A 55,920-nucleotide genomic window follows, 5' to 3' on the forward strand; every position below is an offset into this window, starting at 1 on the left:
TGAGCGTCATAAAGATCACGTAAGCGCCGCAGGCGACCCACTTCGGATCCAGCGCCGGAAACTGCACGTTGAGGTAGGCGCCGATGGCCATGGCGATGGCCGGCGGGGCGAAGACGAATTCAATCAGAGTGGCAAAACCGGCGATAAATCCGCCTGTGGGCCCGAAGGCGCGGTAGGCGTAGGCGAAAGGGCCGCCAGCGTGCGGGATGGCGGTGGTCAGCTCGGTAAAGCTGAAAATAAAGGCGCAGTACATGGCGGCGACCGCCAGGGCGACGACCATAAACCCCATCGTGCCCGCCTGCGACCAGCCGTAGCTCCAGCCGAAGTACTCCCCGGATATCACCAGTCCGACGGCGATCCCCCATAAACGAAAACTGCCGAGCGTTCTTTTTAAGGTGGTGGTGTGCTCTGTCATACGTGTTGCCTCGCCAGATAGAAAGGTTCTGAACGACAGGCTGCAAAGAGAGTGCCAGAACGTTGTCCGCCGCGATGAGGCGCCAGCCCGTGGCGCGCTCACCGGCGCTGCGCAAAAATGGGGCAGGCTGCACGCTGTCGGCGCGCGACCTGGTGCAGCGGCTTTGCTTTTTCCGCGGTGGCACGGTATAACACTTCTTCTTTTGGATGTTTAGATGTCTATACGTTTATACGCATCATGGCCCGGGCAAGCGGGCTGGCGTGAGAAAATAAAATGCAAAGCACAACACAACAACAAGGTGGGCAACTGAAGCGCACCATGAAAACGCGCCATCTGATCATGTTGTCGCTCGGCGGCGTGATTGGCACCGGCCTGTTCTTTAATACCGGCTATATCATCTCCACCACCGGCGCGGCCGGAACGCTGCTGGCGTATCTGATTGGCGCCCTGGTGGTCTGGCTGGTGATGCAGTGCCTCGGCGAACTGTCGGTGGCGATGCCGGAGACCGGCGCCTTCCATGTTTACGCGGCGCGCTACCTTGGCCCGGCGACGGGCTATACCGTGGCGTGGCTCTACTGGCTGACGTGGACGGTGGCGCTGGGTTCGAGCTTCACCGCCGCCGGCTTCTGTATGCAGTACTGGTTCCCGCAGGTGCCGGTCTGGATCTGGTGCGTGGTGTTCTGCGCGGTGATTTTCGGCCTTAACATCATTTCGACCCGCTTCTTCGCCGAAGGCGAGTTCTGGTTCTCGCTGGTGAAAGTGATCACCATCATCGCGTTTATTATTCTCGGCGGCGCGGCCATTTTCGGCATCATTCCGATGCAGGATGGCTCCCCGGCGCCGGGCCTGCGCAATCTCACCGCCGAAGGCTGGTTCCCGCACGGCGGCCTGCCGATCCTGATGACCATGGTGGCGGTGAACTTTGCCTTCTCCGGGACGGAGCTTATCGGCATTGCCGCCGGAGAGACGGAAAACCCGCATAAGGTCATTCCGGTCGCCATCCGCACCACCATCGCCCGGCTGATTATTTTCTTTATCGGCACCGTGTTTGTGCTGGCGGCGCTGATCCCGATGCAACAGGCGGGGGTGGAGAAAAGCCCCTTCGTGCTGGTGTTTGAAAAGGTGGGCATCCCTTACGCGGCGGATATTTTCAACTTTGTGATCCTGACGGCGATCCTCTCGGCGGCCAACTCCGGCCTGTACGCTTCCGGGCGGATGCTGTGGTCGCTGTCGAACGAGAAGACGCTGCCGGCCTGCTTTGCCAAAGTCAATAAACGGGGCGTGCCGGTGACCGCGCTGTCGGTGAGTATGCTGGGCGGCGTGCTGGCGCTGTTCTCCAGCGTGGTGGCGCCCGATACGGTGTTTGTGGCGCTGTCGGCGATCTCCGGCTTTGCGGTGGTGGCGGTGTGGTTGAGCATCTGCGCCTCGCACTTTATGTTCCGCCGCCGCCATCTGCAGCAGGGTAAGGCGCTGAGCGATCTGCAGTATCGCGCCCCCTGGTATCCGGTGGTGCCGATTCTGGGCTTTGTGCTGTGCCTGGTGGCCTGCGTGGGCCTCGCTTTTGACCCGAGCCAGAGAATTGCGCTGTGGTGCGGGATCCCCTTTGTGGCCCTGTGCTATGGTGCCTGGTATCTTACTCGTTCACGGAAAATGACTCAGGAGCCTCAACATGTCGCAGACTAATCCGTTTACCGCCCTGCTTGCCGCCCAGCCTTTTGTGCTGCTGGACGGCGCCATGGCCACCGAGCTGGAGGCCCGCGGCTGCGATCTGGCTGACAGCCTGTGGTCGGCGAAAGTGCTGCTGGAGAACCCGCAGCTGATCCGCGATGTGCATCTCGACTACTTTCGCGCCGGGGCGCAGGTGGCGATCACCGCCAGCTATCAGGCCACTCCCGCCGGCTTTGCCGCGCGCGGCCTGGATGATGCGCAGTCCCGGGCGCTGATCGGCAAAAGCGTCGAGCTGGCGCGCAAAGCGCGCGAGGCGTACCTCGCCGAGAATCCACACGCCGGCACGCTGCTGGTTGCCGGTTCGGTGGGGCCGTATGGCGCCTTTCTCGCCGACGGCTCGGAGTATCGCGGCGATTATCAGCGCAGTGCGGCAGAGTTCCAGGCCTTCCACCGCCCGCGCGTCGAAGCGCTGCTGGATGCGGGCGCCGACCTGCTGGCCTGTGAAACCCTGCCGTCATTCGCCGAGATCCAGGCCCTGACAGCCCTGCTGCAGGAGTATCCCCGCGCCCGCGCCTGGTACTCCTTCACGCTGCGCGACGCCGAACATCTCAGCGATGGCACGCCGCTGCGCGAGGTGATGGCCGCCCTGGCGGATAACCCGCAGGTGGTGGCGGTGGGCATCAACTGTATCGCGCTGGAAAATACGCCCGCGGCGCTGGCGCATCTGCACAGCCTGACGGCGCTGCCGCTGGTGGTCTATCCTAACTCCGGCGAACATTATGATGCGGTGAGCAAGACCTGGCACCATCATGGCGAAGCCTGCGCCAGCCTGACGGATTATCTGCCGCAGTGGCTGGCGGCCGGGGCGAGGCTGATCGGCGGCTGCTGCCGCACCACGCCGAAGGATATCGCTGAGCTTAACGCGAAGCGCTGAGTTTTGTGCCGGGTGGCGCTGCGCTTACCCGGCCTACACCTTGCGCGATCTGTAGGCCGGGCAAGGCGTAGCCGCCACCCGGCGCCAACCCTCTCCCGCCAATCCACCACGCAAAATCAACTATCCTTTCCCGCTTTTGTTCTAAAAACGATTCGCTATTAGCCAGAATTTTTAATTACTTCATCTCCATCCTGATGCCGGAAATACTGCACCTATAACAACTCAGGGGAAGCAGACATTATGGCATTCACATCGCGAATTACTCTTCTGGCGGCGCTGGCCGTCGCCGCCTTCCAGGCGCAGGCGGTCAATGTGACCGTGGCGTATCAAACCTCCGCTGAGCCGGCGAAAGTCGCCCAGGCGGACAACACCTTCGCCAAAACCAGCGGGGCGACCGTCGACTGGCGGAAATTTGACAGCGGCGCCAGCGTGGTGCGCGCCCTGGCCTCCGGCGATGTGCAGATCGGCAATATCGGCTCCAGCCCGCTGGCGGTGGCCGCCAGCCAGCAGGTGCCGATTGAAGTGTTCCTGCTCGCTTCAAAGCTCGGCAACTCCGAAGCGCTGGTGGTGAAGAAAAGCATCACCAAACCGGAAGATCTGATCGGCAAGCGCATCGCCGTGCCGTTTATCTCCACCACCCACTACAGCCTGCTGTCGGCGCTCAAACACTGGGGCATCAAGCCGGGCCAGGTGCAGATTATTAACCTGCAGCCGCCGGCGATTATCGCCGCCTGGCAGCGCGGGGATATCGACGGGGCTTACGTCTGGGCGCCAGCGGTTAACGAACTGGAAAAAGAGGGCAAGGTGCTGACCGATTCCGCGCAGGTCGGGGAGTGGGGCGCACCGACCCTCGACGTCTGGGTGGTCCGTAAGGACTTCGCCGAGCAGCATCCGGAGATCGTCAAAGCGTTTGCTAAAAGCGCCATCGACGCCCAGCAGCCCTACATCGCCAACCCGGATGAGTGGCTGAAGCAGCCGAACAACATCAGCAAGCTGGCGCGCCTGAGCGGCGTGCCGGAAGCCGATGTCCCGGGGCTGGTGAAGGGGAACACCTACCTGACCGCCGCTGAGCAGGCGCAGGCGCTGAACGGGCCGGTCAATCAGGCCATCGTCGATACTGCGCGCTTTCTGAAAGAGCAGGGCAAAGTGCCCGCGGCGGGAACCGATTATCGTCAGTACGTTACTGACCGTTTCGTGAAGTAAAGGAGGCGGCGATGCTGCAAATCTCGCATCTTTCCGCCGACTATGGCGGTAAACCGGCGCTGGCGGATATCAACCTGACGCTGGAGAGTGGGGAGCTGCTGGTGGTGCTGGGGCCTTCGGGCTGCGGTAAAACTACCCTGCTGAACCTGATTGCCGGATTCGTGCCCTATCAGCACGGCAGCATCACCCTCGAAGGTCAGCGGGTGACCGGGCCGGGCGCAGAGCGCGGCGTGGTCTTCCAGAACGAAGGCCTGCTGCCCTGGCGCAATGTGCAGGATAACGTGGCGCTGGGGCTGCAGCTGGCGGGCGTGGATAAAGCGCAGCGGCGGCAAGCGGCGGCGCAGATGCTGAAAAAGGTCGGCCTCGAAGGGGCGGAAAAGCGGTTTATCTGGCAGCTGTCCGGCGGTCAACGCCAGCGGGTGGGCATCGCCCGGGCGCTGGCGGCGAATCCGCAGCTGTTGCTGCTGGATGAGCCCTTCGGCGCGCTTGACGCCTTTACCCGCGAGCAGATGCAAACGCTGCTGCTGACGCTCTGGCATGAGACCGGCAAACAGGTGCTGCTCATCACCCATGACATTGAAGAGGCCATCTTTATGGCGACCGAGCTGGTGCTGCTGTCGCCGGGGCCGGGGCGGGTGGTGGAGCGGCTGCCGCTGGATTTCAGCCGCCGCTTTGTCGCGGGCGAACCCTGCCGCAGCATCAAATCCGACCCGCGGTTTATTGAACAGCGGGAATACATTCTGAGCCGGGTGTTTGACCAACGGGAGGCTTTCTCATGAGCGTGGTACTGAACGACAAACCGCGTCAACTGACGCTGAAGTGGCGCTGGCCGCTCTCCCGTCAGCTCACCCTCAGCGTGGCGACCCTGGCGGTGTTGCTGGCCGTCTGGTGGGCGGTCGCGGCGCTGCAGCTGATTAGCCCGCTATTTCTGCCGCCGCCGGGCCAGGTGCTGCAGAAGCTTATCACTATCGCCGGGCCGCAGGGCTTTATGGATGCGACGCTCTGGCAGCACCTGGCGGCGAGCCTGACGCGGATCGTTATCGCTCTGCTGGCGGCGGTGCTGATCGGCGTGCCGGTGGGGATCGCCATGGGGCTCAACTCAACGGTGCGCGGGATCCTCGATCCGCTGATCGAGCTTTATCGTCCGGTGCCGCCGCTGGCCTACTTACCGCTGATGGTGATCTGGTTTGGCATCGGTGAAACGTCGAAGATCCTGCTGATCTACCTGGCGATTTTCGCCCCGGTAGCGATGTCGGCGCTGGCGGGGGTAAAAAGCGCGCAGCAGGTGCGGATTCGCGCCGCCCGTTCGCTGGGCGCCAGCCGGGCGCAGGTGCTGTGGCTGGTGATCCTGCCCGGCGCGCTGCCGGAGATCCTCACCGGGCTGCGCATTGGTCTTGGCGTCGGTTGGTCAACGCTGGTGGCCGCTGAGCTGATCGCCGCCACCCGCGGGTTAGGATTTATGGTGCAGTCCGCCGGCGAGTTTCTCGCCACCGATGTGGTGCTGGCGGGGATCGCGGTGATTGCCATTATCGCCTTTTTACTGGAACTGGGTCTGCGCGCGCTGCAGCGGCGCCTGACGCCCTGGCATGGAGAAGTACAATGAGTGAACGTCTGAGCATTACCCCGCTGGGGCCGTATATTGGCGCGCAGGTGACCGGGGCGGATTTAACCCGTCCGCTGAGCGACAACCAGTTTGAGCAGCTGTATCACGCGGTGCTGCGTCATCAGGTGGTATTCCTGCGCGAGCAAAATATCACCCCGGCGCAACAGCGCGACCTGGCGCTGCGGTTTGGCGACCTGCATATCCATCCGGTCTACCCTCACGCCCCAGGCGTCGAGGAGATTATCGTCCTCGATACCCACAACGATAATCCGCCGGATAATGACAACTGGCATACCGATGTCACCTTTATCGACACGCCGCCCGCCGGCGCCATTCTGGCGGCGAAAGCGCTGCCGACGACCGGCGGGGACACCCTGTGGACCAGCGGTATCGCCGCCTGGGAGGCGCTGTCAGAGCCCTTCCGGCAGCTGCTGAGCGGCCTGCATGCGGAACACGATTTCCGTAAATCGTTCCAGGAGTATAAGTACAACCACACGGAAGCCGAGCATCGGCGCTGGCAGGAGGCGGTGGCGAAGCATCCGCCGCTGCTGCATCCGGTGGTGCGTACCCACCCGGTGACCGGCAAGCAGGCGCTGTTCGTTAATGAAGGCTTTACCACGCGGATTGTCGACGTGACCGAGAAAGAGAGCGCGGCGCTGCTGAGCTTCCTGTTTGCCCATATCACCAAACCGGAGTTTCAGGTGCGCTGGCGCTGGCAGCCGAACGATGTCGCTATCTGGGATAACCGGGTAACCCAGCATTACGCCAATGCCGACTATCTGCCGCAGCGGCGGATCATGCACCGGGCGACGATCCTTGGCGATAAGCCGTATTACCGGGCGGGGTAAGGCTTGTATTAGCCGCGAGCCGCGGAGAAAAGCGGATGCTGCATTGCCCGCTGCTTCCCGGAGGCGGCGCCTGACGCGGCTTTTCCGGGCGACCGAACCGTCGGAAACGGTGAACCGTAGCCCGGCTAAGGCGCAACGCGCCGCAAGCCGGGAAAAAGCGTTTATGCCGATTTTTGCGCACCCAGATGCGCGCCAATATAGCGCTGATAGCGATTGGCCTTCAGGTAGGTGAGATCCACCAGCACCAGACCATCCACGCAGTTATTGAAATCCGGATCGCTGCCGAAATCGATAAACTGCACTCCGCCCGGCTCGCACACTTCCGAGTACTGCTTATACAGCGGCGGGATCGCGCAGCCGATATTGCCTAGCAGGGACTTCAGCCGGGCCAGGTCGTCGTTGTAATCCTCCCCGCCAAACTGCGCCAGCACGTCGGGCAGCGAGGCCGGATAAGGGCGACGCGACTCCGCCAGCGGATGCGTCGCCGGGAACCACAGCCGGTAGAACGCCACCAGCAGATCGCGAGCGGCGGGCGGCAGCCCGCCAGAAATCGATACCGGGCCAAACAGATAGCGATAGTGTGGATAGCGCGCCAGATAAGCGCCGATGCCGGACCACAGATAGTCCAGCCCGCGTCGACCCCAGTAGCGCGGCTGGATAAAGCTGCGCCCCAGCTCAATGCCGTGCTGCAGGATGTCGTCCATCCGCCCGTCGTAGTGGAAGAGACTGGAGCTGTAGATCCCCTCGAGGCCGCGCTTTGCCAGCTGTATAGCCGTCGGCATAAAGCGGTAAGCGCCGACGATTTCCAGATCTTCTTCATCCCACAGGATCAGATGCAGATAGTCGTCGTCATACCGGTCGATATCCCGCCGTTTGCCGCTGCCTTCCCCGACCGCGCGGAAGGCGATTTCCCGCAGGCGCCCCAGCTCGCGCAGCAGCGGCGCCTCCTCCTGGCCGTTGCGCTGCCAGAGGTAAATCACTTTGCCGTCGGCGGTGCGGCCCAGGCATTCGGCCTTGTGCAGTTCGCGTTTAAGCCGCGCCCGGTCTTCCGGACGGGCGATGGCGCTTTCGGTTTTAAACCGCCCCGGCAGCCCTTTGCGCAGCTGGTCAAGGTGCTGATAGCAGCGGCCGGTAAGCTCGCGAGCGCTGGACTGGGCATCGAACCAACTCGACCAGGGGATCTGCTGGCCGATACGCACCGGCAGGCTGCTGTTGCGCCGGCGAAACATCTGTTGCATCAGCAGGAGCAGCGGCAGGTTGTCGGAGACCAGGGTGCTGGCGTAAAACAGGGCGCTGTTGTGGGCGTTAATCCACGCCGGCAGCAGCGGGGCGCGATATTTTGCCGCCAGCTTAATAAAGCCCGAGTGCCATTTTTTATCGCGGATGCCGCGACGGGTGAGGCGGGAGACTTCCCCCGCCGGGAAGAAGATCAGCACCCCGCCGGCCTGCAGCTGCTGGTCCATCTGCTGCAGCGCCGTTTTAGCGGTGCGGCCATGAATATTATCCACCGGGATAAACAGCGAGCTCAGGGGCTCAAGGTGGGTGAGCATGCGGTTGGTGACCACTTTGACATCGCGGCGCACGCGGGATACCGCATACAGGAGCGCCAGGCCGTCGAGGGTGCCGGTGGGGTGGTTAGCGATAATGACCAGCGGGCCATATTCGGGGATTTGTTCGAGATCGTGCGCCGGGATAGCGCAGCGGATATTGAGGTATTCCAGCACCTGTTCGACCGTATCAAGCCCCTTCAGGTGGCGGTGACGGTCGGCAAATTGTTGAAACTCTTCCTCATAAAATAGCTTTTTTAACAGTTTCTTTTGCCAGGGGGCGGGCCTCGCCTGAGGCCACAGGTCATCGAGTACGTTGTCGAGACTAAACATAGTGGCTCCTCCTCCGTCCTGCCCAGACAGTAGAAGGTAGAGATGTCGTTCAGATTACAGTTGGGTGAAGTTTCGCTCGCAGCGGGTGAGGTTTCCCGGATAGCGGCTAACGCCTCATCCGGGCTATGGTTGGCGCCGATTTGTAGCCCCGGTAAGCGTCAGCGCCACCGGGGAGAGGCTATCGGCGTTCACCGCAGCTAAGATCAAAGCTATCGCCAGCCCAGTTTGGGGGATATAGCCCGTGCTGGACATCGCGATGAAAGGTTGAAAATGGCCAATCGATCACCCGGGTGACCCAGCCATGCTTAAGTGGATTGATATGGATGTAATCAACGTGTCGGCGGTAATCATCTTCATCGCGTATGGCATGCTCCCAGAAGCGCGGTTGCCAGAGGGGTTGTCGTTTTAACGTTCTGGTAAAACAGCCTTTGATATCTCTCCAGCGTGAAGAAAAATCGTCATCGTTATGAGGTAGTGTCCAGATGCAATGCAGATGTTCAGGCAACACCACCCAGGCATCAATAATAAAGGGGCGATGTTGTTTAACAACAGCGACAGAGTAGCGCAATAATTCTATGTTTTCAGTTAGGTGCATGCTTCTACGGTCTTTAAGGTTAACAGTGAAGAACCAGGTTCCCCCCTTAATGTAATAACGTCGATAAGCCACCACAGGATCTCCTGGAATTCGGTATTTATGATGTGGTTTAACACGTTAGAAGGCGAAATCCGGTACGCCAAGGAGAAGGCGCAGAAGGTGGAAAGCAGCGCGCAAAGTTTTAGCTACAGATATTGATTAGCGCCTGTCCCCGGATAGCGGCGCAAGCGCCTTATCCGGGCTACGGTGTGGTGGTCGCGATAAATACAGCGCACCGGGGATGAGGTTTGGTAGCCCCGGTAAGCGCAGCGCCACCGGGGAGAGGGAGGCTTAACGGAGGATTTTTTTCTCGGCCAGGTCGAGGGCGAAATAGCTGAAGATCAGGTCGGCGCCCGCGCGTTTGATCGCGCCAAGGCTTTCCAGAACCACTTTCTCTTCATCGATAGCGCCCGCCTGGGCGGCGAATTTGATCATCGCGTACTCCCCGCTGACCTGATACGCGCCGAGCGGCAGATCGCTGCGCTCGCGGATATCGCGCAGAATATCCAGGTAGGCGCCAGCCGGTTTCACCATCAGGCAGTCGGCGCCCTGGGCTTCATCGAGCAGCGACTCGCGAATGGCTTCCCGGCGGTTCATCGGGCTCATCTGATAGGTTTTACGATCGCCCTTCAGCGCGGTACCGGCCGCTTCGCGGAACGGGCCGTAGAAGGAAGACGCGAACTTGGTCGAGTAGGACATGATCGCCGTATTGGTGAAGCCGGCAGCGTCCAGCGAGCGGCGAATCGCCTGCACCTGACCATCCATCGCGGCGGAAGGGGCGATGAAGTCCGCGCCGGCGGCGGCGGCGACAACGGCCTGTTTGCCGAGGTTTTCCAGGGTCGCGTCGTTGTCCACCCCGTGGTCGCACAGCACGCCACAGTGGCCGTGGGAGGTGTATTCGCAGAAGCAGGTATCGGACATGACGATCATCTCCGGCACCGTGGACTTACAGATCCGCGACATACGCGCCACCAGACCATTTTCATTCCAGGTATCGCTGCCGATGGCGTCGGTATGATGAGAAATGCCAAAGGTCATCACCGAGCGAATGCCGGCATTGGCGATGCGTTCGATCTCGCGCGCCAGATATTTTTCCGGAATACGCATCACGCCGGGCATAGCCTCGATCGCTTTGTAATCATCAATTTCTTCTTCAACAAAGATCGGCAACACCAGGTCGTTCAAACTCAGTGTTGTCTCTTCAAACAGGGCGCGCAGCGCAGCGGATTGACGCAGGCGGCGGGGGCGAGTGATTAAATCTGTCATGGTTTGCCTGATTTTGTGAAATGAAAGACGGTAGTGTAACTGAAATGGCAGCGGGATGTTTCGCCAAAACGATCGTTATGTCGCATCGGCGAAACCTCCCCCGGGCTTACTGGCTGGCCGTCTGCATGTTGGGCTGCGCGCCGCTCAGCTCGCTGACCAGGTCGTTGATGCCATCGCTCATATTGTTGAAGCGGGTTAACGGCGAGCGGGTCACCACCACAAAAGCGCCGACGTTAGCCTGCGGATTCATCGCCATATAGGTGATAAACCCGCCGCCGCCGCCGGTTTTCTGAATAATCCCCGGATGGCCATTCTTCGGCTTCATATACACCCAGCCAAGCCCCAGCGCGTCGGCGCGGCCCGGCACGTCCATACCGATCACCCGGGTCAGCTGGTTACGCTGATAAATCAGCGTCTGCATCCGGTCGGCCTGCTGGCCGCGGGTATAGAAATCGGATGACAGGAACTGCTGCATCCAGCGCATCATATCCCCCGGCGTCGAGTAGACTCCGCCGCTGCCGATTGCCGCCAGGGTGTTGTTGCACGGGCTGGCGCCTTTTTCCGGGATCATCAGCCGCTGGCACTGGTCCGGCGACGGGGTAAAGGTGGTGTCCTTCATCCCCAGCGGCCGGGTGATCTGTTCTTCAAACAGCTGCGGATAAGGTTTGCCGGCGGCGGTGGAGAGCGCGTCCGCCAGTAAATCAAAGGCCAGGTTGGAGTAGGCTGCCTGCGAGCCCGGCGCGGTCTTCAGGGTCGCGGTAGAGAGCCAGCTCCAGCGCTGCTGGCGGGTCGGCCAGACAAACACCGGGCGATGGGCGGCGCCGCCAGGCTGTTCGCGCGGCAGGGCGCTGGTATGGGTCGCGAGATTCACCAGGGTGATCGGTTTTCCCTGCCAGTCAGGCACCCGGGCGCCCGGCGGGGCGTATTTGCTCAGCGGATCGTCGAGTTTCACCACCCCCTGGTCGAGCAGCTTCACCAGCATCTCGCTGGTCATCAGTTTGCTGAGGGAGGCGATACGGATCACCGAGTCGAGCTGCGGGTGCTGATTATTCCCGGGGCGGGTTTCGCCAAAGCTGCGAAACACACGCTGATTGCCATCGATCACCACCAGCGCCATGCCGGTGGCGCCGCTGCCGTAGTAGATATGATTGGCGTAACGATCGACCACATCCGAGGCGAAAACCGGGTCAACGGTGGGCTGTACGGCCTGCGCCGAGGTCCACGACGCCGCGCACAGCGCAGCAAAAATGAGCAAACTACGTTTCAACGGAAATCATCCATTAAATAAATAAAAGAGAAGAGGGTATTTATACTACGAAGTGGCGCAGAACAAAGCGGGATTCACGACATTCCTGCAGGAAAAAGGTAACGGTGCGTAAAAAAGACTTTTTTACGCTTTCGGATATCGGCTTTTTTCGCCGGCGCGTATGATGACCGTTTGGCTGAAGGTTCGCGGGAGAAAACAATGGCGGCTCAACGGGTAGTGATGGTCGTGGATATGCAAAACGGCGTGTTCGCCACGCCGCGTCTGGCGCGTGAGCGCTGCGTCGCGCAAATTAATCGTCTGGTGCGCGCGGCGGATAAGGTCATTTTTATTCAACATGATGAGGCCGGCGGCCTCGAAGCCGGCAGCGAAGGCTTCGCCCTGCTCCCTGAGCTGGAGCAGCCGGCCGGCGCGCTCTATGTCACTAAAACCGCCTGCGACGCCTTCTACCACACCTCGCTGGAGCAGGTGCTGCGGGAACACGACATTCAGCAGTTTGTCATCTGCGGTTGCGCCACCGACTACTGCCTCGACACCACCATTAAAAACGGCGCCAGCCGCGGATACGGCATTGTTATCGCGGAAGATGCCCACACCACCGCCAACCGCCCCGCCGCGCAGGCCGCGACGCTCATCGCCCACTACAATGAGGTGTGGCGTACGCTGACCGTTCCTGGCAATCCTTTACAGGTGAAACCCACAGAAACAATTCTGCACGCCTGGCAGCAGAACTAAGCTGTTGATATCCGGTCTTATCATCCGTCTGCCCCGCGAGAACGCTTTCACGCGGCGGCCGACGTATGCGTCGTATACAGCAATAGCAGAACGATAAGAAGTTAGCAGGAGACAATGATGTTTAAATCTTTTTTCCCCAAACCGGGGCCGTTTTTTATTTCTGCCTTTATCTGGTCGCTGCTGGCGGTGATCTTTTGGCAGGCGGGCGGCGGCGACTGGCTGCTGCGGGTCACCGGGGCATCGCAGGATGTGGCGATCAGCGCGGCGCGCTTCTGGTCGCTCAACTATCTGGTGTTCTACGCTTACTATCTGTTTTGCGTCGGCGTGTTTGCGCTGTTCTGGTTTGTCTACTGCCCGCATCGCTGGCAGTACTGGTCGATTCTCGGCACGTCGCTCATCATCTTCGTCACCTGGTTTCTGGTGGAAGTGGGGGTGGCGATCAACGCCTGGTATGCGCCGTTCTATGACCTGATCCAGAGCGCGCTGGCCACCCCGCATAAGGTTAGCATCAACCAGTTTTATCATGAGATCGGCATCTTTCTCGGCATCGCGCTCATCGCGGTGATCATCGGCGTGATGAACAACTTTTTCGTCAGCCACTACGTCTTCCGCTGGCGCACGGCGATGAACGAACACTACATGGCCCACTGGCAGCATCTGCGCCATATCGAAGGCGCCGCGCAGCGTGTGCAGGAAGACACCATGCGCTTCGCCTCCACCCTGGAGGATATGGGCGTGAGCTTTATCAACGCGGTGATGACCCTGATCGCCTTCCTGCCGGTGCTGGTGACGCTCTCGCAACACGTTCCCGACCTGCCTATCGTCGGTCACTTGCCGTATGGCCTGGTGATTGCCGCGATCGTCTGGTCGCTGATGGGGACCGGCCTGCTGGCGGTGGTGGGGATTAAGCTGCCGGGTCTGGAGTTTAAAAACCAGCGCGTGGAAGCGGCCTATCGTAAAGAGCTGGTCTACGGCGAGGACGATGAAACCCGCGCCACGCCGCCGACGGTGCGCGAGCTGTTCAGCGCGGTGCGTCGCAACTATTTCCGTCTCTATTTCCACTATATGTATTTCAATATCGCCCGCATTCTCTATCTGCAGGTGGATAACGTTTTCGGCCTTTTCCTGCTGTTTCCGTCGATCGTTGCCGGTACGATTACCCTCGGGCTGATGACGCAAATTACCAACGTTTTCGGCCAGGTGCGCGGTTCGTTCCAGTACCTGATCAGCTCGTGGACGACGCTGGTGGAACTGATGTCCATCTACAAACGTCTGCGCAGCTTTGAGCGCGAACTGGACGGCAAGCCGCTGCAGGAAGCGATCCCGACATTACGTTAATCAAGACAAGGAAGCAGGATGGCCGCACGTTTATCGCGCATTATACCCGGTTCATTGACGCTGCTGGCGGCCGTGGTGCTAAGCGCCTGTACCAGCCAACAGGCGCCGGTGTTGAAAGAGGGCGAGAAGCCCGTTGACGTGGCGTCGGTGGTGCGGCAGAAAATGCCCGCCAGCGTCAAGGATCGGGAGGCCTGGGCGCAAGCCATCGCCACCGCCTTTGACAGCCAGAAGCTGGCGCCGACGGAAGAGAACGTCTGCTCGGTGCTGGCGGTCGCGCAGCAGGAGTCCAATTATCAGTCCGACCCGGTGGTGCCGGGGCTGAATAAAATCGCCTGGCAGGAGATCGACCGCCGGGCGGAAAAAATGCACATTCCGCTGTTTCTGGTCCATACCGCGCTGAAGATCACCTCGCCAAACGGCAAAAGCTACAGCGACCGTCTGGACAACGTGAAGACGGAAAAGCAGCTGAGCGCTATTTTTGATGACTTTATCGGGATGGTGCCGATGGGGCAGAAGCTGTTCGGCTCCCTGAACCCGGTGCACACCGGCGGCCCAATGCAGGTCGGCATCGCCTTTGCCGAGCAGCACACCTCCGGCTACCCGTGGAAAATGAACGGTACGGTGCGCCAGGAGGTCTTCAGCCTGCGCGGCGGCCTGTGGTTTGGCACCTATCATCTGCTGAACTACCCGGCCAGCTACAGCGTGCCGCTGTACCGTTTTGCCGACTTTAACGCCGGCTGGTATGCCAGCCGTAACGCCGCCTTCCAGAACGCGGTGGTGAAAGCCAGCGGGGTGAAACTGGCGCTCGACGGCGACCTTATCCGCTATGACAGCGATGAGCCGGGCAGCACCGAGCTGGCGGTGCGCCGCCTGGCGGGCCAGCTGGGGATGAGCGACAGCGAGATCCATAGCCAGCTGAAAAAGGGCGACAGCCTGGCGTTTGAGAAGACCGACCTCTATCAACAGGTTTTCCGCCTCGCGGATAAAAAAGCGGGCAAAACCCTGCCGCGGGAGATGTTGCCGGGGATCCAGCTTGAGAGTCCGAAAATCACCCGTAATCTGACGACGGCGTGGTTTGCGAAACGGGTCGATGAGCGGCGGGCAAGCTGTATGGCGCGGCGTTAACGGCGCCGACGCCAGCGCACAATGAGCGCCAGCAGCCCGATGAACGAGCAGCCGATCAGAAAAGGGATCAGGCCAAAGAGGGTGCCAACGGCGAGGCTGATGTCGACCTGTGGACGGCTGGCGTCCTGGGCCTGCATCAGGCGCTCAAAGACTCCCGGGGCGTGGATCAGCATGCTGAGCATCTGCGCGCCGGCCCAGCAGCAGATCAGGACGAACAGTCCGTAAGCGACATGGCTGCCGGTCAGCGCCCCTCTTTTTTTATTTCCCAAAAGCGATTTTGAAAAACTGAATTCAGCCATAGGCCCTCCCACCTCTGTACTGCTGGTTTTTTCTCCAGCTCTATGGCAGGTATTCTGGCAGTGCGACGCCGTCGCCAGTATCAGATTGCTGGTAATTGCCCTCCAGGAATAATCCTGTTTTCGCCGTTGTGTTAACCGCGCCACAGGAAGGGAAAAGGGAGACCGGCGTCGCAATCCAGCAACATTCTCCATATCGCTACAGACCGCCGCGGGCGGCTATGCGAAGATGCGTTTTTTGCTGTTGGAGGCCGCATGAAGCTCACTGATAAAATTCGCCGCGACTGGCACTACTACGCGGTGGCGCTGGGGTTAATTTTTATTCTTAATGGCGTGGTGGGGCTGCTGGGGTTTGAGACGCAGGGCTGGCAATCTTACGCCGTCGGTCTGGTCACCTGGGTGATAAGCTTCTGGATCGCGGGCTTTGTGATCCGCCGCCGCCCGGCAGAAGAGGCCTGAGGCCGCCGCTGCCAGGCGGGGTAAACGCGTTTTAGTTCATGGAGGTTTTCAGCGCCCGGTCCGCGGCATGGCGCTCCAGCGCCAGCTCAATCAGGCGAGTGATCAGACTGGTGTAATCGAGGCCGCTGGCCTGCCACAGCTTCGGATACATGCTGATGTTGGTGAAGCCCGGCAGGGTGTTGATCTCGTTGATCACCACCTCGTTGTCGGCGGTGAGGAAGACGTCGACGCGGGCCATGCCGCTGCAGCCCAGGGCCTGGTAAGCCTGCACCGCGATAGCGCGGATCTTGTCGTTGATCTCCGGGGCGATAGCGGCGGGGACCACCACCTGCGCGCCCTGGTCGTCGATATACTTGGTGTCGTAAGCGTAAAACTCGCTGTTGAGGACAATTTCGCCGCAGGTACTGGCCTGCGGGTGGTCGTTACCCAGCACCGCACACTCAATTTCCCGGCCTTGAATGCCTTGCTCTACCACCACTTTATGGTCAAATTCAAAGGCCAGGGCCACCGCCTGATGGTACTGCTCTTCGTTTTTAACTTTGCTGACGCCAACCGACGATCCCTGGTTGGCCGGCTTAACGAACAGCGGCAGGCCCAGCTTCGCTTCGACATCGGCAAAGCTGAACTGCGCGCGGTTGGCGCGGGTCAGGGTGATAAACGGCGCGACGGCGAGCCCGGCGTCGCGCAGCAGGCGTTTGGTCACATCTTTGTCCATACAGGCCGCAGAGCCCAGCACATCGGATCCGACGAAAGGCAGATTGGCCATGCGCAGCATCCCCTGCAGGGAGCCATCTTCGCCCAGCGTGCCGTGGACGATGGGGAAAATCACATCGATGGCCGCCAGCGGCTGGCCGCTTTCGGCGTTAATCAGCTGCTGCGCTTCACGGCCCGGGATCTGCGCCAGGGTCACCGTTGAAGGGCGCAGGGCGATGCGGGCAGGATCCTGAGCATTGAGCAGGTAGTTGCCGGCGTCGTTGATGTGCCATAGCCCCTGTTTATCAATCCCCAACAGAACCACATCGAAGCGTGATTTATCAATCGCTTCCACGATATTCTTCGCTGACTGCAGCGACACTTCATGCTCTGCCGACTTACCGCCAAAAACGATCCCAACCCTCATCTTTGCCATTTCAACTTCCATCCAGATTACATCAAAGGGCATAACATACCATGTGAAACCGCCGCCTGCCTGCCATAATATTTACCTGATCAATTGACGGGAGCGGGCGTGAGAGGAAAGACGCTGCTGGTGCTGGCCGGGCTGCTCGGCGCGGGCCTGGTGGGATATCGCTATCTGCCGCCACACCTGAATCCGCTGGCGCCGCTGGCCCTTGACGATCCCCCTGGCTGGCTGACGTCGTTCAAGTTGCGCAGCCTGACGGCCGACCAGTGCGCCTCTCTGCTGGCGGAGGCCAACCGTCGGCGGCTCATCGCCAGCCAGCCGGTGGCCGACAGCGAGGGCGCCTGCCCGCTGCGTAACGTGGTGCGGGTGGCTAATTTTGGCTCGGTGCAGCTGAGCAGCAGTTTCCTCGCCAGCTGCCCGCTGGCGCTCAGCAGCGCGCTGTACGTCGAACAGCAGGCGAAGCCGCTGACCCGTCAGCTGATGGCCAGCGATCTGCGCCAGATCGATCATCTCGGCAGCTTCGCCTGCCGTAATATCTACCATCGGGAACAGGCGCGGCGCAGTGAACACGCGACGGCGGATGCCCTTGATGTCAGCGGCTTCCGCCTGACGGACGGCAGACGCATCAGCGTCCTGCAGGGCTGGCGCAGCGAGCGCTCTCACCCCTGGCTGGCGGCGCTGTTGAGCAACAGCTGCCCTTACTTCGGCAACGCGCTGGGGCCGGAGTACAACGCGGCGCACGCCAACCATTTTCACTTTGGCATGCGCGGGCAGGGCTTCTGCTTTTGAGCATAAAGCCCTGTGAGCAGCCTGAATAACCAGAAAATGCTTCGTCAGCCTCTCATGCGCATTCATAAAACACCAAACTCACCGCCAGCGCATCTATGGTAGTACACCAGTGGAATGAAATTGCTAAGCTAGGTAATAATTGGCAAATCATTAATGAATACGCGTAGTTATGGAATCCTGGAAGGTTAATCTCATCTCCGTCTGGTTTGGGTGCTTTTTTACCGGCCTGGCGATCAGTCAAATTCTCCCCTTTTTACCCCTCTACGTCTCCCAGCTGGGCGTCACCTCGCATGAAGCGCTGTCGATGTGGTCGGGGCTGACCTTCAGCGTCACCTTTCTGGTCTCGGCGATCGTCTCGCCGATGTGGGGGAGCCTCGCGGACCGCAAAGGCCGCAAGCTGATGCTGCTGCGCGCCTCGCTGGGAATGGCGATCGCCATTTTACTTCAGGCCTTCGCCACCAACGTCTGGCAGCTGTTTATCCTGCGGGCGATCATGGGCTTAACCTCCGGTTATATCCCCAACGCCATGGCGCTGGTGGCCTCCCAGGTGCCGCGCGAGCGTAGCGGCTGGGCGCTGAGCACCCTGTCGACGGCGCAAATCAGCGGGGTGATCGGCGGCCCGCTGCTGGGCGGTTTCCTGGCGGACCACGTCGGGCTGCGGATGGTCTTTTTTATTACGGCGATCCTGCTGACCATCAGTTTTCTGGTCACCCTGTTTCTGATCAAAGAGGGGGGCCGCCCGCCGGTCAGCAAAACCGATCGTCTCACCGGGAAACAGGTCTTTGCCTCCTTGCCCTATCCGGGGCTGGTGATCAGCCTCTTTTTCACCACCCTGGTGATCCAGTTGTGTAACGGCTCAATTGGCCCGATCCTGGCGCTGTTTATCAAGTCGATGGCGCCGGACAGCAACAATATCGCTTTTCTGGCCGGGATGATCGCCGCGGTGCCCGGGGTGTCGGCGCTGATCTCTGCCCCACGGCTGGGTAAGCTTGGCGACCGCATCGGCACTTCGCGGATCCTGCTGGCGACGCTCTGTTGCGCGGTGGTGATGTTCTTCGCCATGTCCTTTGTCACCACCCCGCTGCAGTTGGGGACGCTACGTTTTCTGCTCGGCTTTGCCGATGGCGCGATGCTTCCGGCGGTGCAGACCCTGCTGCTGAAATACAGCAGCGACAGCGTCACCGGGCGCATCTTTGGCTATAACCAGTCGTTTATGTATCTGGGCAACGTCGCCGGGCCGCTGATTGGCGCCTCCGTATCGGCGATGGCCGGCTTCCGCTGGGTATTTATTGCCACCGCCATTATCGTCTTCATCAACCTCTGGCAGCTGGCATGGATGCTGCGCCGCACCCGCCGGGCGAAGGCCTGAACCTCGGCTGACGGTATTTAACGCCATACCGTCAGCATTTTTCACCGACAGTAGATTTATCATTACTTTTTGTTATCGCCATGGCGTGAGCGCTATTCCGTTTTATTATTTCCGACGCACTTTGGTTATAAACAGCGCCGCTCATGATTAAACAATACTATTTATAGTGGTATTTTGTTGTGGTAAAACGTTTCGCTGTATATTGGGTGTTGCGACGATTCTTATTTTAAGTAATTCTGAGGTCCGTCATCGGGTATGACATCTCAATCGAAAAACAGACCTCGCATAAGGAACTGGTGCTATGAAGAATCTCATTGCTGAGTTACTGGTTAAACTGGCGCAAAAAGAAGAAGAAGCAAAGGAACTGACGGTGCAGGTTGAAGCGCTGGAGATCGTGGTCACCGCATTATTGCGCCATATGGAGCATGATGCCCAGCAGGCATTGATTCAGGATATTGAGCAGGCGATAGACCAGGTGACGCCCTGTCCGCCGGTCAACGACCAGGATGCCATCCTGCTGCAGCAATATCTAAAGAAGCTGTTGCGGCATCCTCGTAGCTAATCTTTGCGACGCGACAAGGATGCCGTCATTTTTCTGTCATCTCCCTTTTATAAAGTCTCCCACGTTTTGTTTTTTTAAGTATTTTTTACATGGAGATGACAAAAGTGAAATTAAGCGCCCTGTTTATTGCCCTGCTGCCTCTGCTGGGCTCGCCGGTTATTCATGCGGAAACTACTGCCGCGCCGGTTCTGGAAAATCGCGCTGCCCAGGGAGATATCACCACTCCCGGCGGCGCGCGTCGTTTAACGGGCGATCAAACCGAAGCGCTGCGCGCCTCGATAATCAATAAGCCGGCCAAAAACGTTATTTTGCTGATTGGCGATGGCATGGGTGATTCTGAAATTACCGCTGCGCGAAATTATGCGGAAGGGGCGGGCGGTTTCTTTAAAGGCATTGACGCCCTGCCGTTAACCGGGCAGTACACGCACTATTCGCTGGATAAAAAAACCGGTAAACCGGACTACGTCACCGACTCGGCGGCCTCCGCCACCGCCTGGACCACCGGCGTGAAGACCTATAACGGCGCGCTGGGCGTCGATATTCATGAGAACGCGCATCAGACCATCCTCGAGCTGGCGAAAGCGGCGGGCCTGGCCACCGGCAACGTTTCTACCGCCGAGCTGCAGGACGCCACCCCCGCGGCGCTGGTGGCGCATGTGACATCGCGTAAATGCTACGGCCCCACGGTCACCAGCGAAAAATGCCCCAGTAATGCGCTGGAGAAAGGGGGCAAAGGCTCCATTACCGAACAGCTGCTGAACGCCCGGCCGGATGTCACCCTGGGCGGCGGCGCGAAGACCTTTGCCGAAACGGCGATGGCGGGCGAGTGGCAGGGCAAAACCCTGCGCGAGCAGGCGGAAGCGCGCGGCTACCAGATTGTGACCGACGCGGCCTCTCTTGCCGCCGCGACGGCAGCCAGCCAGGATAAACCGCTGCTGGGACTCTTCGCCGACGGCAATATGCCGGTACGCTGGGAAGGGCCCAAGGCGTCTTATCACGGTAATATCGATAAGCCGCCGGTGACCTGTACGCCAAACCCGAAACGCGACGCCTCGGTGCCGACGCTGGCGCAGATGACGGAGAAAGCGATTGACCTGCTGAGCCGCAACGAGAAAGGCTTCTTCCTGCAGGTGGAAGGCGCCTCCATCGATAAGCAGGATCATGCGGCGAATCCGTGCGGCCAGATCGGCGAAACCGTTGACCTCGACGAGGCGGTGCAGAAGGCGCTGGAATTTGCCAAAAAAGACGGCAATACCCTGGTGATCGTCACTGCCGACCATGCGCACGCCAGCCAGATTATCCCGGCGGATAGCAAAGCCCCGGGGCTGACCCAGGCCCTGAACACGCACGATGGCGCGGTGATGGTGATGAGTTACGGTAACTCCGAGGAAGAGTCGATGGAGCACACCGGCACCCAGCTGCGCATTGCGGCCTACGGTCCGCATGCGGCTAACGTCGTCGGCCTGACCGACCAGACCGACCTCTTCTCGACCATGAAAGCGGCCCTGAGTCTCAAATAAGTCGCTGCCGGTGGCGAATTCGCGTCACCGGCTGGTTTTTTTTCTATCTGCGTCCAGACTTACAACGTTCCACTCACAGAAGGATGGTGCGATGAAAATAACCTTACTGATGACCCTACTGTTTGGCTTGATCTTTATCAGCGCGGTTGGCGCGGCAGAAAAAACGCCTACTCCCCAGCAGCAAAAGATGACGGACTGCAATCAGCAAGCGTCAGCCAAGGCGCTGAAGGGGGATGAGCGCAAAACCTTTATGAGCCAGTGCCTGAAAAAAGAGACCACCACGCCGCAAGGAAAGACCCTCACGCCTCAGCAGCAGAAGATGAGCGACTGCAACAAAGCGGCTTCGGCAAAATCACTGAAGGGCGATGAACGCAGCACCTTCATGAGTAGCTGCCTGAAGAAAGCCTGAAAAAAAGGGAGCGCTCGCGCGCTCCCTTGTTCTTTGACCTCTCAGGGCTTCCAGCCCGCCTGCTCAGCTTCAGGAGCGGCTCAGTTTCTCTGATTTTTCCATGCACTGGGTGATGGCTTCGATCACCGCGGAGCGGAAGCCTTTCTCTTCCAGCACGCGCACGGCTTCGATGGTGGTCCCGCCAGGAGAGCAGACCATATCTTTCAGCGCTCCCGGATGCTCACCGCTCTCCAGCACCATTTTGGCGGAGCCCATCACCGCCTGAGCGGCGAATTTGTAAGCCTGAGCGCGCGGCATTCCGCCGAGCACGGCGGCATCGGCCATCGCTTCGATAAACATAAAGACATAGGCCGGCGCCGAGCCGCTAACGCCGACCACCGGATGGATCATCGGTTCGGCAATTTGCTCCGCCTGGCCAAAGCAGCGGAAAATGGTCAGCACTTCGGCCACATCTTCGCTGCTCACCAGCGCATTTGGCGTAACGGAGGTCATGCCGGCGTTAACCAGCGACGGCGTATTGGGCATCGCGCGAATAATTTTGCGATCGTGGCCGAGCGCGCGCGCCAGCTGGTCAAGCGTGACGCCGGCGGCGATAGAGACCACCAGAGACTCTTTATTCAGGCTGGAGGCGATATCGCCCAGCACTTTGGTCATGATCCCCGGCTTCACCGCGCCGAAGACGATATCGGCAATCTGCGCCACTTCCTGGGCGCTATCGGCGGCGTTGATGCCGTACTGGTCGCGCAGAGCCGCAACCTTGTCCGGCGACGGGGTGTAGACCCAGATTTGTCCCGGCTGTACCTGGCCGCTGGCGATCAGTCCACCCAGAATGGCCTTACCCATATTGCCGCAGCCGATAAAGCCAATTTTCTTATCCATCACCATTCCCCTCTGCTTTTTTCGTTACGATCTGATTAGCTTATCATCCTGACGCTTTCATGGGGGAGAAAAGCAGGTAACATTGGCGGCACTTATTGCAGGTAACAGGAGCTGGCATGGCCATTTGGGTGGATGCAGACGCGTGTCCGAACGTGATTAAAGAGATATTGTTCCGCGCGGCAGAGCGGACCCAGACGCCGCTGACGCTGGTGGCGAACCAGCCGCTGCGCGTACCGCCGTCGCGTTTCATCCGCACCCTGCGGGTTGAGCAGGGTTTTGACGTGGCGGATAACGAAATCGTCCGTCAGTGCGCGGCGGGGGATTTAGTGATCACCGCCGATATTCCGCTGGCGGCGGAGGTGCTGGCGAAGGGCGGGGCGGCGCTCAATCCGCGCGGAGAGCGCTACAGCGAGGCGACGATCCGCGAGCGGCTGACGATGCGGGATTTTATGGAGACATTACGGGCCAGCGGCGTTCAGACCGGCGGCCCGGATAGTTTATCGCAGCGCGATCGGCAACAGTTTGCCGCCGAGCTGGAGAAGTGGTTGCTGGCGGTTAAACGTCAGCAGGGTTAAACCCAGCTGTCGTCATCGCTGCCGATATCATCATAGCCAAAGCCGGCGTCGAAGTCGTCGTTCCAGGTGTTGTCGGCAAGGAACTGATCGTCTCCCTGACGGAACGGATCGTCTCCTGCGGCGGCGTCCTGCGCGGCGGCATCAGGCTGCGGCTTCTCTTCGATGATATTAACAATCTCCTGCGGGTGCGAGCCGCTGAACATATTGGTCAGCATATTGCCCAGCACCACGCCGCCCGCTACGCCTGCGGCCGTTTGCAGCGCGCCCGCCATAAAGCCGCCGCCGCGTGCGGCAGCCTGCGGGGCATAGCTCTGCTGCTGCTGTGGGGCATACTGCGGCTGCGCGCTGGCCTGCGGGCGACCGTATTGCTCCGCGCCCGGGATCGGGTCAGAACCGCGTGACGAGCCGCCGCCGCCAAACAGGCCGGAGAGGAATCCGCCGCTGCTGGGCTTCGCCGCCTGCAGCTGGCTGACCTGGCTCTCCAGCGCCTGAATGCGATCGTTGAGCTGTTTAATCGCGGCTTCCTGGATAAGAATGGTTTGCGCCATATAGTAGGGGGCCGCCGGCTGCGCGCTCACGTGTTGGGCAATCCGCTCCTCGGCGCTGGCATCGCGCGATGCACTGTGCGCCTCAGCCTCTTTCAGCCGGGAAAACAGTCCATCAATAAGGCGTTGTTCTTCAGATTGCATGTTACATTCCTCTGTCACACTGTCGAATAGGCATCAGGGTGCGTCTGAAACACGATGTTGTAAATATGTTGCTTCGTAAAGCTATGCATAAATGTGTTACCGTTTACGCCAGCAGCGGATAAAAAATAACGCCCGGCAGAAAGTAAAGCTGGTTAAACAGTACATGCAATGATAAGTTTACATTAAGAACCCCTTGTCTCACTGTGGTGATGGGGTGTAAAGAAGTTGTGTAACGTTTTCTTTACGTATGCGTTGCGGAACAGACAGCGATAATACGTTCTTTCGTTTTCCTTTTTTTGCGACAGACGGAACCAGGGGGTCTTCGGTTATGACACAGCCAATCTTTCTCATCGGGCCACGCGGCTGCGGTAAAACCACCGTCGGCCATGCGCTGGCGCGAGCGCGGCATTTTCAGTTCTCCGATACCGATCATCGGCTGCAGGCCCATGAGCAGCGGACGGTGGCGGAGATCGTGCAGGCGGAAGGATGGGCGCGCTTTCGCGAGCTGGAGACTCTGTCGCTGAAGGCCGTGACCCTGCCGAATACGGTGATCGCCACCGGCGGCGGCATCATTCTTGCGGAATGTAACCGCCAGTTTATGCGGGAGAACGGTGTGGTGATCTATCTGCAGGCGTCGGTATCGGCGCTGATTGACCGTCTGGAAGCCTACCCGAAAGCCGAACAGCGGCCGACGCTCACCGGGAAACCGGTGCGTGAGGAAGTGGGCGAGGTGCTGGCGCAGCGTGAAGCGTTATACCGTGACGCTGCCCATCATATTGTCGATGCTACGGCCGCCCCGGATCGGGTGGTGGAACAGATTATGACCATGCTGTGCGGCGCGGCGGCCACCCCGGTAAGTTAAGAATTTACTTACATTAAGGCGGCGAGGGGCGCCTATACTTGATAGTTCTGATACCAGAAGAAGGAAGAACTATGCCAAACAGGCCCCCATATCCGAGAGAAGCGCGCGTGGTTGCGGTAGAGAAAGGCCCGCAGGGTCAGACGGTCACCTGGTATCAACTTCGCGCGGACTATCCTGAACCCAATTCGCTGATCAGCGAACATCCTACCGAGCAGGAAGCCGTGGATGCCAAGCGGCGCTACGAAGATCCTGACAAGTCGTAACCCCTGAGCCCGGATTGCCTGCTCTGCGGGCAATATCGGGCATACCTCACACTTTTTATTTATCAGTCGTACTAATCAATATCTAACACACGGATTTTTCAGGCGCGCCGCCGCCGCCGGGCAATCTTTACATTCTACTGCGGCGTGGAGCTGCTACGCTTCTCGACGGTTGATTTTTACTCACCAGGGGGGCGAATGCTGTGTGTGGTAAGCCTGTGTTGAAGCAGTGGTAGTGAAAAGGTACATGATATGAGTAGTGCAACGATGGCAATTTTGACCATCGGCGTTGTGCCGCTGGCGGGAGTATTACCGCTCCTGACCGAACATATCAGGGAAGAACAGATCGCTCACATCAGCCTGCTGGGCGAGATGACGCGTGATGACGTGATGGCAGAGTACGCCGTGGGTGACGGCGAACAGGGTCTCTTGACCCTGCTCAGCGATAACCAGCTGGTGATGGTGTCGCGACAAAAAATTGAACGTGATGTTCGCAGCGTGATCGCCATGCTGGATCGACAGCATTTTGATGTGATCCTGCTGCTCAGCTCCGAACAGCTGACCGGTTTTACCACCCACCACGCGATCCTCCTCGAGCCGCAGCGGATCATTCCGCCGCTGGTGGCGTCGATCGTTGATGGGCACCAGGTCGGGGTGATCGTGCCGGTGGAAGAGATCATGCCCATGCAGCGACAAAAGTGGCATTCACTGGAGAAGTCGCCGTACTACGCGCTGGCCAACCCGTTTACCGGTAGCGACAGCGAGCTGTTAACCGCCGGTAAAGCGCTGCTGGAGCAGGGCGCCGACGTGCTGGTCCTCGACTGTCTTGGTTACTATCAGCATCATCGCGATGTGTTACAAAAAGCCCTTGATGTCCCGGTTTTGCTGTCGAATGTGCTGGTTTCCCGACTGGCGGCAGAACTATTAGTCTAATGTGTTAATTTCACGTGACAGGGGCAAGGAGCGCCCCCTATATTGAGCCTTTCAACGACGATCAGAAGGGCTTGTTTATGCTTCAAAGCAATGAATACTTTGACGGAAAAGTGAAATCCATTGGCTTCACCAGCAGCAGTACCGGTCGCGCCAGCGTTGGCGTGATGGCAGAAGGAGAATACACCTTTGGTACGGCGCAGCCGGAAGAGATGACGGTGGTCAGCGGGGCGCTGAATGTCCTGCTGCCGGGTGAGACTGAGTGGAAAGTTTACGCCGCCGGCGAAGTCTTCAATGTGCCAGGCAACAGCGAATTCCATCTGCAGGTGGCTGAGCCAACCTCTTATCTGTGCCGCTATCTGTAAGCCAGCGTAACGCCCGGCGCTTGCCGCCGGGTTGTATTTTTCCTTCCTGCCTGGCAGGAAGGAAAGCGGCGCTTAGCGCTGCGCTTCGCCACCGAGCCCTTCCACCAGGCTTTGGATCAGGGCAGCCAGTTCGCCGGTCATTAAGATAAAGTCGGCGTCAAAGCGCTGGGCGAAATCTTCCCGATCGATATCTTCGTTTTGGTCGCGTAATTCATCGCAGAACTTGAGGCGCTTAATTGACGCGTCGTCGCAGATCACAAACTGAATACGCTGCTGCCAGTCCAGCGCCAGCTTGGTGACGACCTTCCCGGCCTCAATATGCACAGCGATTTCGTCGCTGACCAGATCCTGCTTCTTGGCGCGGATCACGCCGCCATCTTCCAGCATCGCTTTCAGCTCGGCTTCGTCCAGCAGCTGGAAGCCCTGCGCCACGGTGCCGGAGCGGACCCACTCGGTCAGCGTCAGCTCAATCGGATTCTCCAGGGTCAGCGGCACCACCGGCAGCGAGCCGAGGGTTTTACGCAGCAGGGCCAGGGTATCTTCCGCTTTCTTCGCGCTGGCGCAGTCCACCATGATCAGGCCGTTGACGGTGTCGATCCACATCATCGTCTGGCTGAAGCGGCTGAAGGCGCGCGGCAGCAGCGAGTGCAGCACTTCATCTTTCAGGGAATCTTTCTCAGTTTTCTTCAGCTTGCGCCCCTGATCGGCTTCCAGCTTCTGGATCTTCGCCTCCAGCGCCTGCTTGATCACCGGCGACGGCAGGATCTTTTCTTCTTTACGCGCGCAGATAATGATCTGGCCGTTCGCCGTATGCGTCAGCGCGTCGCTGTGCGATCCCATCGGCGATACCCAACCGGTTTTCGCCATATCCTGGCTGCCACAAGGGGTAAATGTCAGCTCGGCCAGCTGTTTTTCCATCTCCTCGGCGCGCAATTCGATATCGCGGCTGAGACGGTAAACCATTAAATTTTTGAACCACAGCATGATAATTTCCACGGCTTTGTCGTTAAATCAGGCGGGCATGATAGCGAATTGTCGCTATGCTTGCATTGTTAATCGGGGTGAGGAGCTGAGCGTGCGTATTGGTATTGATTTAGGTGGCACAAAAACCGAAGTGATAGCCCTGAGCGACCAGGGAGAGCAGCTGTTTCGCCATCGGTTACCCACGCCGCGGGAGCATTACCGGCAAACCATCGAGACTATCGCCACCCTGGTGGCGATGGCCGAGCAGGCGACCGGACAGCGTGGCACCGTGGGGATGGGGATCCCGGGCACGATTTCGCCCTATACCGGGGTGGTGAAAAACGCCAACTCGACCTGGCTCAACGGCCAGCCCTTTGATAAGGACCTCAGCCTGCGCCTCGACCGTGAAGTGCGGCTGGCTAACGACGCCAACTGTCTGGCGGTGTCGGAAGCGGTGGACGGCGCGGCGGCGGGGGCGCACACGGTGTTCGCGGTGATTATCGGCACCGGCTGCGGCGCGGGCGTGGCGCTCAACGGGCGGGCGCATATCGGCGGCAATGGTAACGCCGGCGAGTGGGGACATAACCCATTGCCGTGGATGAACGACGATGAGCTGCGCTACCGTGCGGAAGTGCCTTGCTACTGCGGTAAACAGGGATGTATCGAAACCTTTATCTCCGGCACCGGCTTTGCCACTGACTACCAGCGGCTGAGCGGCAAGGGGTTAACCGGCAGCGAGATTATGCGCCTGGTGGGGGAAGGTGACGAAAAAGCCGAACTGGCGCTGAGCCGCTACGAGCAGCGGCTGGCGAAATCGCTGGCCCACGTGGTGAATATCCTCGACCCGGACGTTATCGTGCTGGGCGGCGGGATGAGCAACGTCGAGCGGCTGTATCAGACGGTGCCGGACCTGGTGAAACAGTGGGTCTTCGGCGGCGAGTGTGCAACGCCGATCCGCAAAGCGATGCACGGCGACTCCAGCGGAGTACGCGGCGCGGCATGGCTGTGGCCGCTCCAGGGGACCTGAACCGCTCCCCTTCACCCCGACCCTCTCGCTCCGGAAGAGGGTTAGGGTGAGGGGACATCGCAATGATTCAAACCTCACTCCACCGCAAACGCTCTGTCCAGCCGACTGTAGCCCAGACCATTGATCTTCTTCACTTTGATCTGCACCGGAATGCGATCTTTCATCGCCTCCACGTGGCTGATCACCCCGATAATCTTGCCGCTGGCGTTCAGCGCGTCCAGCGCGTCCAGCGCCGTGTCCAGCGTTTCGCTGTCGAGGGTGCCGAAGCCTTCATCAAGAAACAGGGAATCAATCCGCGTCTTATGGCTCACCAGATCTGATAGCGCCAGGGCCAGCGCCAGGCTGACGAGGAAACTTTCGCCACCGGAGAGGGTGCGGGTGTCGCGCACGGCGTCGGCCTGCCAGGTATCGACAACCTCCAGCTCCAGCGCTTCGCTGGCTTTGCGCTGCAGCAGATAGCGCCCGTGCAGGCGGTTAAGCTGCTGGTTTGCCAGCCAGACCAGATTATCCAGCGTCAGCCCCTGGGCGAATTTGCGGAACCGGTCGCCGGTGCTGGAGCCGATCAGCGAATTGAGATAGCCCCAGTCATCCGCCCGCTGCGCCGCCTCTGCAATCTGTCGCCCCAGCGCCTGCTGATGTTGACGGCTCTCTGTGTCCTGCCTGAGCTGCTGGCGGATCTCGCCCTGGCGGGTGGTGTTGTCCCGCAGCCGCTGGGCCAGGGCGTGCAGCTGGGTTTGCAGGGCGGGGATGTCCGCGTCCGTCCCTTGCGAACGCAGCGCCAGGTGCGCCTGCTGCTGACGGGTTGCCTGCTCGCAGAGCGCCGTCGCCTGCTGGAGCTGCTGCTCCAGCGTCTGTTTTAACTGCGTCAGCCGCTGGACGGTCTCGTCATCCAGCAGCGCGGCGAGAAACGCCTGCCGATCGCTAAAGCGGCTGGCGGCCAGGGCGGCGGTAAATTGCGCCTGCGACTGGTCCAGGCGCGCCTTCTCTTCGGTCTCCAGCTGCTGCTGGGCGACAAGCTGGCTGTGCAACGCCAGGCACTCCTCATGGATAGCGCGCCAGTTGTCGGGAACCACCGGCTCAGCTTCAGCCTCTGCCTCGTCGCTGGCTGGCAGCGTCTCCAGCAGCGGCTGCAGGGCGGCAATCTGCTCCTGAATGGCGCCATGCCGGGTCTGTTGCGCCTGCCACTGGGCAAATTCGCTTTCGCGAGCGTTCAGCCAGGCGGCTTCTGTCCCTTCTTCCGGCAGGTTGAGCGTCAGGGTCTGCAGGGCGCTCTCCAGCCCCTGGCGCGTGGCCGTCAGCTGCTGCTGAGCCTGGCGCGCCAGCGCCTCCTGATCGTTAAGCTGGCTCTGCAGCATCAGGCGCTGGCTGAGCTGGTAGAGCTGTTGCTCGTAGCGCTCCTGCTCCTGTATCCAGTCGTTTATCTCTTGCGCAATATCCCGCGTGACCTGAAGAGAGGCGCAGGTTTCCTGCCACGCTTTAGTGAGCGCTTGCTCTTCCTCAGCGAGCCGCCCGGCCGCTTCGGTTTCACGCTGGAGCTGCTGCGTCAGGGCGTTGACCTGCCCGAGGATCAGCAAACCTTCTTCTTTCAGCGCGGCGACCTCTTTTTCCAGCGCATCGCGGCGGCGCTGGTTATCCGTGACCGTCAGCGAGGCGTATTGTTCAATCGCCGGGTGTTCACAGGAGCCGCACAGCGGGCAGGGTTTACCGGCCTCTAGCCGGGCGCGGTAACCTTCCAGATCTTTAATCGTTTCTTCCCGCTGGCAGAGCGCCTTCAGGTCGAGATAGTGCTGGTTTTTGTCTTTGTACTGCTCCCGGCGCTGCGCCAGTGTGGCGTTGAGTTTTGCCTGCTCCGCCTGCGCCTGCTGTACGCTTTCGGCGTTCTGGCGCAGACGCTTGCGCAGCAGCTGATGCTGTTCATGAAGGGAGAGCAGCCGCTGGCGCAGCGGTCGCGACTGGGTTTGCTGCGCCATCGCCGCCGCAACGTCATCGGCGGTCAGCGACAGAGGGCTGGCCGGCAGATCGGCCAGCTTCTGGCGCAGCGCGGCCAGGCGGGTGGTCTGGGCCGTCAGCTGCTGATTATCCCGAGTCAGCTGCGAAAATTGCGCCCGCCAGCCGGCGATCTCCTGGCCCCATAAGCGAAATCGCTCATGGGCCGCCAGCCACTGCGCCAGGTCGGCCAGTTCAGCCTGACGCTGCCGCTGGGCATGCAGGGCGCTGCGGCGAATGCGCGCGCGCAGCGCCGTGCTGGTAAGTAAGCGAGCATTCACTTCATTGATTCGCTGGCGGGTTTGCGCCAGGCCTGCCGCGTGCTCCTGTTGCCGCTCCCATAAGGGGCGCAACTGGGCGGCGGGCTGGGCCAGCTCAAGCCTGGCCAGCGCCGGCGCGGCGTCGGCCAGCGCCTGACGGGCCTGCTGCTGGCCGCTGACCGCCTGCTGCTGCTGCTGCGCCAGCTCATCGCGACGCGTTAGCCACTGAAGCTGCTGCTGCTGGTTTTGCTGCTGCGCCAGCAGGGCTTTCTCTTCGTCAGTAAGTACCTGCAAACTTTCCTGCAGCGCCTGCTGCTGGGCCTCCGTCAGCAGGACGATGCCCGCCGCCTGGGCTTCGAACTTCTCCAGCGTATGGCGAGCGGCTTTGTGCTGCTCATAGACCATCGCCGAAATCTGACCGTAGATTTCCGTGCCGGTCAGCTCCTCCAGCAGCTCCGCGCGATCGCTCGGCTTCGCGTTCAGAAAGGCGGCAAATTGCCCCTGGGAGAGCAGCATCGAGCGGGTGAAGCGGCCATAGTCGAGGCCGGTGAGCGTCGCGGTTTGCTCCAGCTTATCCGAGACCTTATCGGCGAGGATTTTGCCGTCGGCGCAGCGCGCCAGCTCGACGCGGGGCGCCTGCAGGTTGCCATCTGGCTGGTTACGCGCCCGGTTCTGGCTCCAGAAGGCGCGGTAGGCGATGCCTTTCACTTCAAACTCCACCTCCGCCAGACACTCGGCGGTATCGCGGGTCATCAGGTCATTTTGCGACTGGGAGACTTTATTCAGGCGCGGCGTCTCGTGATAGAGCGCGAGGCAAATGGCGTCGAGCAGGGTGGTTTTCCCGGCGCCGGTGGCGCCGGTAATGGCGAACAGGCCGTTGCTGGCGAACGGCTCGGCGGTAAAGTCTATCTTCCATTCCCCTTTCAGGGAGTTGAGGTTTTTCAGACGCAGACTGAGGATTTTCATGCGTTTTCGTCCTCCGCGGTGAGCGTATGCAGCGTATGAGCGAACAGCTCGTGCAGCCGGGCGCGCTTCTCATCGTCAATCTCGGTCAGCGCCAGCCGGCGCTCGAACACCTCTTCCACCTTCAGTTCGCTGAGGGTCTCCCGCTGGGCGTTGAGCAGTATTTTCTCGCGCTGCTCGCGGCTGCGGCGCACCAGCAAGACTTCCACCGGCAGATCCTCCGTCAGCGCCTGAATATGACGCTGAATATCGTGCAGGTACTCCTCGGTGGTGATTTCGATATCCAGCCACACCGGCGGGTCCTGTTCAACGCCGCGCCACTGCGCCAGCTGGGCGGTGATGGCGGCCAGATCGCCTTTGATGACCGCCAGCGGCTGGGTGACGGGCACCTCAAGGGTCTCCACGGCGCTGAGTCGCCCATCGCTAAAGCTCACCAGATGCACCGATTTCGCTTTGCCGGTTTCATCAAAGCTCAGCGGCAGCGGCGAGCCGCTGTAGCGGATGTGCTCGCAGCCGCCAACCACCTGCGCCCGGTGAATATGGCCCAGCGCAATGTAGTCGGCAGGGGGGAAGTGCTGCGCCGGGAAGGCATCCAGCGTGCCAATATAAATGTCGCGAACGGCATCGCTTTTGCTGGCGCCGACGGTAGTCAGATGGCCGCTGGCAATCACGGGCAGCGGCCGATCGCCGCGCAGGGCGCAGGCCTGCTGATACTGCTCCTGATAATAGTCGCTGATGGCGTGCAGCAGCAGCTGCTGTTTTTCCCGACCGGAGTGGCCAGCCTGGCTGGTGACCAGCTCGCGCGGGCGTAAAAACGGCACCGGGCAGAAGATAGCGCCTGGGGTGCCGTCGCGCCGCGGCAGCTCAATAGGCGGGCAGCCGGCGTTCGCCACGACGGTGGTGTGTAAAAAGGCGAGGATATCGCGGGATTCATTGAGCATCGCCACCGAATCATGGTTGCCCGCCAGCACCACCAGGCGACAGCCGGTCTGCTGCAGCTGGACGACAAAGCGGTTATACAGTTCGCGAGCGTAGCTCGGCGGCGATCCGGTATCAAAAATATCGCCGGCCACGATGATGGCGTCGACTTCATGCTCCTGCGCGCGGGCCAGCAGCCAGGTCAGGAAGGCGTCATGTTCGGCCGCACGGCTTTTGCTGTAAAAATTCTGGCCCAGGTGCCAGTCGGAGGTGTGAAGGATGCGCATAAATCTTCCCTAGCGAAAAAAGCATGAGCGGCAGTATACCATTTGTCGGAGAGGGGTAAGTCCGCGTCATGCTTCAAAATACCCGATCGTCAGACGGTCATTTTTTTCATAAATCTGTCACAAAAGTGACGCATAATGACGCCGCACTTCTATACTGATGGCTAAAAAACACAGGGTAAATAATGGCGAGAAGAATTCTGGTCGTTGAAGATGAAGCTCCAATCCGCGAAATGGTCTGCTTTGTTCTGGAGCAAAATGGCTTTCAGCCTGTCGAAGCGGAAGATTATGACAGCGCGGTGAATCAACTCAATGAACCCTGGCCTGATTTGATTCTCCTTGACTGGATGCTGCCGGGCGGTTCGGGGCTGCAGTTTATTAAGCTGCTCAAGCGCGAGGCGATGACCCGGGATATTCCGGTGGTGATGCTGACCGCGCGCGGAGAAGAAGAGGATCGCGTTCGCGGCCTGGAGACCGGGGCGGACGACTACATTACCAAGCCTTTCTCACCGAAGGAGCTGGTGGCGCGAATCAAAGCGGTGATGCGCCGTATTTCGCCGATGGCGGTGGAAGAGGTGATTGAAATGCAGGGGCTGAGCCTCGATCCCTCATCGCACCGGGTGATGACCGGCGAAAGTCCGCTGGACATGGGGCCAACGGAATTTAAATTATTGCACTTCTTTATGACCCATCCGGAGCGGGTGTACAGCCGCGAGCAGCTGCTGAACCACGTCTGGGGAACCAACGTCTATGTGGAAGACCGCACGGTAGACGTCCATATTCGCCGCCTGCGTAAAGCGCTGGAACACAGTGGCCATGATCGCATGGTGCAAACGGTTCGCGGCACGGGGTATCGTTTCTCCGCCCGTTTCTGAATTTTGACAGGAGTGTGACCCGTGCTGGAACGGCTGTCATGGAAAAGGCTGGCGCTGGAGCTCTTTTTAGCGTGTATTCCGGCCCTGATTCTGGGGGCGTTTGTGGGTCATTTGCCGTGGTTTTTACTGGCGGCAGTGACCGGTTTGTTGATTTGGCATTTCTGGAATTTGATGCGCCTGTCGTGGTGGCTGTGGGTGGACCGGAGCATGACCCCTCCGCCCGGCCGCGGCAGCTGGGAGCCGCTGCTGTATGGTCTGCACCAGATGCAGATGCGTAATAAAAAGCGTCGACGTGAGCTGGGAAGCCTGATCAAGCGCTTTCGCAGCGGGGCGGAATCCCTGCCGGACGCGGTGGTCCTGACCACGGAAGAGGGGGCCATTTTCTGGTGTAACGGTCTGGCGCAGCAGATTTTAAACCTGCGCTGGCCGGACGACAGTGGGCAAAACATTCTTAACCTTCTGCGCTATCCTGAATTCGCCAACTACCTGAAACAGCGTGATTTTTCAAAGCCGCTCAATCTGGTGCTGAATAATGCCCGTCATCTGGAAATTCGCGTGATGCCCTACAGCGACAAAGAGTGGCTGATGGTGGCGCGCGACGTGACGCAGATGCATCAGCTGGAAGGGGCGCGGCGTAACTTTTTCGCCAACGTCAGCCATGAGCTGCGCACCCCGCTGACGGTGCTGCAGGGCTATCTGGAGATGATGCAGGAGCAGGTGCTGGAAGGGGCGACCCGTGAAAAGGCCCTGCACACCATGCGTGAGCAAACCCAGCGTATGGAGGGGCTGGTGAAGCAGTTGCTCACGCTGTCGCGTATTGAAGCCGCGCCGGCGCTGGCGATGAATGACCGCATCGACGTGCCGATGATGCTGCGGGTCGTGGAGCGCGAGGCGCAGACCCTCAGCCAGGATAAGCAGACGCTGATTTTTACCGTCGATGAGCAGCTCAAGGTGCTGGGCAACGAGGAACAACTGCGCAGCGCCATTTCTAACCTGGTCTATAACGCGGTGAACCACACCCCGCCGGGCACCGAAATTCGCGTCAGCTGGCAGCGAACGCCCCAGGGGGCGCTGTTCAGCGTCGAGGATAATGGGCCGGGCATTGCGCCGGAGCATATTCCCCGTCTGACCGAGCGCTTCTATCGGGTGGATAAGGCTCGCTCCCGGCAAACCGGGGGCAGCGGCCTGGGGCTGGCGATCGTCAAACACGCGGTCAACCATCATGACAGCCGGCTGGAGATCGCCAGCACGGTGGGCAAGGGAACCCGTTTTAGCTTCCTGCTCCCGGAACGATTAATTGCCAGAAACGACGCCTGAGCGGCGCGCTGTCAGCTTATCTTGCCAATGACCAGCTTCGGCTGGTCATTTTCCCTGGCAGTCGTTTTTCTCTCGCCTATTTAATGAACGCGCGCTGCTTTTTTGTTCGCATGATAAGCCACGGGTTTTCCATCAATATGGTAAATGATTCTGGTGTGAAACTGATAACCAGCATAATCATCTGCTTTTGCGATCGTGCCTTGCTTTAAAACGTTATAAGCGTTTAAATTGCGCCTGCGCAGTCGATGACAGACTGCTTTTGCGTGGTAATACCAAAAACAATTCTTTCCCACGCCGCTTCGGGAGCATATCTCGCTGAGTTTACCGGCAATCGCCGCTGTATCGTCCCTGAGAGGGTAGCGCGGTATTTTTCCATTTTTTTACAACACCACATCCACAGGCAGTAATGAATTTATGACCCATCAGTTAAAATCTCGCGACATCATAGCGTTGGGCTTTATGACCTTCGCGTTGTTCGTTGGCGCAGGCAACATTATTTTCCCGCCGATGGTTGGCTTACAGGCGGGCGAGCACGTCTGGACGGCGGCGATCGGCTTCCTGATCACCGCGGTGGGTCTGCCGGTGCTGACGGTGGTGGCGCTGGCGAAAGTCGGCGGCGGCGTTGAAAGCCTGAGCACCCCGATTGGTAAAGTGGCTGGTATCCTGCTGGCGGTGGTGTGTTATCTCGCGGTGGGACCGCTGTTCGCGACCCCGCGCACCGCGACCGTCTCTTTTGAGGTCGGGATTGCGCCGCTGACCGGCGACGGCCCGCTGCCGCTGCTGATCTACAGCGTTATCTACTTCGCGCTGGTGATCCTGGTCTCGCTCTATCCGGGCAAACTGCTGGATACGGTGGGCAATTTCCTGGCGCCGCTGAAAATTATTGCCCTGATTGTGCTGGCGGTCGCCGCTATTGTCTGGCCGGCAGGCCCGATCAGCGACGCGCTGGAAGCGTATCGTACCGCGCCATTCTCCAATGGCTTCGTCAACGGCTACCTGACCATGGACACCCTCGGCGCGATGGTGTTCGGGATCGTGATTGTCAATGCCGCACGCTCCCGCGGCGTCAGCGAAGCGCGTCTGTTGACCCGCTACACCGTCTGGGCGGGCCTGATGGCAGGCGTCGGTCTGACCCTGCTGTATCTGGCGCTGTTCCGTCTGGGCTCGGATAGCGCCACCCTCGTGGACCAGTCCGCTAACGGCGCGGCGATCCTCCACGCCTACGTGCAGCATACCTTCGGCGGGGCGGGCAGCTTCCTGCTGGCGGCGCTGATCTTCATCGCCTGCCTGGTGACGGCGGTGGGCCTGACCTGCGCCTGCGCCGAATTCTTTGCCCAGTATCTGCCGTTCTCCTATCGCACGCTGGTCTTTATCCTCGGCCTGTTCTCGATGGCGGTCTCCAACCTCGGTCTGAGCCACCTGATTCAGGTGTCGATTCCGGTGCTGACCGCTATCTACCCGCCGTGTATCGCACTGGTTGTATTAAGCTTTACCCGCAGTTGGTGGCATAATTCGTCCCGTGTTATCGCGCCGGCCATGTTTATCAGTCTGATGTTTGGTATCATTGACGGGATTAAGTCATCGGCGTTTGCCGCTATCCTGCCGGCCTGGACCGCGCGTCTGCCGCTGGCGGAGCAGGGCCTGGCCTGGCTGATGCCGACCGCCGTGATGGCAATTCTCGCGGTGATCTGGGACCGTGCCGCCGGACGTCAGGTGACCTCCAGCGCGCACTAACCGGCGTTGAGGACAAGCGTTTAACCACGGGACTTCGGGTTCCGTGGTTTTTTATTTTTTGTGTTAAACGGCATTGAAAAACCACGATGGAAAGTAGTAACAAGCTTAAGCGCGGGCTAAGCACCCGGCACATTCGCTTTATGGCCCTGGGTTCCGCCATCGGCACCGGGCTTTTTTACGGTTCAGCCGACGCGATTAAAATGGCCGGACCCAGCGTACTGTTGGCCTACATTATCGGCGGCGTCGCGGCATATATCATTATGCGCGCGCTCGGTGAGATGTCGGTGCATAACCCTTCCGCCAGCTCATTCTCCCGCTATGCCCAGGAAAACCTCGGCGGACTGGCGGGGTATATCACCGGCTGGACCTACTGCTTTGAAATCCTGATTGTCGCCATCGCCGACGTCACCGCCTTCGGGATCTACATGGGCGTCTGGTTCCCGACGGTGCCGCACTGGATCTGGGTGCTCAGCGTGGTGCTGATCATCTGCGCCGTCAACCTGATGAGCGTCAAGGTATTTGGCGAGCTGGAGTTCTGGTTCTCGTTCTTCAAAGTGGCCACCATCATCATCATGATCCTCGCCGGGTTCGGCATCATTATCTGGGGGATCGGCAACGGCGGCCAGCCGACGGGGATTCATAATCTGTGGAGCAACGGCGGCTTCTTCAGCAACGGTTGGCTGGGAATGGTGATGTCGCTGCAGATGGTGATGTTCGCCTACGGCGGTATTGAAATCATCGGCATTACCGCCGGTGAGGCGAAAGATCCGGAGAAATCCATTCCACGCGCCATCAACTCGGTGCCGATGCGCATTCTGGTGTTCTATGTCGGCACGCTGTTCGTCATTATGTCTATCTATCCGTGGAACCAGGTGGGTACCGACGGCAGCCCCTTTGTCCTGACCTTCCAGCATCTGGGCATTACCTTCGCGGCCAGCATTCTTAACTTCGTGGTCCTGACGGCCTCGCTGTCGGCGATTAACTCCGACGTGTTCGGCGTGGGCCGTATGCTGCACGGCATGGCCGAGCAGGGGAGCGCGCCGAAGGTGTTCGCCAAAACCTCGCGTCGCGGTATTCCGTGGGTGACGGTGATGGTGATGACCATTGCGCTGCTGTTTGCGGTATACCTCAATTACATCATGCCGGAAAACGTCTTCCTGGTGATCGCCTCGCTGGCCACCTTCGCCACCGTGTGGGTGTGGATTATGATCCTGCTGTCGCAGATTGCCTTCCGCCGCCGTCTGTCGCCGGAGGAGGTCAAGGCCCTGAAATTCAAAGTCCCCGGCGGGGTGGCGACCACGGTTGTCGGCCTGGTGTTCCTGGCGTTTATTATCGCCCTGATCGGCTATCATCCGGACACCCGCATTTCGTTGTATGTCGGTATGGCGTGGATTGCGCTGCTGCTGCTGGGCTGGGTCTTTAAGACCCGTCGCGAGCGCCGCCTGGCGCAGGCTCAGTAATCGACATCGCCCCGGTCAGCATCGCGCGACCGGGGCGGCTTGCCGACCCGCGTCCTCCCCCGTTATCCTCCCCCAAAAAATCCTGTGACGATGAGTTCTGCGCCTGACGGCTATGGCAAGGTGTGCCCATTCTGCACAATGAGGATTCACGATGTTGAAGGCATGGCACCTTCCGGTTGCACCCTTTATCAAGGTGCAACAGGACCGACTGTTTATTACCCTGTGGTTAAGCGGTGAGTCGCTGCCGCAGCGGATCACGCTGCGCGCGGAAGAAGATAACGAAGAGCTGTCGCTGCCGATGCAGCGCCTCCGCCAGGCGCCGAGGCCGGGGGTGGTGGCATGGCGCGGTGAAATCCATCTCGCCAGCGGTCAGCCGCGCCGCCGCTACAGCTTTAAGCTGCTGTGGGCCGATCATCAGCGCTGGTTTACGCCGCAGGGCTTCAGCCGTTTCCCGCCGGCCAGGCTGGAGCAGTTCGCCGTCGACCTGCCGGACGCCGGCCCGCAGTGGGTGGCCGATCAGGTTTTCTATCAGATTTTCCCCGATCGCTTTGCCCGCAGCGCTGCGCGTGACGCCGAACAGGACGCGGTCTATTACCATCACGCGGCGGGACGGGAGATTGTGCGCAAGGCGTGGGACGAACCGCTTACCGGCGAGGCGGGCGGTTCGACGTTCTACGGCGGCGATCTCGACGGCATCAGCGAAAAACTGCCGTACCTGAAGCAGCTCGGCGTGACCGCCCTGTATCTGAACCCGGTCTTCGCCGCCCCCAGTGTGCATAAATATGACACGGAGGATTATCGGCGCGTCGATCCGCAGTTTGGCGGCGACGCGGCGCTGCTCCGCTTGCGCCATAACACCCAGCGGGCGGGAATGCGCATGATCCTCGACGGCGTGTTCAACCATACCGGCGATTCCCATCCCTGGTTCGACCGTCACCAGCAGGGCAGCGGCGGCGCCGGCCATCATCCGGACTCCCCGTGGCGCGACTGGTTTACCTTCTCCGGGGAGGGGCAGGCGCACAACTGGCTGGGTTATGCCAGTCTGCCGAAGCTCGACTATCGGTCGACCAGCCTGGTCAACGAGATCTATGCCGGCGAGGACAGCATCGTACGCCACTGGCTGAAGGCGCCGTGGAGCATGGACGGCTGGCGTCTGGACGTGGTGCATATGCTCGGCGAAGGCGGCGGGGCGCGAAATAACCTGCGGCATATCGCCGGCATCACCCAGGCGGCGAAGCAAACGCAGCCGGAAGCCTTTGTCTTTGGCGAACATTTTGGCGACGCGCGCCAGTGGCTGCAGGCGGATGCCGAAGATTCGGCAATGAACTACCGCGGCTTCACCTTCCCGATCTGGGGATTCCTTGCCAATACCGATATCTCTTACGATCCGCAGAAGATAGACGCCCAGACCTGTATGGCGTGGATGGATAATTATCGCGCCGGGCTGTCGCATCAGCAGCAGCTACGGATGTTCAATCAGCTCGACAGCCATGATACGGCGCGTTTTAAATCTCTCCTTGGCAAAGACGTAGCGCGCCTGCCGCTGGCGGTGGTGTGGCTGTTCAGCTGGCCGGGGGTACCGTGCATCTACTACGGCGACGAGGTGGGCGTGGATGGCAATAACGATCCGTTCTGCCGTAAACCGTTCCCGTGGGATCCGGCGCTGCAGGATACCCAGCTGCTGGCGCTGTATCAGCGGATGGCGAAACTGCGTAAAGCCCAGCAGGCGCTGCGCTACGGCGGCTGCCAGGTGATTTACGCCGAGGATAACGTGGTGGTGTTTGTCCGCGTCTATAAACAGCAGCGGGTGCTGGTGGCGATTAACCGCGGCGAAGCCTGCGAGGTGGTTATCGAGGATTCGCCGCTGCTGGACGTGGAGGCCTGGACGCTGCAGGAAGGCGCCGGCGCCTTCCATGACGGGGTGCTGACCCTCCCGGCTATCTCCGCCTGCGTCTGGTCAGGCCGTTAACGATAGAGCTGGCTCAGCAGGTCGTCGCGGAGGAGCGCCTCCCGCCACCAGCGCTGAGCCAGCCCGTCATTCCCGCTGCGCCAGGCCATGTAGGTGATATCTTTTTCCCGCCAGCAGGCGACGCTTTTCTCCACCAGACAGCCTTTTTCCAGCCACGGGCGGGCGATATGACGCGGCAGAAAGCCGCAGCCCAGCCCGGCGCACAGCAGTTCGACTTTGCTGGCGAAATCATCGACGCCGATTTGCGGTTGTTCATCAAGCAGGTTGCTGTTCAGCGGATGGCAATAGCGGGCGCTGTCGCGGATCACTACCGCCCGGTGCTGGCTGAGCTGCTTATTGCTGAGCGGCGCTTCCGCGCCGGCCAGCGGGTGGGTCGGAGCGACCACGAAAATGTTATCCAGCGCGCCAAGGGTTTGCCATGACCACTCGGCGGAGGTAGGCGGCTCATTGATGGCGCCGAGGATAATATCCGCGCCATGGTGGGTCAGCTCTTCCCACGAACCGGCGAGGGTGTGATGACTGAAGTTCAGCCGCGTCTGCGGGTTTTGCGCGTAGAACTCGGCGATCAGCGGCAGCAGGGCTGAAAAGGGAAACGAGGCGTCGAGGGCGATCGCCAGCTCTCGCTCCCAGCCGGCGCTTAGCTGCTGGGCCTGCTTTTCCAGATCTCTGGCGGCGCTCAACAGCTGGCGTCCTTTCTCGAGCATCAATCGCCCGGTATCGGTAAACTTCGCCCGGTGACCGGAGCGATCCAATAAGACAATATCCAGATCGTTCTCCAGCTTCTGGATCATATAGCTCAGCGCGGCGGGGGTTTTATACAGCGACTCTGCGGCGGTGGCGAAGGATCCGTGTCGGTCCAGCGCATCAAGGATCATCAGAACATCAAAGTTTACGCGCATCAGGGGGTTCCATTAATTTATTTTCCCCTTGTTGTACCTAAGCGCAATAATCAATGCCAGTGAATAAATCAGAACAGTTTGACGTAAAAATTTGATGAAAGCTGGCGTGAGTCAATACTAACCGCTGTCAAAATATAAATCACAAAAAAACTTTAATAACTTGTTAGAAATAACTGGCTATACTCACCATGCTTTATCAGTCAGGATCTACACGACGCATTAACCATCATGTCATCTTTTTAACTTATTGATTAAGAAGGTATTTAATGTCTATTCGTGAACTGCTCGATCCCACTAATTCCGCCCTTATCTTTATTGATCATCAACCACAGATGTCATTTGGCGTGGCGAATATCGATCGCCAGACCCTCAAAAATAACACCGTGGCGCTGGCCAAAGCCGGCAAAATTTTTAATGTACCGGTGATTTACACTTCCGTAGAGACCAAAAGCTTCAGCGGTTATATCTGGCCGGAATTATTGGCCGTGCATCCTGACGTCAAGCCGATTGAGCGTACTTCAATGAACTCCTGGGAAGACGATGCCTTCGTCGCGGCGGTGAAAGCGACCGGCCGTAAAAAGCTGGTGATCTCCGCTCTGTGGACCGAAGTTTGCCTGACGTTTCCGGCGCTGATGGCCCTGGAGGCGGGCTACGAAGTGTATGTGGTCACCGATACCTCCGGCGGTACCTCTGTCGACGCCCATGAGCGTTCTATTGACCGGATGGTGCAAGCGGGTGCGGTGCCGGTGACCTGGCAGCAGGTGTTGCTGGAGTACCAGCGCGACTGGTCGCGCAAAGCGACTTACGATGCGGTCATGGACCTGGTGCGCGAACACAGCGGCGCCTACGGGATGTGCGTGGATTACGCTTATACCATGGTGCACGGCGCGCCAGAGCGTAAAGCGTAACTCACTTCATCCTTCAAGCTGCCTCTTTGTTGGCTGCGTTTGTCAGCCCAGACGCAGCATGAATGATGTTGTGCAGAGCCATTTATCGCTAATGGCAGGAGCAATCCTGCCATTCCCCTGAAGCAAGGAACTCTTTATGGCGCAGCAAAAATCGGTGACCCTGGTCATCAGCCATCTGCTCGATCCGCAACACGGCCAGCGCTACGAAGAGTGGCTCGGCAAAATCATGCCCATCGCGGCTGAATTTCCCGGCCATCTCGGGGCGAATGTGATCCGGCCCGCCGCAGGGCAGAATCTGTGGAGCGTGATTATCCGCTTCGACACCCTGGAGCATCTCTACGCCTGGACGCAGTCGGAAACCCGTCGTCAACTGGTGGCGGAGATTGCCCCGCTGTTGACGGAGGGCGATCGGACGGAGGTGCGGACCGAACCGGCCTTCTGGTTTACCCCGCCGGTGGCGAATGTGCGCCAGCCGCGGCGCTGGAAACAGTTTCTGATCACCCTGCTGGTGATTTTCCCCAGCACCAACCTGGTGCCGGCGGTGACCGGCATGCTGTTGCCGTCGCTGAAGGGGAGCCTGCTGCTGCACCTGATCAATGATGCCTGCGTGGTTGCGCTGGTGGTCTGGTTCTGGATGCCCATCGTGACCCGCCTGTTTGCTGGCTGGTTGAAGAAAAACTGAGTCAGCCTCCCCAAGGAGTGCGTTATGTCGCAAACTGCCACACTGATTCTGACCCACGGCCAGATTCATACCCTCGATCGCGCGAATCCGCTGGCGGAAGCCGTGGCCATCGCCGACGGAAAAATTGTTGCCACCGGAAGCCACGATCGGATCATGAGCTTTGCTGCCGAGGGGACGCAGATCGTCGATCTCAAAGGGCATACGGTGATCCCGGGCCTCAACGATTCTCACCTGCACCTGATCCGCGGTGGGTTGAACTACAACCTTGAGCTCCGCTGGGAGGGGGTGCCCTCGCTGGCCGATGCGCTGCGAATGCTCAAGGAGCAGGCGGATCGCACACCCTCCCCACAGTGGGTGCGGGTGGTCGGCGGCTGGAGCGAATTCCAGTTCGCCGAACGACGGATGCCGACCCTGGAAGAGCTAAACGACGCGGCGCCCGATACGCCGGTGTTTGTGCTGCATCTCTACGATCGCGCGCTGCTGAACCGCGCGGCGCTGAAAGCTGTGGGATATACCAAAGAGACGCCGGATCCGGCGGGCGGCGAGATCGTCCGCGATAGCCACGGCAACCCGACCGGGATGCTGATCGCCAAACCAAACGCCATGATCCTCTATGCCACCCTGGCCAAAGGGCCGAAGCTGCCGCTGGATCTGCAGGTGAACTCCACCCGCCAGTTTATGCGCGAGCTGAACCGGCTGGGGCTGACCAGCGCCATCGACGCCGGGGGCGGTTTCCAGAACTACCCGGAAGATTACGAAATTATCGAACAGCTGCACGCGAAAGAGCAAATGACCGTGCGCATCGCCTACAACCTGTTTACCCAGCGGCCGAAGCAGGAGCTGGAGGACTTCGAACGCTGGACCGACATGCTGAAGCCGGGGCAGGGGACCGACTTCTATCGCGCCAACGGCGCCGGCGAGATGCTGGTATTTTCGGCGGCGGATTTTGAAGATTTCCTGCAGCCGCGGCCGGATCTGCCGCAAGGCATGGAGGATGAGCTGGAGCGGGTGGTGCGCCACCTGGTGGAACATCGCTGGCCGTTCCGCCTGCATGCCACCTACGACGAGTCCATCAGCCGGATGCTGGACGTGTTTGAGAAGGTGAACCGCGACATTCCGTTTAATGGCCTGCACTGGTTCTTCGACCATGCCGAGACCATTACCGAGCGCAACATTGAGCGGGTGAAGGCGCTGGGGGGCGGCATTGCGGTACAGCACCGGATGGCCTTCCAGGGCGAATATTTTGTCGAGCGCTACGGCAAAGAGGCGGTGAAACATACGCCGCCGGTGGCGAAAATGCTGGAGCTGGACGTACCGGTAGGGTTGGGGACCGATGCCACCCGCGTCGCCAGCTATAACCCGTGGACCGCGCTGTACTGGCTGGTCTCCGGGCGCACCGTCGGCGGGATGGCGATGTATGACGATAACAACCGGCTGCCGCGCGATGTCGCGCTGGAGCTGTGGACGGCGGGCAGCGCCTGGTTCTCCAGCGAGCAGGGGAAAAAGGGCCGTCTGGCCGCCGGTCAGCTTGCCGATCTGGTGGTGCTGTCGAAGGACTATTTCAGCGTCGCGGAAGAGGAGATCAAAGGCATTGAGTCGGTGCTGACGGTGGTTGACGGCAAAGTAGTGTATGCCGCCGGTCACTTCTCGCCGCTGGCGCCGCCGCCCATTCCGGTGCTGCCGGAGTGGTCGCCGGTGGTGAAGGTCCCGGGCCATTACCGTTCCGCTCCGCCGGCGGCGGCTAAAATTGGCGCCATGGTACAGATGCACCAGTGCTGCGGTAGCTGCGGCGTTCACGGCCATCAGCATGATATCGCGCGGAAATCGTCGATCCCGGTCTCCGACGAGCAGGCCTTCTGGGGCGTGCTGGGCTGCTCCTGCTTTGCCTTCTGATGCCTGACGCCTCCGCCCCGGTAGCTAAGGGGCGGAGGTTTCAGCCACCTTTCACGCATCAATAGCGCTGCTGTGAGCCAAATAGCGCCATGCGGCGGGCAATCATCTCGCGTACCGGCTGCAGCCCCTGGGCGATCACTTTCCGCGGATCGTTCACATCGTGCCCGGTATCGGCAGCGAAGATCGCCTTCACCTGCTGGCACCAGGCGTACATATTTTCGGTATTAACGTTAATCTTGGCGGTGCCGCAGGCAATCGCCCGGCGCATATCCTCATCGGCAATACCGGTGCCGCCATGCAGCACCAGTGGAACCTTCACCCGCTCGGCAATGGCTTTCATCTCGCTAAATCCCAGCCTGGCTTTGCCTTTATACAGGCCATGGGTGGAGCCCAGCGCGGCGGCGAGGCAGTCCACCTGGGTTTCTGTCACCAGGGTGTAGCACTCCTGCGGATCGGCATAGATGACTTCGGAATTGACAATGCCGTCTTCGCTACCGGCGATAGTCCCCAGTTCAGCCTCCACGGAGATACCTTTGCTGTGCGCCAGCGTCACCAGATGGCGGGTAATGGCCAGGTTTTCCCTGAACGGCAGATGTGAGCCATCAAACATAATGGAACTGAAGCCGGCGGCCATCGCCGCTTCGCAGGCCTCCCGGGTGGTGCCATGATCCAGATGCAGCGCCACCGGAACATCAATATGTAAATACTCCATGGCGTTAACCACGATGTCATGAATACATTTTAACCCGAGCATATGCTTAACCGTGCCGCCGGACACGCCCAAAATAACCGGTGAGCGGCACTGCTGGGCGGTGCTTAATACGGCGCCAACCCACTCCAGATTATTAATGTTGAACTGACCGACGGCGTAGCCGTCCCTCAGGGCATGCTGAAGCATGTCCTTCATCGACACTAACATATTCACCTCTTGATATTTATTAAATACAGTTATTCTTCAAAATATTGCTTTAAGTTTCTCTCGTAGCTATTTAACGAGTGGTGGACGACCGCCAGGTCCGGCATAGATTCCCGTACCCCTTTTTTCTCAATAGAAATGGCGGCGGTGAGGCTGGCAAATAAAATAATATTATCTATGTGCCATGAGTAGTGGACGCCATAGGTGAAGGCGCCGTGAAATACATCCCCGGCTCCGGTGGTATCCACGGCATTGCACAGCCAGGAAGGAACGATCTGCAGCATACCGCTTTTTAAAAAAGCGCAGCCTTTTTCGCCAAGGGTAATAAATGCCTCGCCGCGGCAAATTTTATTCAGCTCAATCAGCGCCGCTTTAATTTCTGCTTCGGTGCTCAGCGAGCGATAGCTCATATAGTCGCGGGCAAAATGTTCGCTCACCACAAAATAGTCGGTCCAGGCCGCCAGTTTAATATTGCTGGCACGCAGTGACCCACCGTCCATCACGACTCTGGCGTTGGGCAGTTTCTTAATTAAATATTCACTGATTTCCGCCTCATGGCCGTCAATTAAAATAGTGACTGGCTCCTCGGCGGCAATCAGCCGCTCGGCGAGGTCGTCCAGTTTGAGCTTTTGATCGTAGGTCAGGGAAGGCGGTGTTTGCATCTTGCGGGTAATAATCGTCCGCGAACCCGTTAAGCGATTGACGAGCACCGAGGCCAGCGGGGTGATCATGTCATCGGAGAAAACCACCTGGCTGGTATCCACGCCCGCTTCGGCAAACTCATCGATAATGCGCTGACCGTAAAGATCCTGATGCAGATGGCCGATGTAATAGACCTCCTCCCCCCATAATCCCAGCAGCCAGGCCGCATTGGCCGCCGGGCCGCCGCCGCTTTCGATAAAATCATGACAAAAGTTTTTAGTATTCTCCTGGGGCCATTCATTGAGAAAGAAAAACTGATCGAAACAAGCAAATCCAATGGACAAAATAGCCATAACCACTCCTGATTATTTGTCAGCGGCGGGAAGCTTGACCGTCCCGCCGGGAAAAATGACCTCGCTTATTCATTTTTCTGCTTGGCGATAAGCTCCTCATAGCTGAGCGTGTTGCCCACCACCCGTACCTGACGGAAGCAGAAAGGCGCCAGCAGCGCGACGAGCAGCGCCAGACAAATCAGGTAGATAGTGACCTGGCCAAACTGGGTAAACGCGTTACCGATAATGATGCCCCACACCGCGAAGTCGAAATCGGCGAAGGTGCTGTTTTCAAACCCGAGGTTGCCGAGCGCCGGCAGCAGCATCGCCGGCAGGAAGGCCAGGAAGATCCCGCCGATAAAGGCGGCGATGATACAACCGCGCTTACCGCCCAGCTTGTCGGCAAAGACCCCGGAGGTACCGCCGCAGAAGAAGTGCGGCACCATGCCGGGAATAATCAGCGCCATGCCCAGACCGCCGAGCATGAGCATCCCGACCAGCCCGCCCACAAAGGAGCTGATGAATCCCACCACCACCGCGGTGGGGCTAAAGGTAAAGAACACCGCGCAGTCAACGGCCGGGATGGAGTCCGGGATCAGTTTCTGGCTGATGCCCTGGAATGCCGGCACCAGATCGCCCAGGATCAAGCGCACGCCGTTGTAGACAATGGCTACGCCAACGGCGAACTGCAGACCGGTCAGCACGGAGAAGATCAGCATGTTCTGGTCGGTGATGGTGCTCAGGTACGCCGACCCGGCGACAGCGCTGCAGATAAAGTAGATAACAAACATCACGATACCGGTGGTGACGGTGGTATCGCGCAGAAAACCCCATTTCTCTGAGATTTCGGTATCGGCGAAGGAGTTTGCCGGATTACCGGTCCGGCTGGCGATCCACGCCGAGAGGTAGTAGCCCAGAGAGCCGAAATGGCCCATGGCGATCCCGCCGTCCTCGGTCACCTGCCTGGTGTAACGCTGGCCAATGGCGGGGGAGATGGCCGACCATGAGCCCAGCAGGAATCCGCCGATCAGGATCAACATCCAGCCCTGGAACTCCGCCGCCTGCAGGACGGCGGAGAACAGGCAGGCGAGAAAGAATGAGTGATGACCGGTGAGAAAGATATATTTATATTTTGTGCAGCGGGCAATGATCAGATTGAAAATAAAGCCCAACAGCAAAATACTCATGGTTTCCACGCCCAGCATCTTCTGGGCGACGGAGACAATGGCTTCATTGTTCGGAATAACGCCGCGGATATTAAATCCCGCTTCGATAATGCCGCCCAACGGGTTGAGATTGGCAACGATAACGCCTGCGCCAGCGCTCAACATCAAATAGCCTAAAATCGGCTTTAATGTGCCGGTAAGGAGTTTGTTGCCGGGGGAGCGCAGCGCCACTAAGCCAACGAAGGCGATAAGCCCCATTAAAAAAGCGGGTTGACTGAATATTTCCGTTAAGAAACTAAGAATAGCCTGCATGGTCGTTCCCTCTATGCTGATTAAGAGTGAGTCGCAGCAATTTTCATCAGCGCGTCGGTAATATCCTCGGCGATTTTTGCTTTATGGACATAGCTGCGAATAATGGCGACATGACAGTGGGCCGGAAATTGATTTGCCAGTTCTTTGATCGTGACATAAAGGTCGGCTTTTTCCCCGACGGCGTTAGCAAAATCGACCGAGGCGACGTCCGCTTTGATACCTAATTCTTCACAGATCTTCTTCACATTATTCGCAGCCATCAATGAACTGCCAATACCGTTACCACAAACCGTTCTGATAACTAACATAATGACTACTCCATTTGTTTTTGGATGAAATGTAAGACTGAATTCACGTCAGTTTCCTGCTGAAGAAAGGTCACGATATCTGACTCGATCAGCGAGGCTATCAGTTGGATCATTTTGATATGACTGTCAGCATCGGCGCCGGCGATGGCGATGACGACGGTAACCGGATCGAACTCATCGTGGCCGAAGGTCACTGGCGTGGCGGTGGTGACAAGCGAAAATCCGGTCTGCAATGCCCCTTTTTCCGGGCGGGCGTGCGGCATGGCAATCCCGTCATCTATCACGATGGCGGCGCCAAAATCTTCGTATACCGTCAGCATCTCGTTGACATATTCGGCGCTGCAAATCTGACGCCTGGCGAGTAATGAACCCGCCAGTTCGATGGCCTCTTCCGCATGGGAAATATTCTGCTTCAGGGCGATTAACGTCGGGTCAAAAATAATATCCATTCTCTTCTCCTGAACGTATTCCTGTTCCTGAGTAAAATCATGACCAAATACATTGATAAAAATGATGGATGAGATCACATCCGCGGTTTTAAATATTGATGGCGATCACATCGACGGCAAAGTGCCGGCAGAAAACTATATAAATAATTTATATTATTTTCAGTGGGTTACGGAGTGGTTGAGATTTGGCGCTGAAATTTGACAGAGAAAAAATGAGAGGCAGAGCGAAATTTTTCGGCAGAAGTGTATTCCTGGTCACAAATATCGCCGGGTCATTTTCCTAAATTTTGACGTCGCTAACAAAAAAGGCCCGCCTGAGCGAGCCTTTTATAAAAACGTGTGCCGATTACAGGCTGGAGACGTTTTCGGTCAGGTATTTTGCAACGCCTTCCGGAGAGGCAGCCATACCTTCTTTTCCTTTTTCCCACTGCGCCGGGCAAACTTCGCCGTGCTCTTCGTGGAACTGCAGCGCGTCAACCATGCGCAGCATTTCGTCGATGTTACGGCCCAGCGGCAGGTCGTTAACCACCTGGTGGCGAACCACGCCGTTAGCGTCGATCAGGAAGGAACCACGCAGGGCAACGCCTTCGTCCGGATGCTCGATACCGTAAGCTTTCTGGATTTCACGTTTGATGTCAGCAACCATCGCGTATTTAACCGGGCCGATACCGCCCTGGTCTACCGGGGTGTTACGCCATGCGTTGTGCACGAACTCGGAGTCGAAGGAAACGCCAACCACTTCCACACCGCGTTTCTGGAATTCTTCGTAACGTTTGTCGAACGCGATCAGCTCAGACGGGCAAACGAAGGTGAAGTCCATCGGCCAGAAGAACAGAACGGTAGGTTTACCGTTGGTGTGCTGTTTGAAATTGAATTTCTCAACGATCTCACCATTACCCAGCACAGCGGCTGCAGTAAAATCCGGCGCTTGACGAGTGACCAGAACCATTTGATTCTCCTGTAATTACTAAGGTTATTTAAAACGCAACGCCGGCAAGTATAGAGCCTGTCCGCCAATAACACAAAGAGGCACCGACAATCGTTCAGCCAGCTTTTACCTATCAATGTCGCAGCGATTACAGCTGTTTGTTTTTCGCCTGACGCATCATCTGCGGATAAAAGCGCCAGAACTGCCCCTCCAGCCGGTCGTAGTGGGTATCCAGATCCTGCCAGGAGTCGCGCAGCGCCTCGAGACGCGGGCGGCGGCTGGCCATGCCGTTAAGCACGCGCTGAATAAAATCCATCTCCTGATAGCGTTCCAGCCAGCGCTCCGACCAGAGATATTGGTTGAGATTGACGAAGCGGGGCGGCGAGTCGGGCAGGATGGGGACGATCTGCCGCTCGGCGTAGCGCACGAACTCCTCCAGCGGCAGGTCAGGGGAGAGCTGCGCCCAGTGCTGCGACAGGAAATGATCCCACATGACGTCGAGGGTGATCGGGGCGACGCGGCGGGTCTGCGGGCGAAACCACTCCCGCGCCTCTTTGACTTCCGCCAGGTTGTCAGTCAGCACGTCAATCCGCCGATGCATATAGATGCCGTCAACAATCTCCGCCGGATAGTCGCCCTGCGGGTTGCCGCGCACAAAGTCGGCCATCAGATTGCCGGGCAGCGAACTGTCGGCGAGATGGGCCAGGTGCAGGTGGGCGAGAAAATTCATAGTGACGACATCCTTCAAATACTTTCTGGCGGGCAGAGTGAGCGGTGTAGCGCTGCGCGTCGCCCTGAACGGCAGCCCCGGTGCCCGGATGGCGTGCTGTCTGGCCGCGCGCGGCCCTCTGCCACCGGTGATGCATTCGGCTGCCGCATGGCGGCATTCGGAATGATTTGGAATATAGATTATGTCATTCATCCGGAGGGGTAAAGGTTGCAGGCAGACCGCCCCGGCACTAGACTACCCGCCTCTTTATTCAGTCTGAGTTATCGTCATGCGCGTTACCGATTTTGCTTTTGAACTACCCGAATCCCTGATCGCCCACTATCCGATGCCTGAGCGCAGTAGCTGCCGCTTACTCTCCCTGGACGGGCCGACGGGCGCGCTGACGCATGGCACCTTCACCGACATCCTCGATAAGCTCAATCCCGGCGATCTGCTGGTGTTTAACAACACCCGGGTGATCCCGGCGCGTCTGTTCGGCCGCAAGGCCAGCGGCGGCAAGATTGAAGTGCTGGTGGAGCGGATGCTGGATGATAAGCGCATCCTCGCCCATATTCGCGCCTCGAAAGCGCCGAAGCCGGGCGCCGAGCTGCTGCTGGGCGACGACGAGAGCATTCAGGCCACCATGCTGGCGCGTCACGGCGCGCTGTTTGAAGTGGAATTTAACGACGAGCGCCCGGTGCTGGAGATCCTTAACGGGATCGGCCATATGCCGCTGCCGCCCTACATTGATCGCCCGGACGAAGACGCTGACCGCGAGCTCTATCAAACCGTCTACGGCACCCGGCCGGGCGCGGTAGCCGCCCCGACCGCGGGTCTGCACTTCGACGAACCGCTGCTGGACAAACTGCGCGCTAAAGGCGTTGAGATGGCGTTTGTCACCCTGCACGTGGGCGCGGGTACCTTCCAGCCGGTGCGCGTCGACAGCATTGAAGAGCACACTATGCACTCAGAATATGCGGAAGTGCCGCAGGAGGTGGTTGATGCGGTGCTGGCGGCGAAAGCGCGCGGCAATCGCGTGATCGCGGTGGGCACCACCTCGGTACGCTCGCTGGAGAGCGCGGCGCAGGCGGCGAAAGACGCCCTGATCGCGCCGTTCTTCGACGATACGCAGATTTTCATCTATCCGGGTTATCAGTACCAGGTGATCGATGCGCTGGTGACCAACTTCCATCTCCCTGAATCCACACTGATTATGCTGGTGTCGGCGTTTGCGGGTTATCAGCACACCATGAACGCCTATAAGGTAGCGGTGGAGCAGAAATATCGCTTTTTTAGCTACGGGGATGCGATGTTTATCACGTACAATCCGCAGGCTATTTCTGAGCGTCCCTGAAAAGGCCGGCCCGCCGGCTTTTGGCACGCCATGACGCATTTTTAGCCACGGAATCATTCCGTGGCGAGTATCAAAACGTCGGACTGTTTTTCTGACGCAGGAGCAAGCATGAAATTTGAACTGGATACCACCGACGGTCGCGCCCGCCGCGGTCGCCTGGTGTTTGAGCGCGGCGTGGTGGAAACACCGGCCTTTATGCCCGTTGGCACCTACGGCACCGTCAAAGGGATGACGCCGGAAGAGGTGGAAGCCACCGGCGCGCAGATTATTCTCGGCAACACCTTCCACCTGTGGCTGCGCCCGGGTCAGGAGATCATGAAGCTGCACGGCGATCTGCACGATTTTATGCAGTGGAAAGGACCGATCCTGACCGACTCCGGCGGCTTCCAGGTGTTCAGCCTTGGCGATATCCGTAAGATCACCGAGCAGGGCGTCCACTTCCGTAACCCGATCAACGGCGATCCGATTTTCCTCGATCCGGAAAAATCCATGGAGATTCAGTACGATCTCGGTTCCGACATCGTGATGATCTTCGACGAATGTACGCCGTACCCGGCGGACTGGGATTACGCCAAGCGCTCGATGGAGATGTCTCTGCGCTGGGCGAAGCGCAGCCGCGACCGTTTCGATAGCCTTGGCAATAAAAATGCGCTGTTCGGCATCATTCAGGGCAGCGTTTACGAAGATTTACGTGATATCTCGGTGAAAGGTCTGGTAGAGATTGGCTTTGATGGCTACGCTGTCGGCGGTTTGGCGGTCGGCGAGCCGAAGGAAGACATGCACCGTATTCTGGAGCACGTCTGCCCGCAGATCCCGGCCGATAAACCACGATACCTGATGGGCGTCGGGAAGCCGGAAGATCTGGTGGAAGGGGTACGTCGCGGTATCGATATGTTCGACTGCGTCATGCCGACGCGCAACGCGCGTAACGGCCACCTGTTCGTCACCGACGGCGTGGTGAAAATCCGCAACGCGAAGCACAAAAGCGATACCGCGCCGCTGGACGCCGAGTGTGATTGCTATACATGTCGCAATTATTCACGCGCTTACTTGCATCACCTTGACCGTTGCAACGAAATATTGGGCGCGCGTCTCAATACCATTCATAACCTGCGCTACTATCAGCGTTTAATGGCTGGTTTACGCAAGGCTATCGAAGAGGGTAAATTAGAGAGCTTCGTGACCGATTTTTACCAACGTCAGGGGCGCACCGTGCCTCCTTTGAACGTTGATTAATTTTAATAATGAGGGAATTTCAATGAGCTTTTTTATTTCTGATGCGGTAGCGGCAACGGGTGCACCGGCGCAGGGCAGCCCGATGTCTCTGATTCTGATGCTGGTGGTGTTCGGTCTGATTTTTTACTTCATGATCCTGCGTCCACAGCAGAAGCGCACCAAGGAACATAAGAACCTGATGAACTCCATCGCCAAAGGTGATGAAGTGCTGACCAACGGCGGTCTGGTCGGTCGCGTGACCAAAGTAGCGGAAACTGGCTACATTGCTATCGCGCTGAACGATACCACTGAAGTGGTTATCAAACGTGACTTCGTTGCTGCCGTTCTGCCGAAAGGCACCATGAAGGCGCTGTAATCTAACTTTTCCCAAAGGGAACTGCCGTGTTAAACCGTTATCCTTTGTGGAAGTATGTCATGCTGGTCGTCGTCATTGTCGTCGGCCTGATCTATGCGCTTCCCAACCTGTATGGTGAGGATCCGGCTGTTCAAATCACTGGCGCGCGCGGCGTCGCCGCCAGTGAGCAAACGCTGATCCAGGTCCAGAAAACTTTACAAGAAGAAAAAATTACCGCGAAGTCTGTGGCACTGGAAGAGGGCGCTATTCTTGCGCGCTTCGACACCACTGATACCCAGCTGCGCGCGCGTGAAGCGCTGCTTACCGTGTTGGGTGACAAATACGTCGTGGCGCTAAACCTTGCTCCGGCAACCCCACGCTGGCTGGCGGCACTCTATGCCGAGCCGATGAAGCTGGGTCTTGATCTGCGCGGCGGCGTGCACTTCCTGATGGAAGTCGACATGGACACCGCGTTAGGCAAACTGCAGGAACAGAACATCGATAGCCTGCGCAGCGAGCTGCGCGATAAAGGCATTCCTTACGCGACCGTGCGCAAGGAAGACAACTATGGTCTGAGCATCGTCTTCCGCGACAGCGCGGCGCGCGACCAGGCTATCTCTTATCTCAGCCCTCGCCATCGCGATCTGGTGATCTCCTCTCAGGGTGACAACAGCCTGAAAGCGGTGATGACCGATGAGCGCCTGAAAGAAGCTCGTGAGTATGCGGTTCAGCAGAACATTAACATTCTGCGTAACCGTGTGAACCAGCTGGGCGTCGCCGAACCGCTGGTTCAGCGTCAGGGCGCTGACCGCATCGTGGTTGAGCTGCCGGGTATCCAGGATACCGCGCGGGCGAAGGAGATCCTTGGCGCGACCGCGACCCTCGAGTTCCGTCTGGTCAATACCAACGTGGACCAGTCCGCCGCCGCCTCAGGCCGCGTGCCGGGCGACTCGGAAGTGAAAGAGACGCGTGAAGGCCAGCCGGTGGTGCTGTACAAGCGGGTGATCCTGACCGGTGACCATATCACCGACTCGACCTCCAGCATGGATGAGTACAACCAGCCGCAGGTCAACATCTCGCTGGACAGCGCGGGCGGCAACATCATGTCCAACTTCACCAAGGACAACATCGGCAAGCCGATGGCGACCCTGTTCGTGGAGTATAAAGACAGCGGTAAGAAAGACGCCAACGGTCGCGCTATCCTGGCGAAAGAGGAAGAGGTGATTAACATCGCCAACATCCAGTCGCGTCTGGGCAACAGCTTCCGTATTACCGGTATCAGCAACCCGAACGAAGCGCGCCAGCTGTCGCTGCTGCTGCGTGCCGGCGCGTTGATTGCGCCGATTCAGATCGTCGAAGAGCGGACTATCGGCCCAACCCTTGGCATGCAGAACATCAAGCAGGGGCTGGAAGCCTGTCTGGCCGGCCTGGTGGTCTCTATCCTGTTCATGATCCTCTTCTATAAGAAGTTCGGTCTGATTGCGACCTCGGCGCTGATTGCCAACCTGGTGCTGATTGTCGGCATTATGTCCCTGATCCCGGGGGCGACGCTGACCATGCCGGGCATCGCGGGTATCGTGTTAACCCTTGCGGTGGCGGTCGATGCTAACGTTCTGATCAACGAGCGTATCAAAGAAGAGCTGAGCAACGGGCGTACCGTTCAGCAGGCGATTGACGAAGGTTATCGCGGCGCGTTCAGCTCGATCTTCGACGCCAACGTGACGACGCTTATCAAAGTGATCATCCTGTACGCGGTCGGTACCGGTGCCATTAAAGGGTTTGCGATTACCACCGGTATCGGTATCGCGACCTCAATGTTTACCGCTATCGTCGGCACCCGTGCCATCGTGAACCTGCTGTACGGCGGCAAGCGCGTTAAAAAGCTGTCTATCTGAGGAGTGCGTTGTGGCACAGGAATATACTGTTGAACAATTGAACCACGGCCGTAAAGTCTGGGACTTTATGCGCTGGGATTACTGGGCCTTCGGCATTTCAGGCTTTCTGCTGATTGTGTCGATCGCCATCATCGGCGTCCGCGGCTTTAACTGGGGTCTCGATTTCACCGGCGGTACGGTGATCGAAATTACCCTTGAGAAGCCGGTCGATCTGGACCAGATGCGCGATTCCCTGCAGAAAGCGGGCTTTGAAGAGCCGCAGGTGCAGAACTTTGGCAGCAGCCGCGACATCATGGTACGTATGCCGCCGGTGCATGACGCCAACGTCAGCCAGGAGCTGGGCAGCAAGGTCGTGACGGTGATTAACGAATCGACCAGCCAGAACGCAGCGGTGAAGCGTATTGAGTTTGTCGGCCCGAGCGTCGGCGCGGACCTTGCGCAAACCGGCGCCCTGGCGCTGATTGCCGCGCTGGTCTGTATCCTGATCTACGTCGGCTTCCGCTTCGAATGGCGTCTGGCGGCGGGGGTGGTTATCGCCCTGGCGCACGACGTGGTGATCACCATGGGGGTGCTGTCGCTGTTCCATATCGAGATCGACCTGACCATTGTGGCCTCGTTGATGTCGGTTATCGGCTACTCGCTGAACGACAGTATCGTGGTATCGGACCGTATCCGTGAAAACTTCCGTAAGATCCGCCGCGGTACGCCGTACGAGATCTTCAACGTGTCGTTGACCCAGACGCTGCACCGTACCTTGATCACCTCCGGGACCACCCTGATGGTGATCCTGATGCTGTTCCTGTTCGGCGGCCCGATTCTGGAAGGCTTCTCGCTGACCATGCTGATCGGTGTCTCCATCGGTACGGCTTCTTCTATCTACGTCGCCTCCGCGCTGGCGTTGAAGCTGGGCATGAAGCGCGAGCATCTGCTGCAGCAGAAGGTCGAAAAAGAAGGGGCGGACCAGCCGTCTATTCTGCCGTAATACAGTTCAGTTGAAATAACGCAATCCCGGCCAGGCGCCGGGATTTTTTTTGCCCGCGACAAAACCTGCTGACAGTATGCTGTCAGGAGCCCTCCCATACACTCCTTCTGAACTCACTAACGAGCAGGAGGAAGTATGAATAACGTGATTAACTGGTTTGAAATTCCGGTCGCCGATATGGATCGCGCCGTCGCGTTTTATGAGCCGGTGATGCAGGTG

At 59.1% G+C, this 55,920-nt stretch carries 57 protein-coding genes and 1 pseudogene (2 of these 58 running past the window's edge); 38 read left to right on the forward strand and 20 right to left on the reverse strand.

The window, feature by feature from the left end; all coding sequences use genetic code 11:
• On the reverse strand, positions 1 to 415 hold the start of the coding sequence (gene eat, locus MKR05_RS14410; protein WP_032453381.1) for an ethanolamine permease. It extends 965 nt beyond the left edge of the window; only the first 415 of its 1,380 coding nucleotides appear in the window; it begins with the start codon at positions 413 to 415; its stop codon lies beyond the left edge, outside the window.
• Between the two features lie 62 nt (positions 416 to 477).
• Between eat and MKR05_RS14415 the strand changes: the two genes are divergently transcribed.
• The 7 genes from MKR05_RS14415 (at position 478) to tauD (ending at position 6,671) form a co-directional block, all read left to right on the forward strand.
• Positions 478 to 606 carry a hypothetical protein gene (locus MKR05_RS14415; RefSeq protein WP_072199122.1) on the forward strand — a complete coding sequence of 43 codons (129 nt, stop codon included), beginning with the start codon at positions 478 to 480 and terminating at the stop codon, positions 604 to 606.
• Positions 607 to 688: 82 nt separating this feature from the next.
• Positions 689 to 2,098: an S-methylmethionine permease gene (gene mmuP, locus MKR05_RS14420; protein WP_032453383.1), complete on the forward strand. Its 1,410-nt coding sequence runs from the start codon at positions 689 to 691 to the stop codon at positions 2,096 to 2,098.
• Positions 2,085 to 3,017 carry a homocysteine S-methyltransferase gene (mmuM, locus tag MKR05_RS14425; RefSeq protein ID WP_032453384.1) on the forward strand — a complete coding sequence of 311 codons (933 nt, stop codon included), beginning with the start codon at positions 2,085 to 2,087 and terminating at the stop codon, positions 3,015 to 3,017. Before mmuP ends, mmuM begins: the two co-directional genes overlap by 14 nt.
• Before the next feature lie 240 nt (positions 3,018 to 3,257).
• On the forward strand, positions 3,258 to 4,220 hold the full coding sequence (gene tauA, locus MKR05_RS14430; RefSeq protein ID WP_180265254.1) for a taurine ABC transporter substrate-binding protein: 963 nt from the start codon (positions 3,258 to 3,260) through the stop codon (positions 4,218 to 4,220).
• Between the two features lie 11 nt (positions 4,221 to 4,231).
• The gene (tauB, locus tag MKR05_RS14435) at positions 4,232 to 4,999 is read left to right on the forward strand and encodes a taurine ABC transporter ATP-binding subunit (protein ID WP_023288561.1); all 768 of its coding nucleotides are present in this window, start codon (positions 4,232 to 4,234) and stop codon (positions 4,997 to 4,999) included.
• On the forward strand, positions 4,996 to 5,823 hold the full coding sequence (gene tauC, locus MKR05_RS14440; protein WP_032453385.1) for a taurine ABC transporter permease TauC: 828 nt from the start codon (positions 4,996 to 4,998) through the stop codon (positions 5,821 to 5,823). The genes tauB and tauC overlap by 4 nt, the downstream gene beginning before the upstream one ends.
• A complete protein-coding gene (tauD, locus tag MKR05_RS14445; RefSeq protein ID WP_087849703.1) occupies positions 5,820 to 6,671 on the forward strand; it encodes a taurine dioxygenase in 852 nt (283 codons plus the stop codon). The genes tauC and tauD overlap by 4 nt, the downstream gene beginning before the upstream one ends.
• A gap of 161 nt (positions 6,672 to 6,832) precedes the next feature.
• Here the strand turns inward: tauD and MKR05_RS14450 are convergent, their stop codons facing one another.
• From MKR05_RS14450 to ampH, 4 genes are all read right to left on the reverse strand, one after another.
• Positions 6,833 to 8,551, reverse strand: a complete 1,719-nt coding sequence (locus tag MKR05_RS14450; protein ID WP_284118270.1) for a lysophospholipid acyltransferase family protein — start codon at positions 8,549 to 8,551, stop codon at positions 6,833 to 6,835.
• 178 nt (positions 8,552 to 8,729) lie between these two features.
• Positions 8,730 to 9,221, reverse strand: coding sequence for an REP-associated tyrosine transposase (locus MKR05_RS14455; RefSeq protein WP_284118271.1), 492 nt, complete (start codon positions 9,219 to 9,221; stop codon positions 8,730 to 8,732).
• Between the two features lie 255 nt (positions 9,222 to 9,476).
• The gene (hemB, locus tag MKR05_RS14460; protein ID WP_064155215.1) at positions 9,477 to 10,451 is read right to left on the reverse strand and encodes a porphobilinogen synthase; all 975 of its coding nucleotides are present in this window, start codon (positions 10,449 to 10,451) and stop codon (positions 9,477 to 9,479) included.
• Positions 10,452 to 10,557: 106 nt separating this feature from the next.
• A complete protein-coding gene (gene ampH / locus MKR05_RS14465; protein WP_023288566.1) occupies positions 10,558 to 11,718 on the reverse strand; it encodes a D-alanyl-D-alanine-carboxypeptidase/endopeptidase AmpH in 1,161 nt (386 codons plus the stop codon).
• Positions 11,719 to 11,937: 219 nt separating this feature from the next.
• Between ampH and MKR05_RS14470 the strand changes: the two genes are divergently transcribed.
• The 3 genes from MKR05_RS14470 to MKR05_RS14480 all read left to right on the forward strand — a co-directional run bounded on the left by MKR05_RS14470 (position 11,938) and on the right by MKR05_RS14480 (position 14,913).
• Entirely contained in the window at positions 11,938 to 12,450 is a 513-nt protein-coding gene (locus tag MKR05_RS14470) for an isochorismatase family protein (RefSeq protein WP_072096510.1), read from the forward strand.
• A gap of 117 nt (positions 12,451 to 12,567) precedes the next feature.
• A complete protein-coding gene (gene sbmA, locus MKR05_RS14475) occupies positions 12,568 to 13,788 on the forward strand; it encodes a peptide antibiotic transporter SbmA (RefSeq protein WP_032453450.1) in 1,221 nt (406 codons plus the stop codon).
• Positions 13,789 to 13,806: 18 nt separating this feature from the next.
• Positions 13,807 to 14,913, forward strand: a complete 1,107-nt coding sequence (locus tag MKR05_RS14480; protein ID WP_284118272.1) for a DUF1615 domain-containing protein — start codon at positions 13,807 to 13,809, stop codon at positions 14,911 to 14,913.
• On the opposite strand, the gene MKR05_RS14485 is transcribed toward MKR05_RS14480, so the two are convergent.
• Entirely contained in the window at positions 14,910 to 15,212 is a 303-nt protein-coding gene (locus tag MKR05_RS14485) for a YaiY family protein (protein WP_023288568.1), read from the reverse strand. The genes MKR05_RS14480 and MKR05_RS14485 overlap by 4 nt on opposite strands.
• Positions 15,213 to 15,464: 252 nt before the next feature.
• Here MKR05_RS14485 and MKR05_RS14490 point away from each other — a divergent pair, with 252 nt between their 5' ends.
• A complete protein-coding gene (locus MKR05_RS14490; protein WP_004204881.1) occupies positions 15,465 to 15,668 on the forward strand; it encodes a DUF2754 family protein in 204 nt (67 codons plus the stop codon).
• Between the two features lie 31 nt (positions 15,669 to 15,699).
• Here the strand turns inward: MKR05_RS14490 and ddlA are convergent, their stop codons facing one another.
• Complete coding sequence (ddlA, locus tag MKR05_RS14495; RefSeq protein ID WP_023288569.1) at positions 15,700 to 16,797, reverse strand: D-alanine--D-alanine ligase; 1,098 nt, start codon at positions 16,795 to 16,797, stop codon at positions 15,700 to 15,702.
• Between the two features lie 99 nt (positions 16,798 to 16,896).
• On the opposite strand from ddlA, the gene MKR05_RS14500 reads away from it, so the two are divergent.
• The 5 genes from MKR05_RS14500 (at position 16,897) to psiF (ending at position 21,440) form a co-directional block, all read left to right on the forward strand.
• Positions 16,897 to 17,580: an extensin family protein gene (locus tag MKR05_RS14500; protein ID WP_023288570.1), complete on the forward strand. Its 684-nt coding sequence runs from the start codon at positions 16,897 to 16,899 to the stop codon at positions 17,578 to 17,580.
• A gap of 169 nt (positions 17,581 to 17,749) precedes the next feature.
• A complete protein-coding gene (locus MKR05_RS14505; protein ID WP_023288571.1) occupies positions 17,750 to 18,949 on the forward strand; it encodes a multidrug efflux MFS transporter in 1,200 nt (399 codons plus the stop codon).
• A 301-nt stretch (positions 18,950 to 19,250) separates the two neighbouring features.
• On the forward strand, positions 19,251 to 19,511 hold the full coding sequence (iraP, locus tag MKR05_RS14510; protein ID WP_004204875.1) for an anti-adapter protein IraP: 261 nt from the start codon (positions 19,251 to 19,253) through the stop codon (positions 19,509 to 19,511).
• An 89-nt stretch (positions 19,512 to 19,600) separates the two neighbouring features.
• Positions 19,601 to 21,031, forward strand: coding sequence for an alkaline phosphatase (gene phoA / locus MKR05_RS14515; protein WP_165453656.1), 1,431 nt, complete (start codon positions 19,601 to 19,603; stop codon positions 21,029 to 21,031).
• A gap of 91 nt (positions 21,032 to 21,122) precedes the next feature.
• A complete protein-coding gene (psiF, locus tag MKR05_RS14520; protein ID WP_048296829.1) occupies positions 21,123 to 21,440 on the forward strand; it encodes a phosphate starvation-inducible protein PsiF in 318 nt (105 codons plus the stop codon).
• Positions 21,441 to 21,509: 69 nt separating this feature from the next.
• Here psiF and proC read toward each other — a convergent pair whose 3' ends face one another.
• Entirely contained in the window at positions 21,510 to 22,319 is an 810-nt protein-coding gene (proC, locus tag MKR05_RS14525; protein ID WP_023288574.1) for a pyrroline-5-carboxylate reductase, read from the reverse strand.
• 116 nt (positions 22,320 to 22,435) lie between these two features.
• Here proC and MKR05_RS14530 point away from each other — a divergent pair, with 116 nt between their 5' ends.
• Complete coding sequence (locus MKR05_RS14530; protein ID WP_004204870.1) at positions 22,436 to 22,894, forward strand: YaiI/YqxD family protein; 459 nt, start codon at positions 22,436 to 22,438, stop codon at positions 22,892 to 22,894.
• Here MKR05_RS14530 and MKR05_RS14535 read toward each other — a convergent pair.
• The gene (locus MKR05_RS14535; protein ID WP_284118273.1) at positions 22,891 to 23,583 is read right to left on the reverse strand and encodes a DUF2076 domain-containing protein; all 693 of its coding nucleotides are present in this window, start codon (positions 23,581 to 23,583) and stop codon (positions 22,891 to 22,893) included. The two genes, MKR05_RS14530 and MKR05_RS14535, sit on opposite strands and share 4 nt — an antisense overlap.
• A 328-nt stretch (positions 23,584 to 23,911) precedes the next feature.
• Between MKR05_RS14535 and aroL the strand changes: the two genes are divergently transcribed.
• From aroL to ppnP, 4 genes are all read left to right on the forward strand, one after another.
• Complete coding sequence (gene aroL, locus MKR05_RS14540) at positions 23,912 to 24,445, forward strand: shikimate kinase AroL (RefSeq protein WP_023288577.1); 534 nt, start codon at positions 23,912 to 23,914, stop codon at positions 24,443 to 24,445.
• Positions 24,446 to 24,516: 71 nt separating this feature from the next.
• Positions 24,517 to 24,708 (forward strand): YaiA family protein, encoded by a 192-nt coding sequence (locus tag MKR05_RS14545; RefSeq protein WP_008805350.1) that lies wholly within the window; start codon positions 24,517 to 24,519, stop codon positions 24,706 to 24,708.
• A gap of 249 nt (positions 24,709 to 24,957) precedes the next feature.
• Positions 24,958 to 25,638, forward strand: coding sequence for an AroM family protein (locus MKR05_RS14550; protein WP_072096489.1), 681 nt, complete (start codon positions 24,958 to 24,960; stop codon positions 25,636 to 25,638).
• Positions 25,639 to 25,715: 77 nt separating this feature from the next.
• Positions 25,716 to 26,000 carry a pyrimidine/purine nucleoside phosphorylase gene (gene ppnP / locus MKR05_RS14555; protein WP_002890284.1) on the forward strand — a complete coding sequence of 95 codons (285 nt, stop codon included), beginning with the start codon at positions 25,716 to 25,718 and terminating at the stop codon, positions 25,998 to 26,000.
• 72 nt (positions 26,001 to 26,072) lie between these two features.
• On the opposite strand, the gene rdgC is transcribed toward ppnP, so the two are convergent.
• Entirely contained in the window at positions 26,073 to 26,984 is a 912-nt protein-coding gene (gene rdgC / locus MKR05_RS14560; protein ID WP_002890285.1) for a recombination-associated protein RdgC, read from the reverse strand.
• Positions 26,985 to 27,075: 91 nt separating this feature from the next.
• Between rdgC and mak the strand changes: the two genes are divergently transcribed.
• Positions 27,076 to 27,990 (forward strand): fructokinase, encoded by a 915-nt coding sequence (gene mak, locus MKR05_RS14565; protein WP_101866139.1) that lies wholly within the window; start codon positions 27,076 to 27,078, stop codon positions 27,988 to 27,990.
• Between the two features lie 74 nt (positions 27,991 to 28,064).
• Here mak and sbcC read toward each other — a convergent pair whose 3' ends face one another.
• Both sbcC and sbcD read right to left on the reverse strand, forming a co-directional pair.
• A complete protein-coding gene (sbcC, locus tag MKR05_RS14570; protein WP_238875304.1) occupies positions 28,065 to 31,202 on the reverse strand; it encodes an exonuclease subunit SbcC in 3,138 nt (1,045 codons plus the stop codon).
• Entirely contained in the window at positions 31,199 to 32,404 is a 1,206-nt protein-coding gene (gene sbcD, locus MKR05_RS14575; RefSeq protein WP_049013802.1) for an exonuclease subunit SbcD, read from the reverse strand. The genes sbcC and sbcD overlap by 4 nt, the downstream gene beginning before the upstream one ends.
• 182 nt (positions 32,405 to 32,586) lie before the next feature.
• On the opposite strand from sbcD, the gene phoB reads away from it, so the two are divergent.
• The 5 genes from phoB to malZ all read left to right on the forward strand — a co-directional run bounded on the left by phoB (position 32,587) and on the right by malZ (position 39,756).
• On the forward strand, positions 32,587 to 33,276 hold the full coding sequence (gene phoB / locus MKR05_RS14580) for a phosphate response regulator transcription factor PhoB (RefSeq protein ID WP_004204861.1): 690 nt from the start codon (positions 32,587 to 32,589) through the stop codon (positions 33,274 to 33,276).
• A gap of 21 nt (positions 33,277 to 33,297) precedes the next feature.
• A complete protein-coding gene (phoR, locus tag MKR05_RS14585; RefSeq protein WP_284118274.1) occupies positions 33,298 to 34,593 on the forward strand; it encodes a phosphate regulon sensor histidine kinase PhoR in 1,296 nt (431 codons plus the stop codon).
• Between the two features lie 414 nt (positions 34,594 to 35,007).
• Positions 35,008 to 36,327, forward strand: coding sequence for a branched-chain amino acid transporter carrier protein BrnQ (gene brnQ / locus MKR05_RS14590; protein ID WP_023288582.1), 1,320 nt, complete (start codon positions 35,008 to 35,010; stop codon positions 36,325 to 36,327).
• 86 nt (positions 36,328 to 36,413) lie between these two features.
• On the forward strand, positions 36,414 to 37,787 hold the full coding sequence (gene proY, locus MKR05_RS14595) for a proline-specific permease ProY (protein ID WP_023288583.1): 1,374 nt from the start codon (positions 36,414 to 36,416) through the stop codon (positions 37,785 to 37,787).
• A 151-nt stretch (positions 37,788 to 37,938) separates the two neighbouring features.
• The gene (malZ, locus tag MKR05_RS14600; protein WP_101866065.1) at positions 37,939 to 39,756 is read left to right on the forward strand and encodes a maltodextrin glucosidase; all 1,818 of its coding nucleotides are present in this window, start codon (positions 37,939 to 37,941) and stop codon (positions 39,754 to 39,756) included.
• Here the strand turns inward: malZ and MKR05_RS14605 are convergent.
• On the reverse strand, positions 39,753 to 40,655 hold the full coding sequence (locus MKR05_RS14605) for a LysR substrate-binding domain-containing protein (RefSeq protein WP_023288585.1): 903 nt from the start codon (positions 40,653 to 40,655) through the stop codon (positions 39,753 to 39,755). The two genes, malZ and MKR05_RS14605, sit on opposite strands and share 4 nt — an antisense overlap.
• 266 nt (positions 40,656 to 40,921) lie before the next feature.
• On the opposite strand from MKR05_RS14605, the gene MKR05_RS14610 reads away from it, so the two are divergent.
• From MKR05_RS14610 to MKR05_RS14620, 3 genes are all read left to right on the forward strand, one after another.
• Complete coding sequence (locus tag MKR05_RS14610; protein WP_284118275.1) at positions 40,922 to 41,563, forward strand: hydrolase; 642 nt, start codon at positions 40,922 to 40,924, stop codon at positions 41,561 to 41,563.
• A 136-nt stretch (positions 41,564 to 41,699) separates the two neighbouring features.
• Positions 41,700 to 42,245: an antibiotic biosynthesis monooxygenase gene (locus tag MKR05_RS14615; protein WP_023288586.1), complete on the forward strand. Its 546-nt coding sequence runs from the start codon at positions 41,700 to 41,702 to the stop codon at positions 42,243 to 42,245.
• Between the two features lie 24 nt (positions 42,246 to 42,269).
• On the forward strand, positions 42,270 to 44,138 hold the full coding sequence (locus MKR05_RS14620; RefSeq protein WP_152842190.1) for an amidohydrolase: 1,869 nt from the start codon (positions 42,270 to 42,272) through the stop codon (positions 44,136 to 44,138).
• A gap of 58 nt (positions 44,139 to 44,196) precedes the next feature.
• On the opposite strand, the gene fba is transcribed toward MKR05_RS14620, so the two are convergent.
• From fba to MKR05_RS14645, 5 genes are all read right to left on the reverse strand, one after another.
• The gene (gene fba / locus MKR05_RS14625) at positions 44,197 to 45,051 is read right to left on the reverse strand and encodes a class II fructose-1,6-bisphosphate aldolase (protein ID WP_238875313.1); all 855 of its coding nucleotides are present in this window, start codon (positions 45,049 to 45,051) and stop codon (positions 44,197 to 44,199) included.
• Positions 45,052 to 45,086: 35 nt separating this feature from the next.
• On the reverse strand, positions 45,087 to 46,049 hold the full coding sequence (locus tag MKR05_RS14630; protein ID WP_032453579.1) for a carbohydrate kinase family protein: 963 nt from the start codon (positions 46,047 to 46,049) through the stop codon (positions 45,087 to 45,089).
• A gap of 65 nt (positions 46,050 to 46,114) precedes the next feature.
• Positions 46,115 to 47,506, reverse strand: coding sequence for a PTS ascorbate transporter subunit IIC (locus MKR05_RS14635; RefSeq protein WP_044521232.1), 1,392 nt, complete (start codon positions 47,504 to 47,506; stop codon positions 46,115 to 46,117).
• A 20-nt stretch (positions 47,507 to 47,526) separates the two neighbouring features.
• The gene (locus tag MKR05_RS14640; RefSeq protein ID WP_017898931.1) at positions 47,527 to 47,814 is read right to left on the reverse strand and encodes a PTS sugar transporter subunit IIB; all 288 of its coding nucleotides are present in this window, start codon (positions 47,812 to 47,814) and stop codon (positions 47,527 to 47,529) included.
• A gap of 5 nt (positions 47,815 to 47,819) precedes the next feature.
• Positions 47,820 to 48,263, reverse strand: a complete 444-nt coding sequence (locus tag MKR05_RS14645; RefSeq protein WP_100051211.1) for a PTS sugar transporter subunit IIA — start codon at positions 48,261 to 48,263, stop codon at positions 47,820 to 47,822.
• 55 nt (positions 48,264 to 48,318) lie between these two features.
• Between MKR05_RS14645 and MKR05_RS14650 the strand changes: the two genes are divergently transcribed.
• On the forward strand, positions 48,319 to 48,465 hold the full coding sequence (locus MKR05_RS14650) for a hypothetical protein (RefSeq protein ID WP_180263900.1): 147 nt from the start codon (positions 48,319 to 48,321) through the stop codon (positions 48,463 to 48,465).
• A gap of 144 nt (positions 48,466 to 48,609) precedes the next feature.
• On the opposite strand, the gene MKR05_RS14655 is transcribed toward MKR05_RS14650, so the two are convergent.
• Complete coding sequence (locus tag MKR05_RS14655; protein ID WP_004178733.1) at positions 48,610 to 49,212, reverse strand: peroxiredoxin; 603 nt, start codon at positions 49,210 to 49,212, stop codon at positions 48,610 to 48,612.
• Positions 49,213 to 49,339: 127 nt separating this feature from the next.
• Positions 49,340 to 49,921, reverse strand: a complete 582-nt coding sequence (acpH, locus tag MKR05_RS14660) for an ACP phosphodiesterase (RefSeq protein WP_023288592.1) — start codon at positions 49,919 to 49,921, stop codon at positions 49,340 to 49,342.
• 88 nt (positions 49,922 to 50,009) lie between these two features.
• Here acpH and MKR05_RS14665 point away from each other — a divergent pair.
• The 7 genes and pseudogenes from MKR05_RS14665 to MKR05_RS14695 form a co-directional block, all read left to right on the forward strand.
• Positions 50,010 to 50,125: pseudogene (locus MKR05_RS14665) on the forward strand (hypothetical protein).
• Positions 50,126 to 50,189: 64 nt separating this feature from the next.
• Positions 50,190 to 51,254 (forward strand): tRNA preQ1(34) S-adenosylmethionine ribosyltransferase-isomerase QueA, encoded by a 1,065-nt coding sequence (gene queA, locus MKR05_RS14670; RefSeq protein WP_004204841.1) that lies wholly within the window; start codon positions 50,190 to 50,192, stop codon positions 51,252 to 51,254.
• Positions 51,255 to 51,362: 108 nt separating this feature from the next.
• Complete coding sequence (gene tgt, locus MKR05_RS14675) at positions 51,363 to 52,490, forward strand: tRNA guanosine(34) transglycosylase Tgt (RefSeq protein WP_002890395.1); 1,128 nt, start codon at positions 51,363 to 51,365, stop codon at positions 52,488 to 52,490.
• 22 nt (positions 52,491 to 52,512) lie between these two features.
• Entirely contained in the window at positions 52,513 to 52,845 is a 333-nt protein-coding gene (gene yajC, locus MKR05_RS14680) for a preprotein translocase subunit YajC (protein WP_002890398.1), read from the forward strand.
• A 26-nt stretch (positions 52,846 to 52,871) separates the two neighbouring features.
• Positions 52,872 to 54,719 (forward strand): protein translocase subunit SecD, encoded by a 1,848-nt coding sequence (gene secD, locus MKR05_RS14685; RefSeq protein WP_008805370.1) that lies wholly within the window; start codon positions 52,872 to 52,874, stop codon positions 54,717 to 54,719.
• Between the two features lie 10 nt (positions 54,720 to 54,729).
• Complete coding sequence (secF, locus tag MKR05_RS14690) at positions 54,730 to 55,701, forward strand: protein translocase subunit SecF (RefSeq protein WP_008805371.1); 972 nt, start codon at positions 54,730 to 54,732, stop codon at positions 55,699 to 55,701.
• Between the two features lie 135 nt (positions 55,702 to 55,836).
• Positions 55,837 to 55,920 carry the 5' end (the start) of a VOC family protein gene (locus tag MKR05_RS14695; RefSeq protein ID WP_016160371.1) on the forward strand. 282 nt of this gene lie beyond the right edge of the window, so 84 of the gene's 366 nt are visible here — the first part of the coding sequence; its start codon is at positions 55,837 to 55,839; its stop codon lies off the right edge, out of view.

Origin of the sequence: Klebsiella sp. K5-204, assembly GCF_030128585.1 — a bacterium.
In the GTDB taxonomy this organism is placed as follows: domain Bacteria; phylum Pseudomonadota; class Gammaproteobacteria; order Enterobacterales; family Enterobacteriaceae; genus Klebsiella; species Klebsiella quasipneumoniae.

Bases quoted from the DNA above. Each gene is read 5' to 3' on its own strand.
- sbmA (WP_032453450.1), top strand. From the start codon at position 12,568: ATGTTTAAATCTTTTTTCCCCAAACCGGGGCCGTTTTTTATTTCTGCC.
- MKR05_RS14450 (WP_284118270.1), bottom strand. From the start codon at position 8,551: ATGTTTAGTCTCGACAACGTACTCGATGACCTGTGGCCTCAGGCGAGG.
- proY (WP_023288583.1), top strand. From the start codon at position 36,414: ATGGAAAGTAGTAACAAGCTTAAGCGCGGGCTAAGCACCCGGCACATT.
- ppnP (WP_002890284.1), top strand. From the start codon at position 25,716: ATGCTTCAAAGCAATGAATACTTTGACGGAAAAGTGAAATCCATTGGC.
- MKR05_RS14530 (WP_004204870.1), top strand. From the start codon at position 22,436: ATGGCCATTTGGGTGGATGCAGACGCGTGTCCGAACGTGATTAAAGAG.
- tauC (WP_032453385.1), top strand. From the start codon at position 4,996: ATGAGCGTGGTACTGAACGACAAACCGCGTCAACTGACGCTGAAGTGG.
- MKR05_RS14470 (WP_072096510.1), top strand. From the start codon at position 11,938: ATGGTCGTGGATATGCAAAACGGCGTGTTCGCCACGCCGCGTCTGGCG.
- sbcC (WP_238875304.1), bottom strand. From the start codon at position 31,202: ATGAAAATCCTCAGTCTGCGTCTGAAAAACCTCAACTCCCTGAAAGGG.
- yajC (WP_002890398.1), top strand. From the start codon at position 52,513: ATGAGCTTTTTTATTTCTGATGCGGTAGCGGCAACGGGTGCACCGGCG.
- MKR05_RS14485 (WP_023288568.1), bottom strand. From the start codon at position 15,212: ATGGCTGAATTCAGTTTTTCAAAATCGCTTTTGGGAAATAAAAAAAGA.
- iraP (WP_004204875.1), top strand. From the start codon at position 19,251: ATGAAGAATCTCATTGCTGAGTTACTGGTTAAACTGGCGCAAAAAGAA.
- ddlA (WP_023288569.1), bottom strand. From the start codon at position 16,797: ATGGCAAAGATGAGGGTTGGGATCGTTTTTGGCGGTAAGTCGGCAGAG.
- tauB (WP_023288561.1), top strand. From the start codon at position 4,232: ATGCTGCAAATCTCGCATCTTTCCGCCGACTATGGCGGTAAACCGGCG.
- tauD (WP_087849703.1), top strand. From the start codon at position 5,820: ATGAGTGAACGTCTGAGCATTACCCCGCTGGGGCCGTATATTGGCGCG.
- MKR05_RS14645 (WP_100051211.1), bottom strand. From the start codon at position 48,263: ATGGATATTATTTTTGACCCGACGTTAATCGCCCTGAAGCAGAATATT.
- MKR05_RS14630 (WP_032453579.1), bottom strand. From the start codon at position 46,049: ATGGCTATTTTGTCCATTGGATTTGCTTGTTTCGATCAGTTTTTCTTT.
- hemB (WP_064155215.1), bottom strand. From the start codon at position 10,451: ATGACAGATTTAATCACTCGCCCCCGCCGCCTGCGTCAATCCGCTGCG.
- MKR05_RS14480 (WP_284118272.1), top strand. From the start codon at position 13,807: ATGGCCGCACGTTTATCGCGCATTATACCCGGTTCATTGACGCTGCTG.
- aroL (WP_023288577.1), top strand. From the start codon at position 23,912: ATGACACAGCCAATCTTTCTCATCGGGCCACGCGGCTGCGGTAAAACC.
- proC (WP_023288574.1), bottom strand. From the start codon at position 22,319: ATGGATAAGAAAATTGGCTTTATCGGCTGCGGCAATATGGGTAAGGCC.
- MKR05_RS14615 (WP_023288586.1), top strand. From the start codon at position 41,700: ATGGCGCAGCAAAAATCGGTGACCCTGGTCATCAGCCATCTGCTCGAT.
- phoA (WP_165453656.1), top strand. From the start codon at position 19,601: ATGGAGATGACAAAAGTGAAATTAAGCGCCCTGTTTATTGCCCTGCTG.
- MKR05_RS14490 (WP_004204881.1), top strand. From the start codon at position 15,465: ATGAAGCTCACTGATAAAATTCGCCGCGACTGGCACTACTACGCGGTG.
- tauA (WP_180265254.1), top strand. From the start codon at position 3,258: ATGGCATTCACATCGCGAATTACTCTTCTGGCGGCGCTGGCCGTCGCC.
- tgt (WP_002890395.1), top strand. From the start codon at position 51,363: ATGAAATTTGAACTGGATACCACCGACGGTCGCGCCCGCCGCGGTCGC.
- MKR05_RS14640 (WP_017898931.1), bottom strand. From the start codon at position 47,814: ATGTTAGTTATCAGAACGGTTTGTGGTAACGGTATTGGCAGTTCATTG.
- MKR05_RS14635 (WP_044521232.1), bottom strand. From the start codon at position 47,506: ATGCAGGCTATTCTTAGTTTCTTAACGGAAATATTCAGTCAACCCGCT.
- MKR05_RS14655 (WP_004178733.1), bottom strand. From the start codon at position 49,212: ATGGTTCTGGTCACTCGTCAAGCGCCGGATTTTACTGCAGCCGCTGTG.
- MKR05_RS14605 (WP_023288585.1), bottom strand. From the start codon at position 40,655: ATGCGCGTAAACTTTGATGTTCTGATGATCCTTGATGCGCTGGACCGA.
- malZ (WP_101866065.1), top strand. From the start codon at position 37,939: ATGTTGAAGGCATGGCACCTTCCGGTTGCACCCTTTATCAAGGTGCAA.
- mmuP (WP_032453383.1), top strand. From the start codon at position 689: ATGCAAAGCACAACACAACAACAAGGTGGGCAACTGAAGCGCACCATG.
- MKR05_RS14620 (WP_152842190.1), top strand. From the start codon at position 42,270: ATGTCGCAAACTGCCACACTGATTCTGACCCACGGCCAGATTCATACC.
- mmuM (WP_032453384.1), top strand. From the start codon at position 2,085: ATGTCGCAGACTAATCCGTTTACCGCCCTGCTTGCCGCCCAGCCTTTT.
- MKR05_RS14550 (WP_072096489.1), top strand. From the start codon at position 24,958: ATGAGTAGTGCAACGATGGCAATTTTGACCATCGGCGTTGTGCCGCTG.
- MKR05_RS14535 (WP_284118273.1), bottom strand. From the start codon at position 23,583: ATGCAATCTGAAGAACAACGCCTTATTGATGGACTGTTTTCCCGGCTG.
- psiF (WP_048296829.1), top strand. From the start codon at position 21,123: ATGAAAATAACCTTACTGATGACCCTACTGTTTGGCTTGATCTTTATC.
- sbcD (WP_049013802.1), bottom strand. From the start codon at position 32,404: ATGCGCATCCTTCACACCTCCGACTGGCACCTGGGCCAGAATTTTTAC.
- MKR05_RS14610 (WP_284118275.1), top strand. From the start codon at position 40,922: ATGTCTATTCGTGAACTGCTCGATCCCACTAATTCCGCCCTTATCTTT.
- rdgC (WP_002890285.1), bottom strand. From the start codon at position 26,984: ATGCTGTGGTTCAAAAATTTAATGGTTTACCGTCTCAGCCGCGATATC.
- MKR05_RS14505 (WP_023288571.1), top strand. From the start codon at position 17,750: ATGGAATCCTGGAAGGTTAATCTCATCTCCGTCTGGTTTGGGTGCTTT.
- acpH (WP_023288592.1), bottom strand. From the start codon at position 49,921: ATGAATTTTCTCGCCCACCTGCACCTGGCCCATCTCGCCGACAGTTCG.
- queA (WP_004204841.1), top strand. From the start codon at position 50,190: ATGCGCGTTACCGATTTTGCTTTTGAACTACCCGAATCCCTGATCGCC.
- MKR05_RS14545 (WP_008805350.1), top strand. From the start codon at position 24,517: ATGCCAAACAGGCCCCCATATCCGAGAGAAGCGCGCGTGGTTGCGGTA.
- brnQ (WP_023288582.1), top strand. From the start codon at position 35,008: ATGACCCATCAGTTAAAATCTCGCGACATCATAGCGTTGGGCTTTATG.
- phoB (WP_004204861.1), top strand. From the start codon at position 32,587: ATGGCGAGAAGAATTCTGGTCGTTGAAGATGAAGCTCCAATCCGCGAA.